We start from the raw sequence: 53,924 nt of genomic DNA, 5'->3' as shown, positions 1-53,924 counted from the left end.
TGACGGTGAAGCCTTCGGCGGTCTTCTCGCAGCGCACCACGGCCCCGCAGTAGCCGGTCGCCGCCTCCTCGACCACCAGGTCCCGCTCGGCGGGCACCTCCGGGGCGGGCTGCTGCTTCTTCCACGGCGGGGTCAGGTCGGGTCCGTACTGGCGGCTGCGCATACGGGTGATCATAGGGAGGGCGGACGGCGCGTCAGAGGCCCGGCGCGCCCCAGACCGGGAACCAGCGGCTCAGGTCCTTCTCCAGCCGCAGGTCGTTCCCCAGCATCGCGTTGACCTGCAGTTCCAGCGGGCTGTCGCGCCGCTCCCCGCCGCCGGGCATCGGGGCGAAGGGGTAGAACGTCCCCCGCTTGTAGAGGTAGACGAGGGCCAGCGACCGCCCCTGCGGATCGCGGAAGCCGACGAGCGAGCAGAGCAGCTGCGGCCCGAAGCCGTTCGCCTCCAGTTCGCTGTTGACCGCGTGCAGGTCGTTGACCAGTTCGGGCAGTTCCTCGGGGCGGTGCCGGGCGAGCAGCCAGGAGTAGCCGTAGCCGTCCTTGGAGGCCTCCACGGGGACGCCGCCGCGCTCGGTGTCGGCGTCCAGCAGCGCCCGGACCTGCTGCTGGACCTGGACGAAGGCCGCGCCCTCGACGGCCGCGAAGCAGACCGAGCCGAGCCCGGTGGGGGTGAACCCGGCCCCGGCCTCCAGGGTGAGCGCGGCGGACGGCACGCCGAACAGCTGGTCGAGGTCGGGCTTGACGGGCTTGGTGCGGCCGAACAGGGCGTCCAGGATTCCCACGGCGGTCCTCTCGGGTCGAAAACTGAGGCTCAGCGGCCGAGCTGCTCGGAGATCTTCGCCAGCTGCTCCAGCCGCTTCTCCAGGCTCGGGTGGGTGGAGAACAGCTGCGAGGCGGCCTCCCGGGCGCTCAGCGCGGGGGCGAAGTAGAAGGCGTTGTACGGCTGGGCCTGGCGCAGGTCCTTGCTGGGGATGGCCGCGATCTGCCCGGTCACCTTGGTGAGCGCCGAGGCGAGGGCGCTGGGGTGTCCGGTGAGCTGGGCGGCGGCCCGGTCGGCGGCGAGTTCGCGGTAGCGGGACAGCAGCCGGGTGAGCAGGAAGCTGATCGCGTAGACGACGACCGACACCAGCGGGATGATCAGCGCCAGGACGGCCGCGTTCTGGTCGTTGTTGTTGCGCCCGCCGCCCATGAACCCGCCGTACATCGCGATCCGGGTCATCGCCCCGGCGAGGACGCCGAGGAAGCCGGCGATCGTCATCACCGCGACGTCCCGGTGGGCGACGTGCGACAGCTCGTGGGCGAGGACGCCCTCCAGTTCCTCGGGCTCCAGTCGGCGCAGCAGCCCGGTGGTCACGCAGACCACCGCGTTCTGCGGGTTGCGGCCGGTGGCGAAGGCGTTCGGCATGTCGTTGTCGGCGACCGCCACGCGGGGTTTGGGCATGTCGGCCAGGGCGCAGAGCCGGTCGATGGTGCCGTGCAGCTGGGGGAACTGCTCCGGGGACACCTGGCGGGCGCCCATCGCCCGTTCGGTGATCTTGTCGCTGAACCAGAACTGGGCCACGAACAGCCCGCCGGAGATCAGGACGATCAGTGGCCAGGCGCCGCGCAGCAGCGCGATCAGCAGGCCGGTGAAACCGACGTACAGCAGCCCGATCACGAACATCGTCGCGACCATGCGGCCGGTCAGGCCGCGGTCCGGCGCGAAACGGGTGTGCTGGCCCGAGCTCGACATCGCTTGCTCCTCCATTCGCCGTCGCTTTCGATGCTGCCACCCGGACGGCCTCCCGGCACCACCCCGGCGCCGGGAGGATCGAACCGCCGGGGCCCCGCGGGCCGTGAGCGGAACTGCGGGGAGGATCACCCCGGTCCGGCCGTTCCTGCCGTAGGACCCGGGCCTTACACTGGCAGGTACGGTTTTGGCACTCGCGTGTTCAGAGTGCCAGGGCAAGGGTCTTCGGAGCGGCCCGCAGCAGCAAGGGACACAGTCGGACAACGTGCGAAGACGGAGGTGCGTGCCCCATGGCCGGTGAGGTCCGCCAGCTCGACGAACGCAAGCTCGCCGTGCTCCGCGCGATCGTGCAGGACTACGTGGGCACCGAGGAGCCGGTCGGCTCCAAGGCCCTGGTGGAACGGCACAACCTCGGGGTCTCGCCGGCGACCGTCCGCAACGACATGGCGGCGCTGGAGGAGGAGGGCTACATCCACCAGCCGCACACCAGCGCCGGCCGCATCCCGACCGACAAGGGGTACCGCCTCTTCGTCGACAAGCTCGCCGAGATCAAGCCGATGAGCGCCCCCGAGCGCCGGGCCATCCGGCACTTCCTGGACGGCGCGGTCGACCTGGACGACGTGGTCGCGCGCACCGTGCGGCTGCTCGCCCAGCTGACCCGGCAGGTCGCGGTGGTGCAGTACCCCTCGCTGACGCGCTCCACCGTCCGGCACATCGAGCTGGTGGCGCTGGCCCCGGCCAAGGTGATGCTGGTGCTGATCACCAACACCGGCCGGGTCGAGCAGCGGATGGTCGACTGCCCGGGCCCGGTCGGCGAGACGGTGCTGGCGGACCTGCGGGCCCGGATCAACGCGAGGGCCGCCGGTCGGCGCCTCCCGGAGGTCCCGGGGCTGCTGGAGGAGCTGCCGGCGCAGTTCGAACCGGCCGAGCGGCCGACCGTCAGCACGGTCCTGGCGACCCTGTTCGAGACGCTCGCCGAGCAGAACGAGGAGCGGATCATGCTGGCCGGCACGGCCAACCTGACCCGCTTCGGGCACGACTTCCCGCTCAGCATCCAGCCGGTGCTGGAGGCCCTGGAGGAGCAGGTCGTCCTGCTCCGCCTCCTGGGTGAGACCGCGGACGCCGCGATGACGGTCCGGATCGGGCGGGAGAACACCTACGAGGGGCTGACTTCCACGTCCATCGTCTCGGTCGGCTACGGTTCGGGCGACGAGAGCGTGGCGAAACTGGGTGTGATCGGTCCGACCCGGATGGACTACCCGGGCACAATGGGGGCGGTGCGAGCGGTGGCGCGGTACGTGGGCCAGATCCTGGCCGAGTCCTAGCAAAGGCCGCCGTCGGAAATCCGACGGCGGTGACCAGTCGCAGCACTACTACAGGCGGAACAAGCGGAGCATTTGGTGGCCACGGACTACTACGCGGTACTCGGCGTCCGACGGGATGCGGGGCAGGACGAGATCAAGAAGGCGTTCCGGCGCCTGGCGCGCGAACTGCACCCGGACGTCAACCCGGACCCGAAGACGCAGGAGCGGTTCAAGGAGATCAACGCCGCTTACGAGGTGCTCTCCGATCCGCAGAAGCGCCAGGTCTACGACCTCGGCGGGGACCCGCTGTCCCCGGGCGGCGGCGCGGGCGGCTTCGGCGCCGGCGCGGCGGGCTTCGGCTTCTCCGACATCATGGACGCCTTCTTCGGCGCCGCGGCCGGCCAGCGCGGCCCGCGCTCGCGCACCCGCCGGGGCCAGGACGCCATGATCCGGCTGGAGATCACCCTGGAGGAGGCCGCTTTCGGCACCACCAAGGAGCTCCAGGTCGACACCGCCGTCACCTGCACCACGTGCAGCGGCGAGGGCGCGGCCCCCGGCACCTCGGCGCAGACCTGTGACATGTGCCGCGGCAAGGGCGAGGTCTCCCAGGTCACCCGGTCCTTCCTGGGCCAGGTCATGACCTCCCGCCCCTGCCCGCAGTGCCAGGGCTTCGGCACCGTCGTGCCGACCCCGTGCCCGGAGTGCGCCGGCGACGGCCGGGTGCGCGCCCGCCGCACGCTGACCGTCAAGATCCCGGCCGGTGTCGACAACGGCACCCGGATCCAGCTGGCCGGCGAGGGCGAGGTCGGCCCCGGCGGCGGCCCGGCCGGCGACCTGTACGTCGAGATCGCCGAGACCACCCACACGATCTTCCAGCGGCGCGGGGACGACCTGCACTGCACCGTCACCATCCCGATGACGGCGGCCGCGCTCGGCACCCAGGTGCCGCTGCAGACCCTGGACGGCCTGGAGGAGGTCGACATCCGGCCCGGCACCCAGTCCGGCCAGTCGATCCCGCTGCACGGCCGGGGCATCACCCACCTGCGCGGCGGCGGCCGGGGCGACCTGATAGTGCACGTCGAGGTGAAGACGCCCAGCAAGCTCGACCCCGAGCAGGAGGAGCTGCTGCGCCGCCTCGCGGTGCTGCGCGGCGAGGAGCGGCCGTCCGGCCAGTTCGCGCCGGGCCAGCAGGGCCTCTTCTCCCGGCTGAAGGACGCCTTCAACGGCCGGTAGCCGTCCGCGGAGGGGTGCCGGGGGCCAACGACCCCGGCACCCCTTTCGCGTGTCCGTCCCACTTCCGCACGAAAGAGGTTCCCCGTCATGACCGCGCCCGTCTTCGTCGTCGAGACCGAGCGGATCGCCGCCGCCGCGCCCGGGGCCGTGGTGCGTCTGGACGGCCCGGAGGGGCGGCACGCGGCCGCGGTGAAGCGGCTGGAGCCGGGCGAGGCGGTGACCCTGGCCGACGGGCTGGGGCTCGGCGTGGACGGCACGGTCGCCGAGGTGCTCGGCAAGGACGCGATCGACGTGCGGGTCGCCGCCGTGCGCCGCGAGCCGGAGCCCGCGCCGCGGATCGTCGTCGTCCAGGCGCTGCCCAAGGGCGACCGCGGCGAGCTGGCCGTGGAGACCATGACCGAGGTCGGCGTGGACGTGGTGATCCCGTGGGCCGCCTCGCGCTGCATCACCCAGTGGAAGGGCGAGCGCGGCGCCAAGGCGCTCGCCAAGTGGCGGGCCACCGCCCGGGAGGCGGGCAAGCAGTCTCGCCGGCTGCGCTTCCCCGAGGTCCGCGAGCCGATGACCACCAGGCAGCTGGCGCCCGTCCTGGCGGGGGCCGCGTTCGCCGCCGTGCTGCACGAGGAGGGCGCCGAACCGCTGGCGCACGCCGTGCTGCCGGAGGGCGGGGACATCGTCCTGGTGGTCGGCCCGGAGGGCGGGGTCTCCCCGGAGGAGCTGGCGGCCTTCGCCGGGGCGGGCGCCGGGCCGTACCGGCTGGGCCCCTCGGTGCTGCGCACCTCCACCGCCGGGGTGGCCGCCGGCGCGCTGTTGCTCGGGCGCACCGGCCGCTGGTCGTAGCACCCCGGGCGCACCCCCGGCAGGCCGTCGGCGCGCCCCTCGGCGCGCCCCCGTACACCCCGGCGGCGACCGCGGCACGGCCGCCCGCGGACGGTGCCGGGAGTCTGGGAAAAACGGCGCGGACGGTCCGTGTACCTGCCTAGGCTGGCCGGGTGACGGACTCCCAGAGCACCTCCCCGAACTCCTCGGCGGGCGCCTACCTTCGCCATCCCCACCTGCACGGCGACCTGCTCGCCTTCGTCGCCGAGGACGACCTCTGGCTCGCCCCGCTGGACGGCGGCCGGGCCTGGCGGCTGACGGCGGACCACCTGCCGGTCCACCACCCGAGGTTCTCCCCGGACGGGCGGCACCTCGCCTTCACCTCCACCCGGGACGGCGCCCCCGAGGTGCACGTGGTGCCGGTGGACGGCGGCCCCTCGCGCCGGCTCACCCACTGGGGCAGCCACCAGACCCGGGTGCTGGGCTGGACCGCCGACGGCCGTCCGATCGCCGCCACCGGGGCCGGCGAGGCCAGCTTGCGCCGCACCTGGGCGCACGCCGTGCCGCTGGACGGCGGCGAGCCGCAGCGGCTGCCGTACGGGCCGGTCGGCGGGCTCGCCTTCGAGCCGGGCGGCGACCGGGTGCTGCTGAGCAGCGTCAACGGCCGCGATCCGGCCTGGTGGAAGCGGTACCGGGGCGGGCGGGCCGGAAAGCTGTGGCTCGGCCGGGAGGAGTTCGCCCGGGTCCACGCGGAGCTGGACGGGCAGCTGGACTCCCCGCTGTGGGTCGGGGACCGGATCGCCTTCCTGTCCGACCACGAGGGCGTCGGCGAGCTGTGGTCCAGCCGCCCGGACGGCACCGACCTGCGCCGCCACACCGCCGACCCGGACGGCTTCTACGCCCGGGGCGCCGGCACCGACGGCACCCGGGTGGTCTTCCACCGGGCCGGGGACCTCTGGCTGCTGGACGACCTGGCGGGTGCCGAGCCGCGCCGGCTGGACGTCCGGCTGGCCGGCCCGCGGGCCGGGCGCCGCCCCCGCCCGGTGCCCGCCGCGCACTGGCTGGACTCCGTCGCCCCCGACCGCACCGGCCGGGGCAGCGCCGTGGTGGTGCGCGGCGGTGTGCACTGGCTGACCCACCGCGAGGGCCCGGCCCGGGTGCTGGACGAGACCCCGGGCGTGCGCGGGCGGCTGGCCCGGGTGGTGCCCGGCGAGGACGGCGCCCAGGGGGTGCTCTGGGTGTCCGACGCCGAGGGCGGGGACGCCCTGGAGTTCGCCCCCGACCTGCACGGCGCCGAGCGCCGCCGGCTGGCCGCGGGGCGGCTCGGCCGGGTCAACGCGCTGACGGTCTCCCCGGACGGCAAGCAGGCCGCGCTCGGCGCGCACGACGGCCGGGTGCTGCTGGTGACGCTCGCCGACGGCGCCGTGCACGAGCTGGACCGCAGCGCCGACGGCGAGCCCGGCACCCCGGCCTTCAGCCCGGACTCGGCCTGGCTGGCCTGGTCGCGCCCGGTGCGCGGGATGGGCCCGCACTCGCTGCGCCAGATCGTGCTGGCCGACCTGGCGACCCGGACGGTCGGCGAGGTCACCCAGCCGCGTTTCGTGGACACCTCGCCCTCCTTCACCGCGGACGGCCGCTACCTGGCCTTCCTGTCGGTGCGCAACTTCGACCCGGTCTACGACGCGCACGTCTTCGACCTGTCCTTCCCGAACGGCTGCCGCCCCCACCTGGTCACGCTGGCCGCCGACACGCCCTCCCCGTTCGGGCCGCAGCGGGCCGGGCGCCCGCTCGGCGGGGAGGAGGACGAGCCGAAGGCCCGGAAGGCGGACGGCGAGGCGGCCGCCGACGCCGCGCCGGTGACCAGGGTGGACCTGGACGGCATCGCCGACCGGATCATCCCCTTCCCGGTCGAGGGCGGCCGCTTCGAGGAGCTGGCCGCCGCGAAGGACGGCGTGCTCTGGACCAGGGCCCCGCTGACGGGCGAACTCGGCGACGAGGCCGCCTCGTTGGACGACGACCGGCCCCGTCCGGTGCTGGAGCGCTTCGACCTGCGCAAGCGCCGGGTCGAGCAGCTGGTGCACGGCGTGGACGACTTCTCGGTCAGCGCGGACGGCACCCGGGTCGCCGTGCTGGACCAGGGCGAGCTGAGGGTCGTCCCGGCGGACCACAAGGGCGGCGACGACGAGGAGGCCGCCGTCGACCTCGCCCGGCTGCGGATCACCGTCGACCCGGCCGCCGAGTGGCGGCAGATGTACGCCGAGAACGGCCGGCTGATGCGGGACAACTTCTGGCGCCCCGACCTCTCCGGCGTCGACTGGGACGGGGTGCTGGAGCGCTACCGGCCGCTGGTCGAGCGGGTCGGCTCGCACGACGAACTGGTCGACCTGCTCTGGGAGGTGCACGGCGAACTCGGCACCTCGCACGCCTACGTGATGCCGTACGGCCGGTACACCGAGCCCGCCCGGCGCCAGGGCCTGCTCGGCGCCGACCTCGTCCGGGACGGCGGGCACTGGCGGATCGGCCGGATCCTGCCCGGGGAGTCCTCCGACCCCAGGGCCCGCTCGCCGCTGGCCGCGCCCGGCGCGGCGATCCGCCCGGGCGACGCGGTGCTCGCCGTCAACGGCCGCCCGGTGGACCCGGTGACCGGCCCGGCCCCGCTGCTGGCCGGCACCGCCGGGCAGCCGGTCGAGCTGACGGTGGCCGGGAAGGACGGCACCGACCGGCGCCACCCGGTGGTCGTCCCGCTCGCCGACGAGGAGGCGCTGCGCTACCACGACTGGGTGGCCGGGCGGCGGGCCGCGGTGCGCGAGCTGTCCGGCGGGCGGCTGGGCTACCTGCACATCCCCGACATGCAGACGGCCGGCTGGGCCCAGCTGCACCGCGACCTGAGCACCGAGATGGCCCGGGAGGGCCTGGTCGTCGACGTCCGGGGGAACCGGGGCGGCCACACCTCGCAGCTGGTGATCGAGAAGCTGGCCCGCCGGATCATCGGCTGGGACGTCATCCGGGACACCGACCACCCGGTGCCCTACCCGGCGGACGCCCCGCGCGGCCCGGTGGTCGCGCTCGCCGACGAGTTCACCGGCTCGGACGGCGACGTGGTCAGCGCCGCCATCCAGGTGCTCGGCATCGGCCCGGTGGTCGGCACCCGCACCTGGGGCGGGGTGATCGGCATCGACAGCCGCTACCGGCTGGTCGACGGCACCCTCGTCACCCAGCCCAAGTACGCGCTGTGGCTGGAGAAGTACGGCTGGGGCCTGGAGAACCACGGCGTCGACCCGGACGTCGCGGTGCCGTTCGCCCCGCACCACTGGGCGGCCGGCGAGGACCCGCAGCTGTCCGAGGGGGTCCGGCTCGCCCTGGCGAAGCTCGCCGGGGCCCCGGCCCGTACCGCGCCGCCGCTGCCCTGGGCGTAGCGGCTCCGGGGCGGGACGCCGGCCGGTCCGGCGTCCCGCCCCGCGGGTGCGGCCCCGGGGCGCCGGAAGCGCCAGCAGGCCGTCGCCCGGCTCGGCTAGGCTGCGCCCGTACGGCCCCACCACCCGACACACCGATCCCGAGGAGAGAGCCATGGCCGGCGAGCCGCAGCCCGACTGCCTGTTCTGCAAGATCGTGGCGGGCGAGATCCCGGCGACCGTGGTGCGCAAGACCGAGCGCACCCTCGCCTTCCGCGACATCGCCCCCAAGGCTCCCGTGCACGTGCTGGTGATCCCGCACGCGCACTACCCGAACGCGGCCGCGCTGGCCGCCGCCGAGCCGGAGACCGCCGGCGAACTGCTCGCCGAGGCGGGCGCGGTGGCCGCGGACGAGGGCATCGAGGACTACCGGCTGATCTTCAACACCGGTGCCGGCGCGGGGCAGACCGTCTTCCACGCGCACGTCCACGTGCTCGGCGGCATGTCGATGACCGAGCGCATGGTCTGACCGCAGGTGTCCCAGCGCGAACTCGTCGTCCTCGGCACCGCCAGCCAGGTGCCCACCCGGCACCGCAACCACAACGGCTACCTGCTGCGCTGGGACGGCGAGGGCCTGCTGTTCGACCCTGGTGAGGGCACCCAGCGCCAGATGCTGCACGCCGGGGTGACGGCCACCCAGATCACCAGGATCGCGGTCACCCACTTCCACGGGGACCACTGCCTGGGCCTCGCCGGGGTGATCCAGCGGATCAACCTCGACCGGGTCCCGCACCCGGTCGACGTCTACTTCCCGGCCTCCGGCGAGGTCTACTTCGAGCGGCTGCGGCACTCCACCGCCTACCACGAGACGGCCGTGCTGCGGCCCCGGCCGATCGACGAACCCGGGCCGCTGCCCGCGCCCGGCGCCCGCTTCGCGCTGGACGCCGTCCGGCTGGACCACCCGGTGGAGTCCTTCGGCTACCGGCTGTCCGAGCCGGACGGCCGGCGGCTGGTGCCGGAGCGGCTGGCCGCCCTCGGCGTGCGCGGCCCGGCGGTGGGTCGGCTCCAGCACGAGGGCGCGATCGAGGCGGACGGCCGTACCGTCACCCTGGCCGAGGTCAGCGAGCCGCGGCCGGGCCAGAAGTTCGCCTTCGTGATGGACACCCGGCTGTGCGACGGCGTGTACGCGCTGGCTGAGGGCGCCGACCTGCTGGTCGTCGAGGCGACCTTCACCGACGCCGACGCCGGGCTCGCCGAGGAGCACGGCCACCTCACCGCCGGGCAGGCCGCCAAGGCCGCCGCCGAGGCCGGGGTGCGCACCCTGGTGCTGACCCACTTCTCGCAGCGCTACCCGGACCTCGGCCAGCACCTGGCCGACGCCCGCAAGCACTTCGACGGGGAGCTGGTGCTGGCCGCCGACCTCGACCGGGTGCCGGTGCCGGCCCGCCGCCCGTCGTGACCGGCCCGGGGAACCGGAGCGGCACGGGAGAGTCCCGGCAGTGTCCCCGGTGAAAAAAATGGGCTCGCGCCGGCCTGCGATCTGCCGGAGCATCGTCGGGTGCGGCCCCGCCGCCCGCCACGGCGATCACGCTCGCGGCGTACCCTGGTGCCCCGGAGACACCCAGCGGCACCCGAGACCACGGATGGGATGAGGCAGGCCCCAGCGCCGACCTATGAGTGACACATCGCAGACCCGTACCAACGGACAGTCGCGCCCCGAAACGACCGACGACGGCCGTGTGAGCGCCCGGATCGTGATCCCCGAGAAGCACCCGATGGTCACCCTGCTCGGCACCGCGGACTCGCTGCTGCGCGTGATCGAGCAGGGCTTCCCCGCCGCGGACATCCACGTCCGCGGCAACGAGGTGACCGCCACCGGGGACCGGGCCGAGGTCGCCCTCGTGCAGCGGCTCTTCACCGAGATGATGCTGGTGCTGCGCACCGGCCAGCCGCTGACGGAGGACTCCGTGGAGCGCTCCATCGCCATGATCCGCAGCCAGGACCCGGACAGCCCGGCGCCGTCGCAGGTGTTCACCGCGAACATCCTGTCCAACCGGGGCCGGACGATCCGCCCGAAGACCCTCAACCAGCAGCGCTACGTCGACGCGATCGACAAGCACACGATCGTCTTCGGCCTCGGCCCGGCGGGCACCGGCAAGACCTACCTGGCGATGGCCAAGGCCGTCCAGGCCCTCCAGGCCAAGGAGGTCAACCGGATCATCCTGACCCGCCCGGCGGTCGAGGCGGGGGAGCGGCTGGGCTTCCTGCCCGGCACCCTCTACGAGAAGATCGACCCGTACCTGCGCCCGCTGTACGACGCGCTGCACGACATGATGGACCCGGACTCCATCCCGCGCCTGATGGCGGCCGGCACCATCGAGGTCGCCCCGCTCGCGTACATGCGCGGCCGCACCCTCAACGACGCCTTCATCATCCTCGACGAGGCCCAGAACACCTCGCCCGAGCAGATGAAGATGTTCCTCACCCGCCTCGGGTTCAACTCCCGGGTGGTGGTCACCGGCGACACCAGCCAGATCGACCTCCCGGGCGGCACCCGCAGCGGTCTCAAGGTCGTCCAGGACATCCTGGCCGACGTGCCCGACATCCACTTCTCCGTCCTCACCAGCACCGACGTGGTCCGCCACAAGCTGGTCGGCCGGATCGTGGACGCCTACGAGCGCTGGGACGCCCGCCAGGAGGCGGAGGAGGCCGCCCCGGCGGCCCGCAAGCCCGCCCAGCGGCGCCCCGGCAAGGCCACGGCGCCCCGCGCACCCCGCGCACCCCGCCAGTCCCATCGCACCGAAAGCTGAGCACACAGCCCGTCATGTCGATCGACATCGCCAACGAGTCCGGTTGGGAGGCCGACGAGGAAGCCATCCTCGACGTCGCCCGCTTCGCACTGGACAAGATGCGGATCCACCCGCAGTCCGAACTGTCCGTGATCCTGGTGGACAGTGCGGCGATGGAGGAGCTGCACATCCAGTGGATGGACCTGCCCGGCCCGACCGACGTGATGTCGTTCCCGATGGACGAGCTGCGTCCCGGCAAGGAGGGCGACGAGCTGCCGCAGGGCCTGCTCGGCGACATCGTGCTCTGCCCCGAGGTCGCCGAGCAGCAGGGCCTGGCGGCCCCCTCCAAGCACTCGATGGACGAGGAGCTGCAACTGCTCACCGTGCACGGCGTGCTGCACGTCCTCGGCTACGACCACGAGGAGCCGGAGGAAGAGGAGGAGATGTTCGCCCTCCAGAAGCGCATCCTGGACGACTGGCGGACGGGCCGGGGCCTCGGCGGCATCTCCCCGGCCCCCACCACCCACTGAGCGCGGAGCCCGAACCCCTGTGAGTGGTGAGAGTACGAGCTTCATCCTCGGTGCCGTGCTGCTGGTCGTGCTCGGCTGGCTGGCCGCGTGCGCCGAGGCGGGCATCTCCCGGGTCTCCCGGTTCCGGGCGGAGGAGGCGGTGCGCAGCGGTCGGCGCGGCTCCGCGCGGCTGCTGACCGTCGCCTCCGACCCGATCCGCTACCTCAACCTGGCCACCCTGATCCGGGTGGCCAGCGAGATGGCGGCGGCCGTCCTGGTCACCGTGGTGTGCGTGCGCAACGTGACGCCCACCTGGCAGGCCGTCCTGCTGGCGTTCGGCGTGATGGTGCTGGTGTCCTTCGTCGCGGTGGGGGTCTCGCCGCGCACGATCGGGCGCCAGCACCCGCTCACCACCGCGACGGCGGCCTCCTTCGTGCTGCTGCCGCTGGCCGCGGTGCTGGGTCCGATCCCGCGGCTGCTGATCCTGCTCGGCAACGCGCTGACCCCGGGCAAGGGCTACCGGGAGGGTCCGTTCGCCTCGGAGGCGGAGCTGCGGGCCCTGGTGGACCTCGCCGAGAAGGACGACCTGATCGAGGACGAGGAGCGCCGGATGGTGCACTCGGTCTTCGAGCTGGGCGACACCATCGTGCGCGAGGTGATGGTGCCGCGCACCGACCTGGTGATGATCGAGCGGCACAAGACCGTCCGGCAGGCGCTGACCCTGGCGCTGCGCTCGGGCTTCTCGCGGATCCCGGTGGTCGGCGACAACGAGGACGACGTGGTCGGCATCGTCTACCTCAAGGACCTGGTGCGGCGCACCCACATCAACCGGGAGGCGGAGTCCGAGGAGGTCGGCGCGGTGATACGGCCGGCCGTCTTCGTCCCGGACTCCAAGCCGGCCGGCGACCTGCTGCGCGAGATGCAGCAGCGCCGTTCGCACGTGGCGATCGTGATCGACGAGTACGGCGGCACGGCCGGCCTGGTCACCATCGAGGACGTCCTGGAGGAGATCGTCGGCGAGATCACCGACGAGTACGACCGGGAGATCGCCCCGGTGGAGGACCTCGGGGACGGCTCGTACCGGATCACCGCCCGGCTGCTGGTGGAGGACCTGGGCGAGCTGTTCGGCATCGAGCTGGAGGACGAGGACGTCGAGACCGTCGGCGGCCTGCTGGCCAAGCACCTGGGCCGGGTGCCGATCCCCGGCTCCTCCTGCGAGATCCCGCTGCCCGACCCGGTGGAGGGCGGCCTGTCCGGCATCCTGCTGACCGCCGAGTCCTCGGCGGGCCGCCGCAACCGGATCGGCTCGATGGTCGCCGCCCCCGTCCGCCGCACCGAGGACGCCGAGGAGCCGGCGGGCGAGTAGCGGGTGGGCGGTCGCCGAGCGACCATGGAGGGCATGACGCACAAACTTCGCGCGGAGTACGGCCCGCAGGGGGCGGCCGGCGGAGTCAAGTCCTGGCACGTGGTGCGGGACGAGGACCTGTCGGTGGCGCTCTGCGGCCGGACCATGTCCGACGACGCCGAGACGCGGCCCGAGGAGGAGTGGGGCACCGGGTTGCGCTGCTGCCAGCAGTGCGGCTCGCTCTACATGCACGAGGTGCCGCACATGCAGGGGAGCCATCCCTACAGCTAGGCACCCGGCTGGACCATGGCCGAGCTCTGGAGGTCGCCATGAAGCTGCAAGACGAACTGCCCACCGTCGACCGTCGGCTCGCCATGGTGTGGCGGGTCGGGGCGGGGCTCGGGGGGGTCTTCCTGATCGTGTTCGGGTGTCTGGGGCTGGCCGGCGAGCCCGGCTTCCTGGCCACCCACGGCGACCGGATCGCCGGGCTGTCGACCAACGGGGCGCTGAGCATCCTGTCCATCGTGGCGGGCGCGGTCCTGGTGCTGGGGGCGGTGGTCGGCGGGAACTTCGCGTCCAACCTCAACATGGCGGTGGGCGTGCTGTTCGTCCTGTCGGGCTTCTACGGCCTGACGGTGCTCGGGCGGCCGGACGCCAACATCCTCAACTTCCGGATGTCGAACGTGCTGTTCGCGTTCATCTTCGGCATCGTCCTGACGACCTTCGGCATGTACGGCCGGGTGAGCGGCCACCTGCCGCACGACAACCCGTACTGGCGGCAGCGGATCGAGCGCGAGGAGGCTCGGCCGAGCGGCGCCGCGAAGACCTTCGTCAAGGTCCTCAAGCCGAACCCGGGGCCCACCCACCCGGTCGGCCACTGAACGGCGCCGGGTGCCTATGCTCGGCGGCATGAGTGACATCGTCGAGCTCGACCCCGAAGACAAGAAGATCATCACCCTGGCCCGCTCGGTCCGCGCCCGCAACGGCGTGGCCGAGGGGGCCGCGGTGCGTGACGAGACCGGGCGCACCTACGTGGCCGGGACGGTCGCGCTGGAGTCGCTGCGGCTGAGCGCCCTGCAGACGGCGGTGGCGATGGCGGTGGCCAGCGGCGCCCGGTCGCTGGAGGCGGCGGCCGTGGTGAGCGAGGCGGAGCAGCCGGCCGAGACGGACCTGGCGGCCGTACGGGACCTGGGCGGGGCCGGGACGCCCGTGCTGCTGGCCGGGCCGGACGGGACGCTGCGGGTGTCCGCCGAGGCGCGCTGAGGCCCGTCGAGGGGCCCGTACGGGGCCGCCGGGGGCCGTTGGCGGGCCTTCGGCGGCCCCGCCGCGTGCCCCGTCCGGCGCTGTCGGACGGCATGGCCCTGGAGCCCAGGCCTTGCAGATAATCTCACCGGGGGAGTGGACTCGGTGAGGGGACTGGGGCATGGGGGCGGTGGCGTTCTTCGCCGGGCTGGTGCTGTTCGTGATGGGGCTGGGCAAGTGGCAGGAGACCGGGTCCGAGCTCTGGCTGTACGGCTCGCTGGGCTTCCTGCTGGTGCTGGTGGTGGTCTCGCTGATCCCCACCTCCGGCAAGGGCGGGAAGGCCGGGAAGAAGGGCTGAGCGCGCCCCGGACACCCCCGCGGGGTGGGCCCGGACGGCGGGGCTCCGGTGATCAGGGAGAATGGAGCCCATGAATGCCCCTTCCTCCTCGTACCGCTCCGGGTTCGCGTGCTTCGTCGGCCGGCCCAACGCGGGCAAGTCGACCCTGACCAACGCCCTGGTGGGGACGAAGGTCGCGATCACCTCCGATCGCCCGCAGACCACCCGGCACACCGTGCGCGGCATCGTGCACCGCCCGGACGCCCAGCTCGTGCTGGTCGACACCCCCGGTCTGCACAAGCCGCGCACCCTGCTCGGCGAGCGCCTCAACGACCTGGTCCGCACCACCTGGGCCGAGGTCGACGTGATCGGCTTCTGCCTGCCCGCCGACCAGAAGATCGGCCCCGGCGACAAGTTCATCGCCAAGGAGATCGCCGGGATCAAGAAGACCCCGAAGGTCGCCATCGTCACCAAGACCGACCTGGTCGACTCCAAGCGCCTGGCCGAGCAGCTCATCGCCATCCACCAGCTCGGCATCGAGCTGGGCTTCGAGTGGGCCGAGATCATCCCGGTCTCCGCCGTCGGCGACAAGCAGGTCGAGCTGGTCGCCGACCTGCTCACCAAGCTGCTGCCGGAGGGCGACCAGCTCTACCCGGCGGGCGACCTCACCGACGAGCCCGAGCAGATCATGGTCGCCGAGCTGATCCGCGAGGCCGCGCTGGAGGGCGTGCGCGACGAACTGCCGCACTCGCTGGCCGTGGTGGTCGAGGAGATGCTCCCGCGCGAGGGCCGCCCGGCGGACCGCCCGCTGCTGGACATCCACGCCAACGTCTACATCGAGCGGCAGAGCCAGAAGGCGATCGTGATCGGCGCCAAGGGCGCGCGGCTCAAGCACGTCGGCACCACCGCCCGCAAGCACATCGAGGCGCTGCTCGGCACGCCGGTCTACCTGGACCTGCACGTCAAGGTCGCCAAGGACTGGCAGCGCGACCCCAAGCAGCTGCGCAAGCTCGGCTTCTGAACCCGGGCTCCCGACGAGGGAGTTCGGGCCGCCGGGAGGCCTGGGGCCCGTTCGGACGTTGTGCGTCCGGGCGGGCCTTCGCCGTGGTCCGGCCGTACGCGACGTCAGAAGGGTTACACCGCGATGGAGTTGCACACCCGGGAGTGGGGCAGCGGGGACCGGCTGGCCGTGCTGGTGCACGGCATCATGTCCGACCACCGCACCTGGCGGCTGGTCGGCCCGGCCCTGGCGGGGAGGGGCTACCGGGTGCTCGCCGTGGACCTGCGCGGGCACGGCGCCAGCCCGCGCGGCACCGGCGCCACCGCGCTGGAGCGCTACCCCCTGGCGGCGTACGCCGAGGACCTGCTGGAGAGCCTGCCGGCCGGCGTCGAGCTCGCGATCGGCCACTCGCTGGGCGGGATCGTCCTGGCGGACGCGGTCGAGCGGCTGAAGCCGGCCCGCGCGGTGTACGTCGACCCGGCCTGGCGGTTCGTCCAGACCGGGATGGACCCGCGGGTGATGGCGCAGCTGCGGCACCTCACCCGGGAGCAGGTCGTGGCGCTCAGCCCGACCTGGGAACCGGCCGACGTGGACGACGAGATCGCCGCCGCGGCCGCCTGGGACGAGGACTCGGCGCTGGCCCTGGCCGACCAGCGCTCGGACCTGCCGGCCGGGCCGGCGGTGCCCTCGCTGGTGGTCCTGGCCGACGGCAGCATGCTGGTGGACGCGGCGAGCGCCGAGGAGCTCACTGCCCGCGGCTTCGAGGTGCGCACCGTCCCCGGCACGGGCCACACCGTCCACCGGGACGACCCGGCGGGCTTCCTGGCGGCGCTCGACGGCTGGCTCTGACCGTGGGCTCCCTGGTGCTACGCGCCCTCGCGCAGCACCAGGGAGACCAGCTCGCGCTGCGAGTCGGTGAGCTTCGGGTCGGCGCAGTACACCGACCGGCCGTCGACGGTGATCTCGTAGTGGAAGCCGTCCGGCACCCCGTACGAGGGCGCGCGCAGCCCGCCCGCGACGGCCTCGCGGGCGAGTGCGTGCACGTGCGGGGCGTCCGTGCGGTCGGCGGTGTCGATCTCCGCCTGGCGGACGATCCCCGCGAAGCCGCCGGTCCGGGTCACCTGGATACGCATGGTGTCCATGGTGCTACCCGGGGAGGGGGTTTGCCGGGCTTTTCCCGGACCGTGACCTTAAGCCCGCCTCAACCCGGTCTCAACCACCCTTCAGGCGTACTCCCGGGGCCCGTCCGCGGCCCCGCTCACCCCGGGCTGACCCCGACCTGCGCCCAGGAGGCCGTGACGGTGTCCACGACCGACCGGTCGTCGGGGTAGCGGGCCCTGGCGGCGGCCACGGTGGCCCGGGCGAAGGCGGTGAAGTCGGCGTCGGCGGGCAGCGTGCGCCCGGTCAGCGCGTCGTACCAGATCCGCCCCGCGCGCTCCCAGGCCGAGCCGCCGAGCGCGGTGGCCAGCAGGTAGAACGCGTGGTTGGGGATGCCGGAGTTGATGTGCACCCCGCCGTTGTCCTGGGAGGTGTCCACGTAGTCCCGCATGTGCGCGGGCTGCGGGTCCTTGCCGAGCCGCGGGTCGTCGTAGGCGGTGCCGGGCGCCTTCATCGAGCGCAGCGCCACGCCCTGGACGCCCGGGGCGAGCAGCCCGGCGCCGATCAGCCAGTCGGCGTCGGCGGCGGCCTGGCGCAGCGCGTACTGCTTGACCAGCGAGCCGAAGACGTCGGAGACCGACTCGTTGAGCGCGCCGGGCTGGTCCTGGTAGTCCAGTCCGGCGGTGAACTGGGTGACGCCGTGGGTGAGTTCGTGGCCGATGACGTCGACGCAGGCGGTGAAGTCGCCGAACACCACGTTGTCGCCGTCGCCGAACACCATCTGGTGGCCGTTCCAGAAGGCGTTGTCGTAGTCGCGGCCGTAGTGGACGCTGGCGTCCAGCCGCAGGTCGCGGTCGTCGATCGAGTGCCGGCCGAAGACGTCGGCGTAGAGCGCGAAGGTGGCGCCGAGGCCGTCGTAGGCGTGGTTGACGGAGCTGTCGGAGGAGGCCGCGCGGCCCTCGGTGCGCACGGAGCGGCCGGGCAGCCGCTGGCCGTGGCCGGCGTCGTAGACGACCCGGTTGAGACCGGGGGCGGCGACGGGCGGGGCCGGGGAGAGGCGGGCCGCGCGGTGCGCCGCGTCGAGGGCCAGGGAGTGGACGGCGGGTTCGTGGCCGGCCTCGGCGAGGCGGTCCAGGACGAACGGCGGGACGATCGTGCAGAACGGTGCTGCTGCGGTCATGTTGCCCAGGGTGAGGCCTCGATGACCGGTTGTCACCACCCCCGGCACGACCGGTCGGCGTCTCAAGGAGTGGAACGGTGGCCCGGATCACTTCGGGGGCGCGCGGTGCTGGGTTACGCTGGGCCCATCATGCGCAACGGGCTGCTTCTTCTTAGCTGCCGCGTCGAGGGCCTGTAGTCCACTGGGGCCGGCACCCTCGCCGCGGGGAACGTGCTGTGCGCGCAATCGGCGATCCAAGGGTGTATCGCGAGCGGCAGCAGAGGCCGGCCAGTCGGTGTTGACCAGGTGTTGACCACCCCCGACCCGCCCGCACCACGCATCACAGGAAGCCGAGTCACCTCCATGACCGAGCAGAACTCCGCCGCGTCCGTCCCCGCCGGCCGCCCCTTCGTCGACCGCCCCACCCCGATCACCGCCGCCTCGGTGCGCCAGCAGCCCTCGGGCATGCGGCACGGGCGCTACCTGCCGTTCGGCACCGTCGACCTGCCGGACCGCACCTGGCCGGAGAAGGTGATCACCAAGGCGCCGCGCTGGCTGTCCACCGACCTGCGGGACGGCAACCAGGCGCTGATCGACCCGATGTCGCCGGCCCGCAAGCGCAAGATGTTCGACCTGCTGGTGGCCATGGGCTACAAGGAGATCGAGGTCGGCTTCCCCGCCTCCGGGGCCACCGACCACGCCTTCGTACGGTCGCTGATCGAGGAGGGGGCGATCCCCGAGGACGTCACCGTCTCGGTGCTGACCCAGGCCCGCGAGGACCTGATCGAGAAGACGGTGGAGGCGCTGGTCGGCGCCCCGCGGGCGACCGTCCACCTGTACGCCGCGACCGCGCCGCTGTTCCGCCGGGTGGTGTTCCGCAACGACCGGGCGGCCACCAAGGCGATCGCCACCGAGGGCACCCGGCTGGTGATGGAGTACGCGGAGAAGCTGCTGGGCGACGACACCGTCTTCGGCTACCAGTACTCGCCGGAGATCTTCGTCGACACCGAGCTGGACTTCGCGCTGGAGGTCTGCGAGGGCGTCATGGACGTCTGGCAGCCGGGCGAGGGCCGCGAGATCATCCTGAACCTGCCCGCCACCGTCGAGCGGGCCACCCCGAACGTCCAGGCCGACCAGTTCGAGTGGATGTCGCGCCACCTGTCCCGCCGCGAGTTCGTCTGCCTGTCGGTGCACCCGCACAACGACCGCGGCACCGCCGTCGCCTCCGCCGAGCTGGCCTACATGGCGGGCGCGGACCGGATCGAGGGCTGCCTGTTCGGGCAGGGCGAGCGGACCGGCAACGTCGACCTGGTGACGCTGGGGATGAACCTGTTCTCGCAGGGCATCGACCCGCAGATCGACTTCTCCGACATCGACGAGGTGCGCCGCACCGCCGAGTACTGCAACCAGATGGAGGTGCACCCGCGCCACCCGTACGCCGGCGACCTGGTGTACACCTCCTTCTCGGGCTCGCACCAGGACGCCATCAAGAAGGGCTTCGACGCCCTGGAGGCGGACGCGAAGGCGGCCGGGGTGCCGCTGGAGGAGCACACCTGGGGCGTGCCGTACCTGCCGATCGACCCGAAGGACGTCGGCCGCACCTACGAGGCGGTCATCCGGGTCAACAGCCAGTCCGGCAAGGGCGGCGTGGCGTACGTGCTGAAGAACGACCACAAGCTGGACCTGCCGCGCCGGATGCAGATCGAGTTCTCCCGGATCATCCAGGCCAAGACCGACGCCGAGGGCGGCGAGGTCAGCCCGGCCGAGATCTGGCGGGTCTTCGAGGACGAGTACCTGCCGACCACCGGCAACCCGTGGGGCCGGATCTCGCTGAGCGGTTCGCGCACCCTGACCACCGAGGACGGCCGGGACGCGCTGACCGCCGAGGCCCGGGTGGACGGCGTCCCGGTGACCCTGACCGGTACCGGCAACGGCCCGGTCTCGGCCTTCGCCGACGCGCTGGCCCGGATCGGCGTGGACGTGCGCGTCCTGGACTACGCCGAGCACGCGCTGAGCGAGGGCGGCGACGCCCAGGCCGCCGCGTACGTGGAGTGCGCGGTGGACGGCAAGGTGCTGTGGGGCGTGGGCATCGACGGCAACACCGTGCTGGCCTCGCTGAAGGCCATGATCAGCGCCGTCAACCGCTCCCAGCGCGGCTAATTCGAACGGGTGGTATGCGAAGGGCCGTCCCATGGGGCGGCCCTTCGTCGTCCCCGCCCCGGATTGTGGCCTGCGCCACATTTTTTCGAATCGGAAGCCGTTCGAGGTACTGACACGTGCCGGTAACCGTGGCAACATCGATCCACCGGAAAGCCGGGTCGGTGGGACGGCCTCGGTGTCCGGTCGCGTGACCTGCCCATAGTCGAGCAGGCCGCCTGCCATGTCTGGGGAGTGGCGCCGTGACCAGGTTGTGGGGTGTTCGCCCGCGGTGGCGGACTGACGTTCTCGGTGACTTCTTCTGCCCGGGCTGCGGCGGGGACCGCAACTACCGCCGGCAGCACGGCCGGCGGTGGCTGCGGTTGCTGGGGACCCCGGTGGTCCCGCTCGGGCCGGTGCTCGGCAGCGTGCAGTGCACCAGCTGCCACGGCCGGTACGGCGTCGAGAGCCTGGAGCAGCCCACCTGCGTGCGCCTCGGCGCGATGCTGCGGGACGCCCAGTACACCATCGCGCTGGCCATGCTCGCGGCCGGCGGCACCGCCCACCGGGCGGCCCGCGAGGCGGCCTGCGCGGCGGTCCGCGAGGCCGGGTTCGAGGACTGCGGCGAGGCCCAGGTGCTGGCCGCGCTCGCCGCGCTCTCCGGGCTCGGCGGCGAGCTCTGCCACGCCCACGACCTGGAGGCGCCCCCCGGCCGGGGGCTGGCGGAGGCCGGCGGCCTGGCCGTCGAACTGCACGCCGTGGTCGAACCGCTCACCCCGCACCTGGCCCACTCCGGCCGCGAGCGGCTGCTGCTGCAGGGCGCGGCGATCGCGCTGGCGGACGGCCGCTACCTGCCGCAGGAGCGCGAGGCGCTGGCCGCGGTCGGGCGCTGCCTGGACCTGCCGCGGTCCCGGGTCGGGGCGCTGCTGGAGGCGGCGACCCGGACGCCGTACCAGTAGCGACCGCCCTTCCGTACCGTCCACCTCCGAAGATCCGCGGACCACCTCAGACCACCTCGGAATCCCCCACAACGGGCCTGGCCTCCCCACCCCGGGCCCGCCGTGACCCGCACCGCCGTGGTCTCCCCCACGACCGCCGGTGCGGGCAACACGGCTGTCCGGAGCCCGGTGCGGGCGGGCGGGGCCGTCCGGAGCCGGGGGCGGGTGGGGGAGAATGGTCCCCATGAGTCTTTTCCGGGACGACGGCGTCGTGCTGCGGGCGCAGAAGCTCGGCGAGGCCGATCGGATCATCACCCTGCTGACCCGCCAGCACGGCAAGGTGCGGGCGGTCGCGCGCGGGGTGCGGAAGACCAAGTCCAAGTTCGGCGCCCGGCTGGAGCCGTTCTCGCACGTGGACGTGCAGTTCTTCAGCCGGGGGAGTGAGCTGTTCGGCCGCGGATTGCCGCTCTGCACCCAGGTGGAGACGATCGCCCCGTACGGCGGCTCGATCGTCACCGACTACGGCCGCTACACGGCCGGCACCGCGATGCTGGAGACGGCCGAGCGGTTCGCCGAGAACGAGGGCGAACCGGCCGTCCAGCAGTACCTGTTGCTGGTCGGCGGGCTGCGCACGCTGGCGGCCGGGGTGCACGAGTCGCACCTGGTGCTGGACGCCTTCCTGCTGCGCTCGCTCGCGGTGAACGGGTACGGCGCGAGCTTCACCGACTGCGCCAAATGCGGCCTGGAGGGGCCGAACCGTTTCTTCTCCCTCCCCGCGGGCGGGGTGCTCTGCGGCGACTGCCGAGTGCCCGGATGTGCCGTACCCTCCCCTGAGACACTGGTACTGCTCGGGGCGCTGCTGTCAGGGGACTGGCAGACGGCCGACGCCTGCGAGCCGCGGTACTGGCGGGAGGGCAGCGGCCTGGTCGCGGCCTATCTGCAGTGGCACCTGGAGCGGGGCATCCGCTCGATGAGATACGTGGAGAAGTGAGCACATGGCAGCGCGACGGCTCTTCGGCGGCGGCAAGCAGAGGACGTACGTCCCCCCGACCCCCCACCCCAGCGGCGCACAGCCCCCGAAGATCCCCGGCGAGCTGGTCCCCGACCACGTCGCCATCGTGATGGACGGCAACGGCCGTTGGGCCAAGGAGCGCGGACTGCCCCGCACCGAGGGCCACAAGGTCGGCGAGTCCGTGGTGCTGGACGTCCTCAAGGGCGCGATCGAGCTCGGGGTCAGGAACATCTCGCTGTACGCGTTCTCCACCGAGAACTGGAAGCGCTCGCCCGACGAGGTGAAGTTCCTGATGAACTTCAACCGGGACGTCATCCGCCGCCGCCGCGACGAGATGGACGCGATGGGCGTGCGGATCCGCTGGGCCGGCCGGATGCCCAAGCTGTGGAAGAGCGTCGTCCAGGAGCTCCAGGTCGCCGAGGAGCAGACCAAGGACAACGACGCCGTCACGCTCTACATGTGCGTCAACTACGGCGGCCGGGCCGAACTCGCCGACGCGGCGCAGGCGCTCGCCCTGGACGTCGCGGCCGGGAAGCTCGACCCGAAGAAGGTCAGCGAGAAGACCCTCGCCAAGTACATGTACCACCCGGACATGCCGGACGTGGACCTGTTCCTGCGCCCCAGCGGGGAGCAGCGCACCTCCAACTTCCTGCTCTGGCAGTCGGCTTACGCCGAGTTCGTGTTCCAGGACGTGCTCTGGCCGGACTTCGACCGCCGCGACCTGTGGCGCGCCTGCGAGCAGTACGCGATGCGCGACCGGCGCTTCGGCGGGGCGATCCCGAACGAGGTCGGCGCGCCGGTGCCGTCCCCGCGCTGACGGGCTCATACGACGGAGGGGACCTACCGGGATCTGCCCGGTGGGTCCCCTCCGCCGTACGCGCGCGCGGACGAGCCTCAGACCTTCTTGGCGCACTCCGCGCAGGTCCCGAAGATCTCCAGGGTGTGCGCGATGTCGCTGAAGCCGTGCTCGGCGGCGACCGAGTTGGCCCAGCGCTCCACCGCGGGACCCTCCACCTCGACGGTCGCGCCGCAGTGCCGGCAGACCAGGTGGTGGTGGTGCCCGCTGCTGCAGCGGCGGTAGACCGCCTCGCCGTCGGCGGTGCGCAGCACGTCCACCTCGCCGGCGTCCGCGAGCGACTGGAGCGTGCGGTAGACCGTGGTCAGACCGACGGAGTCCCCGCGGTGCTTGAGCAGGTCGTGGAGCTCCTGCGCGCTGCGGAAGTCCGCGATCTCGTCCAGGGCCGCCGAGACGGCGGCTCGCTGCCGGGTCGAGCGGGCGCGCGGCGACGGGCCTGCGGTGGTCACCGTGGGTCCTCCTGGGGTCGTGGGCGTCTCGCACATCATTGTGCCAGCCCCGCCCGCCCCTCAGGTGTGGTCGTGCCGGACGGTTCGCCGGAGGCCTGTTCCGGCAGTTCGACGTCGCACACCTTCGGCCCGTGTTCGCCGGTGCCGCGGTGGCGCCGCCGGGCGAGCGGCGCGGCGAGCAGGCTGAACACCGCGAAGACCGCGATGGCGAGCAGCACGATGGCCGGGCCGGAGGGCACGTCCAGGTGGTAGGAGCCGGTGACGCCGGCCAGCGAGACGACCACGCCGAGCGCGATCGAGGCGGCCTGGGTGGCGGCGAAGGACCGGGTGAGCTGCTGGGCGGCGACCACCGGGACCACCATCAGCGCGCTGACCAGCAGCAGCCCGACGACGCGCATGGCGACCGTGACGGTGACCGCGGCCATCACCGCGAGCAGCAGGTTGAGGGTGCGCACCGGCACACCGGTGACCCGGGCGAAGTCCTCGTCCTGGCAGATCGCGAAGAGCTGGCGGCGCAGGCCCACGGTGACCGCGACGACCACCGCGCCGAGCACCGCGATGGTGGCCAGGTCGGCGGGGGCGACGGTGAGGATCGAGCCCCACAGGTAGCTCTCCAGCGAGCCGGCCCCGGCCTGGGCGGACATCGAGACCAGCAGCTTGCCGCAGGCCATGCCGCCGTAGAAGAGCATCGCGAGGGCGATGTCGCCGCGCTGGTTGCCGCGTGAGCGGACCAGCTCCATGGTGACGGCGCCGAGCACGCAGACCAGCACGGCCATCCAGACCGGGCTGGTCTGGAAGATGAAGCCGAGGCCGACGCCGGTCATCGCGACGTGGCCCATGCCGTCGCCCATCAGCGCCTGGCGGCGCTGCACCAGGTAGATGCCGACGGCCGGGGCGGTGATCCCGACCAGGACGGCGGCGAGCAGGGCCCGCTGCATGAAGTCGTAGGAGAGCATCTCGGTCATGCCAGCAGCCTCGGCGGGGTCAGGTCGGCGTGCGGGTGGACGTGGTCGTGGCCGGGCAGCGCGTGCAGCCCGGTGTTGGGCACGGGCGGGCCGTCGTGGGCGACGCAGCCGTCCCGCAGCACCACGGCGCGGTCGATCAGCGGCTCCAGCGGCCCGAGTTCGTGCAGCACGAGGAGGACGGAGGCGCCGCGGCCGACCTCGGCGCGCAGGGTGTCCGCGAGCACCTGCTGGCTGGCGGCGTCCACGCCGGCCATCGGCTCGTCCATGATCAGCAGGTCGGGGGTGCCGACCAGGGCGCGGGCGATCAGCACCCGCTGCTGCTGGCCGCCGGACAGGTCGGCCACGCCGTCCCCGGCGCGCTCCAGCATGCCGACGGCGGCCAGCGCGCGGTCCACCGCCTCGCGGTCCCGGCGGCGGAAGGGCAGCAGCCGGTGCTGCGGCAGCCGTCCGGTGGAGACCACCTCGCGGACGGTGGCGGGGACGCCGGAGGCGGCGGTGGTGCGCTGCGGGACGTACCCGATCCGGTGCCAGGCGCGGAAGGAGCCGTACGGGGTGCCGAACAGCTCCAGGGTGCCCCGCTCCAGCGGGACGGAGCCGATCACGGCCTTGACGGTGGTCGACTTGCCGGAGCCGTTGGCGCCCAGCAGGGCGACGACCTCGCCGGGGCGGACGGTGAGGTCGACGCCGCGCAGCACCGGCCGGCCGCCGCGCGAGGCGACGGCGTCACGGAGGCGGACGGCCGGGGGTATCGGGTCGGTCATGGTGCTCGTCCCGTCAGTTCGCGGGGGCGGGGGTGGTGGCGTCGGCCGTGGCGGGCGCGGTCGGGGCGGTGCCGGTGGTGCCGGCGGTGCCGGCAGCTCCGGCGGTTCCGGCCGGGGCGCCGAGGGCGGCCTGGAGGTTGGCCAGGTTCTGCTTCATGACGGTCAGGTAGTCGTCCTTGGCGGGGTCCTTGACGCCCTCCAGCGGGTCCAGGACGGCGGTCTTGAGGCCGAGGTCCTTGGCGACGGTGTCGGCGAGCTTGGGGCTGACCAGGGTCTCGAAGAAGACGGTGGTGACGCCGTTGTCCTTGGCGGCCTTCTGCACCGCGGCGAGGCGGGCCGGGGTGGGCTCGGACTCCGGGTCGACGCCGTTGATGGCGACCTGGGTGAGGCCGTAGTGCTCGGCGAGGTAGCCGAAGGCGGCGTGGCTGGTGACGAAGGTCCGGGTCCCGGCGTCCTTCAGCCCGTCCCGGAACTCCTGGTCGAGCGCGGTGAGCTTGCCGACCAGTTCGTCGGTGTTCTTCCGGTAGTCCTCGGCGTGCGCCGGGTCGGCCTTGGCGAACTCGTCGCCGACGCTCTTGGCGATCGCCGCGTAGCGGGTCGGGTCGAGCCAGATGTGCGGGTCGCCGGCCGCGTCCTCGTGCTTGTGGCCGTCGGCCCCGTGGGCCCCGTCGGCCGCGCCCCCGGCCTCGGTGCCCTCGTCGAGGTGGTGGTCGACCAGCGGGCTGGCGGCGGTGGCGTCGATCTTGTGCTTGCTGGACGACTGCGCGACGGCCTGGTCGACGGTGGGCTGGAGGCCCTTGAGGTAGATGATCGCGTCGGCCTTCTGGACCGTGCCGACCTGCTTGGCGGTGAGCTCCAGGTCGTGCGGCTCGACGCCGGCGGCGGTCAGGTCGGTGACCGCGACGTGCTCCTTGCCGATCTGCTGGGCCAGGAACTCCATCGGGTAGAAGGACGCGACGACCTTCAGCCGGCCGCCGCCGCTGTCGGCGCTGCTGCTGCCTCCGCAGGCGGTGAGGGCGAGGGAGGCGGCGAGCGCGGTGGTGCCGAGGGCTATGGAGCGGCGGGTGCGGCGGGAGAGTCCGAGTCGAGGCAGTCCGATCATCATGACAATCATTCTCATCTCACATGGAAATGATTGTCAAATCACTCGGACGGGTGAACGAGAGGTGACGGAGGGTGGGAGCGGCCGGACGATACCGATTTGAATCACGTACCCGTATGGCCGGTAACCTGAGGTATTCGGGTACGCGCAACCAGCCGTGCCCTGACCGTGCCGTACGTACTGAAGAGAGCACTGTGGCCGCCGACAAGATCGACACGATCGTCAGCCTGAGCAAGCGCCGTGGCTTCGTCTACCCCTGCAGCGAGATCTACGGCGGCACGCGTGCCGCCTGGGACTACGGGCCGCTGGGCGTCGAGCTCAAGGAGAACATCAAGCGCCAGTGGTGGCGCGCGATGGTGCAGGCCCGCGAGGACGTCGTCGGACTCGACTCGTCGGTGATCCTCGCCCGCGAGGTCTGGGAGGCCTCCGGCCACGTCGCCACCTTCAACGACCCGCTGACCGAGTGCCTCTCCTGCCACAAGCGCCACCGGGCCGACCACCTGGAGGAGAAGTACGAGGCCAAGCACGGCTTCCCGCCGCCGAACGGCCTCAAGGACGTCAACTGCCCCGACTGCGGCACCAAGGGCCAGTTCACCGAGCCCAAGGACTTCTCGGGCATGCTGAAGACCCACCTCGGCGTCACCGAGGAGGCGAGCGGCCTGGCGTTCCTGCGCCCCGAGACCGCCCAGGGCATCTTCACCAACTTCAAGGCCGTCCAGACCACTTCGCGCAAGAAGCCGCCGTTCGGCATCGCCCAGACCGGCAAGAGCTTCCGCAACGAGATCACCCCCGGCAACTTCATCTTCCGGACCCGCGAGTTCGAGCAGATGGAGATGGAGTTCTTCGTCAAGCCGGGCGAGGACGAGCAGTGGCACGAGTACTGGCTCCAGCAGCGCTGGGACTGGTACGTCGGCCTCGGCCTGCGCACCGAGAACATGCGCTTCTTCGAGCACCCGAAGGAGAAGCTCTCCCACTACGCCAAGCGCACGGTGGACATCGAGTACCGCTTCAACTTCGGCGGTAGCGAGTTCTCCGAGCTGGAGGGCGTCGCCAACCGCACCGACTACGACCTCCGGGTGCACAGCGAGGCCTCCGGCCAGGACCTGAAGTACTTCGACCAGGAGTCCGGCGAGCGGTACTTCCCGTACGTCATCGAGCCGGCGGCGGGCCTCAACCGCGCCATGCTGGCCTTCCTGATCGACGCCTACTTCGAGGACGAGGCGCCGAACGCCAAGGGCGTCATGGAGAAGCGCGTCGGCATGCGGCTCGACCCGCGCCTGGCCCCGGTCAAGGTCGCCGTCCTGCCGCTGTCGCGCAACGCCGACCTGTCCCCGAAGGCCCGCGGCCTCGCCGCCGACCTGCGCACCGCGTGGAACGTCGAGTTCGACGACGCCGGCGCCATCGGCAAGCGCTACCGCCGCCAGGACGAGATCGGCACGCCGTTCTGCGTCACGGTCGACTTCGACACTCTCGAGGACAACGCGGTGACCGTCCGCGACCGCGACACCATGTCGCAGGAGCGCGTGTCGCTGGACCAGGTCAAGGCGTACCTGGGCGCGCGGCTGATCGGCTGCTAGCAGCGGGTGGCCGAGCTTTTGCTCGGGGAGCCCTCGTCCGCCCTGGTGGGGCGGGCGGGGGCTCCTTGCTGTTCGGGGGGCTTCGGGACCCTTGGTGTGCCTCCTGTGCTTGCCCTCGGCCCTGTCCTCGGTCCTGCCCGCGGCCCTGCCCTCGGGCCGCCTGCCGGTGCTGCCGCTACCGGCGTCCCCAGCGGGAGCGTGGGGCCGCGGGCGGGCGGGTCGGCAGGCCGGCGGTGCGCAGGGCGGCGAGGGTGGTGCGGTGGCGGGCCTCGTCGGCGAGCAGCGCGGCCAGCAGCTGCGCGTACAGCTCGGAGTTGCCCGCGCCGTCCAGGGCGGTGGCCAGCCCGACCACCTCGGCGGGCGGGCGCAGGACGGCCAGTTCGCCCAGCAGGAGGGTGGCGAGTGCGGGCGGCAGTCCGGTCGCGAGGGCGGCGAGGTCGGCGGTGGAGCGGCCGGCGGCCTGGCGCAGCAGCGTCCGGACGTCGTCGGCGCGGCCGTGCTGCTGGAGGCAGGCGGCCAGGGAGGTCAGCTCGGGCATCGGCGCCGACCCCCACTCCCAGAGCAGGGTCGCGCTGTCGGCGGCCAGTCCGGCCTGGTCCAGCGCGGAGAGCAGGCCGGGCACGGAGGCGGCCGGGTAGCCCCAGAAGGCGTGGAACACCTCGGCCGCCTCCTCGGCCAGGCCCAGTTCGCGCAGCTCGGCGAGCACGGCGACGGAGTGGTCGGGCGCGGTCCGGGCGATGCTGCGGGCGAGGTGGAGCGAGCCGCCGGTCGGGCCGTACCGGGCCAGCATGCCGACCAGCAGCGCGGCGTCGGCGGAGGTGAGGCGGGCGGCGGCCGTGTCGATCACCTCGGTGGCCTCGGCGAGGGAGCCGGCCCGGTGGAGGGCGGTGATCCGCTCGGTGAGGGCGCCGAGGTCGGGGCGGACGGGCGGTGGCGGGGCCTGGTGCCGGGGTGGCTGGTGGTGCTGTCGCGGCGGTTGCGGGGCCTGCGGGGCCGGCTGTTGTTGCTGTTGCTGCTGGGGGTGCTGGTGGTGCTGCTGTGGCGGTGGCGGCTGGTGCTGGTGGCGGATCCGGCTCTCCAACGCCTCCAGCTGGTCGCTGAGTTGGAGGCAGCGGGCGCCCAGGCCCTCGCGCAGGGTCCGGGCCTGGGCGAGCTGGCGCAGCAGCTCCCCGTCCGGCCGCTGGCGGCCCGGGGTGGCCCGGATCGCCTCGTTCAGGCGCCGTTCGCGTTGGCTCGCGTAGCGGCTCGCGCGGAGTAATTCGTCCAGCTCCGCGCGGAGTTCGGCGGCCTGCAGCTCGCCCTCCGGCTGCCCGCCCGCGGGTTGTTCCGTCGGCCGCATGCGCATGATCGCCCCAACCTGTCCATCCGGACCCTGACTGCGTGACATCTTGGCGACAGTATGTGGCTGGGGAGTTACGAGCGCACGACCAGTCGTGCCCGAGTGGTGTCAAGGAGCGCGCAGAGGGCGGTCGTTGCGAGAAGTGCGCCGGTCGCGCTCCGCAGGAGGGTCGCCTCGTAGTACGGGCCGGGCGCGAGGGCCGCGACGGCGTATCCGACCACCGCGCCCGCCAGGGCGGGCAGCAGGAGCCGCGGCGCGTCCCGGCGGGCCGCCGCGCCGATCACCAGGAGCCCTGCCAGGGCGGCGAGTTCGGGAGTGCCGAAGGACTCCGCGTAGCGGATCGACAGGGCGGGGACGAGGAACAGCGCGAGCGCCCGACCGATCGTCCCCGCGAGGGTGGCGGTGTACGGGCCGGGTTGCGGGCGCGGGTGCGGGCCTCGGGGCGGGACGGTGCGGGTGGCGACGAGCACCGCCAACGCGGCCGCGGCGGAGGGGAGATGGTCGCCGAGCCGGGCGAGGTTGTAGAGCAGCGCGGTGTCGTACAGCACCAGCATCAGCTGGCCGTACGCCCACAGGTCGAGGGCGAAGCGGAACAGGCCGCGGGCGGGTTCGGGTTCGGGTACGGGCTTGGCCTCGGCGCCGGGCTCGGCTCCGGCTCCGGGTTCGGCTCCGGCTTCGCGTCGGGCCAGCCAGGCGATCAGGGGAGGGGTGAGGCAGGCCGCGAGCGTACGCAGGACGAGGTCGTCCACGGTGTACGGGTTCCGCAGGTCCCACTCCACCGCGCAGAACGCCACCGTGTACGAGGCGGCGGCCAGTGGGACCAGCGGCGAGCGGGCCAGCCGGACGTACAGCGCGCGGTCCAGCCGGCGGACGACGGCGACGAACGCCAGCAGTACCAGCGGCAGTTCGAGGAACGCCTGGACCCGCAGGACGGACGGGGCGAGGAGTTCCGGGGCGGGGAAGCGGGCGGCGAGGGCGTCGAGGCGGGGCACGTCGAACCAGCCGGGCTGGAGGTAGCGGGTGATGAAGGAGACGTCGCCGTGGTGGACGCGGTTCACGTAGACCGCGACGAGCACCTGGTTGAGGTAGATCAGCGCGACGACGGCCGCCAGTACCGGCTCCGGCCCGTACGAGCGCCCGCGCCGCGCGGGCCCGGCCTCCCGCCGCAGCACCCGCGGCGCCAGGAACAGGGCGGCGGCGGCCGAGGCCACGACCGTCCCGTCCAGCAGCGGAGCGATCCCGCTCATGCGGCCAGTCGTGCCCGCGCCTCCATCAGGGCGAAGCCGAGCAGGTTCAACCCGCGCCACTCGGCGGGCTGTTGGGCCCGGATGTCGTCGGCGGCGAGCCCGATGCCCCAGATCCGGTCCACCGGGCTGGCCTCGACCAGCACCCGGTCACCCGTGCCCAGCAGGTAGCTGCGCAGCGCCTCGTCCTGCCCGAACTTTGCGACGTTGCCCGCCACCACCAGCTCGAACCGGCCGTCCACCCAGGCCTTCTCGTCGAAGTCCTTGACCAGCCGCCCCAGCTTCTTCGCCTCGGCGGGCGTGCGGGCCGCCAGCACCTGCCGCACGATCTCCTCGTCACCGAACATCCGGGCCTTGCCGGCCATCATCCAGTGCTCGGCGGAGGCGTACGCGACCCCGTCGACGGTGAACTCGCCGGGCCACCACTGGCTCAGGCACTCCTGCCGGGTCCCGCCGCCCTTGCGCTCGGTGTGCCCCCAGAACATCACCCACTTCGGCCGCACCCCGTCGGCCATCGCCACGGCCAACTCCTCGCGGCTGCGGACGGTGGACAGGTCCCCCACGTGCATCTCGCTCATATCGTCAGTCTGACATGAAGGGGTGGGTGCCGCGAACCGTTTCGCGGTGAATCACCCTCGGGGTGGTGACCCGGCGAGTCTTCCCCGGTCAGGCCTTGGCGGCCATGTCCAGGAAGCGCAGGCCGACCTCCGTCACCTCGTCCGCCGTCCATCCCAGGGCCGGTTCGCCGAGGCTGACTTCGGCCACGGCGAGGCCGGGGGCGGCGTCCTCCCAGTGGGAGACGAACCAGATGCCCTCCTCCTCGGCCAGTGCCAGGTGGGCGGCGTTGAGGGCCTCGGCCGGGTGGGGGAGCCAGAGTTGGTACTCGTGGGTGGGCGGCACCTCGGGGTACAGGCGGGCGCCGGGGAGGGCGGCCAGGGCCGGGGTGAGGGCGGTGGCGGCGTGGTGGATGTGGGCGGGGATGCGGGGGAGGGCGGTGTCCAGGCCGTGGAGGGCGGCGAGGGCGGCCGGCCACTGCTGGGAGAGCTGGCCGCCGTAGCGGTGGCGCCAGGTGCGGGCGTAGGCGGTGAGGGCCTTGTCGCCGGCGAGGGCGGCGCCGCTGATGCCGCCGAGGTCCTTGTAGTAGGACACGTAGACGCTGTCGGCGAGGGCGGCGATCTCGTCGAGCCCCTTGTCGAAGTGGACCGTGGTGTTCCAGAGCCGGGCGCCGTCGAAGTGCACCCGGGCGCCGGTCTCGCGGGCCGCGGCGACGAGGGCGGTCAGCTCGTCCCAGGTGGGGAGGAGGTAGCCGGGGTCGCGCAGCGGGAGTTCGACGACCAGGGTGCCGAAGGGCTCGCCGACCGCGTGGAGCTCCCCGGGGGTCGGCTGGCGCTGTTCGGTGGTGGGCCAGAGGCCGCGCAGGCCGGTGAGCTGGGTGTAGGCGTGCCGCTCGTGCCGCTCGATGTGGCTGAGCGGGTGCAGCGCCACGGCCGGGTAGCCGGTGCGTTCGGCGTGGTGGCGGAGGGCGACCTGCTGGGCCATCGTCCCGGTGGGGAAGAAGACCGCGTCCTCTTTTCCGAGCAGTGCGGCGGTCCGTTCCTCCAGCTGCCGCACGGGCCCGTCGCTGCCGTAGAAGTCGGGCAGGACGTCCAGACCGTCCAGGGCGGAGAGTTGGGCGAGGCGTTCGCGGATGCTGAGGACGCGGTCGGTGGAGAGGAAGCGCTCGCAGGTCATGCGGGCCGCGCGGCGCCGGCGGAACTCACTCTGGTCGTCGGTCATCCGGCGATTGTCAGCCCGGTGGCGCGGTCAGACCAACCGCTTTTCCCACCGCAGGGCGGGGTGTCCGGGTACCCACGCCGTCTGGGTGTCCGCCGTGACCCGGAGCCGGACGGCGGTGAGGTCGGGGCGCCCGGCCTCCTGCCAGGCGGCGAGGAGCCGCTCGATCTCGTCCCAGAGGGCGGGCCGGCCGCCCTGGTGGACCGTCCAGCCGTAGGTGTCGTCCTGGACCTGGGCGGAGGCGCCGGGGACGGAGAGGCAGTAGACCGACTCCAGGTCCTCGCCCGTCGTGACCCAGAACCACGCCTCGGGGAAGGCGAGTTGGACCAGGAAGGCGGGCGTCGGGTCGTTGAGGAGGGTGGGGGAGGTGTCGGTCGGACGCCCGGTGTCGTCGGCGCCGGACCAGCCGGGCAGGAACGGCGGGCGGGACGGGCGCGGGACGGCGGCCCGGCCGGTGACCCGGCCCTCGGCGGTGCCGTCGGGGAGCACGGTGAGCTCGACCCGGCCGGCGCCCTCCTGCCAGGTGCCGAGGACGGCCGAGACGGTGCCGCCGGGCCTGGTCTGCCGTACCCAGCCGTAGGGGATCAGGCGGACCGGGTCGGTGGCGCGGACCCCGTCGTGCGGCGGGTGGGCGGCGACGGTGGGGGAGCCGACCTCCAGGATGTTCCGCGGGCCGTCGGGGTTCATCGTCCTCCTCGGGGTGGGGCCGGAGCGGGTCGGGGCCGCGAGGCCGTCCGCCCACGCCGGGATCGACGCGGCGGACGGCCTCCGGCTCCGGTCAGGACGCGGCGGGCAGCAGTGCGGCGATGTCCTCCAGGAGCCGGGCCGCCGGCGCCGGGTCGACCAGCCACTTCAGGTGGCTGCCGGGGAGCGTGTGGACGTCGAAGGGGTTCTCCGGGGTCAGCGCGTCGCCCTCGCGGATCATGCGGTCCTGCATGGCGAGCGGGATGCCGGCGTCCTCGGCCAGCCGGACGTACGACCTGGGGATCCGTCCCCAGGTGTCGGGCCGGGCCCGGTCGTCGGGGGCGCCGGTGTCGAGGTTCTCGTCGGGCTGGAAGGTGTTGAGGAAGAGCATGAACTCGTCGTCCGTGCCGTCGGCGAGGAAGGACGCCTTGAAGGAGGCGAGGACGCCGGGGTCGGCGGTGCGGAAGTTGATGCGCAGCAGACCGAGTTCGGCCGGGTTCCCGACCAGCGCCGCCATCAGCCCCGCGGCGTCGGCCGTGGCCATCTCGGGCTCGGCGTAGTAGGCGTTGATGTCGAGGTCGACGGGGCACCAGGCGGAGACGTAGACGATGCGGTCGACCAGGTCGGGCCGCTGGTTGGCCGCGGCGGTGGCCGTCAGGCCGCCGCGGCTGTGGGAGACGAGGACGACGGGCCCGTTCCGCTTGGCCCGCTCCAGTATCCCGATGAGGTGCGCGACGTTGTCGGCGAGTGTGACGCCCTTGATGGCCCCGGGGGCGATGGCGAGCCCTTCGAGGTCCTGCGGCGCCTGGTAGGACCGGGGGTACGTCGCGGCGAAGCCGTGGCCGGGGAGGTCGACGGCGACGGAACGGTGTCCGAGGAGGCCGAGTTCGGCCTGGAGCGGCGCGAAGGAGAAGGAGTTCGCGAAAGCCCCGTGGACCAGGACGAAGGTGGGTTGCATCTGTCTACTGCTCACTTTCCGTTCCCCTGCGGCGCACTGGCCGGCCGCGGGGACTGCTTCGTGCGTGGCAGGCGCCGGCGGTCACCTGCGGACGCGCGAGGGCGGCGTGCGAACGGCTGCCCACGGTCCGGTGATTCACCCTACTCAGTGAATGATCATCAGCCCACCCTTCGGCGGCACGGCTTCGGTGCCCCACCGCCCACCCCGGGGTTGCTCGGGGTGCGGGTCCGTGCCGTCCTCGGCGGGCCAGCGACCCTCCGCGTACAGCCGGACGAGCGCGGCGTGGGAGAGCGGGCTGCTGGGGTCGGCGACGTCGCCGTTGGTGGTGTAGTCCAAGAGCACGACCTCGTCCTTTTCCCGGAGCCGCTCGACCAGGTCGGCGGCGCGGTGTTCGAGGACCCATCGGTAGGCCGGCAGGTAGATCCGGCGGCGGGCCGTCTCGTAGGACAGGAGCCGGTCGCCGTGCAGGCCGGTCCGGTGGCCCTGGACGGGGCCGAAGCGGCGCACCGTCCGCTTGAGGCCCTTCATCGAGGTGACGTGCAGCTTGGCGGGGTCGACATCGGCGTCCCGGAAGACCTTGAGGGCCTGCCAGATCCCCTCCACGGACTGGCTGGTCGCGCCGTCGCCGTAGGGGACCGGGATGCCGCCGTGCGGGTAGAGCGGGCTCAGCCGCACCCACGGGTCCGGCGCCCTGGAGGTGACGTCGACGATCTCCGCGCCGGGGAACGCGGCGGTCAGTGCGGCCGCCGTACGGCGACGGCCGGCGATGTGGATCGGCATGTGCGGGCTCTCCTGCTCGACGGCGCGGGCCACCGAGTGTCCCCGGTGCCACTGACATTCCTCGCCGGAGTGCGGGCGGACGGGAGTGGATTCGGCGCGGGGGCCGATGGTCAGGTGCGCCGGTAGTAGGCCGCCACCGGGGCCCGGGCCTCCTCGGGCAGGGCGGGGCCGTCCGTCGGCACCGCCGGCCAGGCGCCCGAGTCGGGGTTGAGCTCGACGAGTTGCTCGGTGGCGAGCGCGTACACGACCCGGCCGATGCCGGAGCGGAGGATGCCCCCTTCGCACATGCCGCAGGGCTGGCAGCTGGTGTACATCGTGGTGCGCGCGGCGGTGTCCGGGGTGAGTTCGCGGGCGGCCCAGCGGGCGAGCTTCAGTTCGGGGTGGGCCGTGATGTCGTCGTCGCGCCGGACGGTGTTGTGGGCCTCGGCGAGGACCTCGCCGTCCGGGCCGGCCAGCAGCGAGCCGTACGGGGCGTCGCCGAGGGCGACCGCGTGGGCGGCGAGGGCGATGGCGCGGCGCAGCAGGGCCTCGTCGGCTTCGGTGATCACGCGGTCCTCCAGTGGGTGGCGACGGTGGTGAGGGTCCGCCAGGCCTGCTGCGGACGACGGGTGTCCTCCGGATCGCCGTGGTAGGGGTCGAACACGACGGTCTCGGCCCCGAGGTCGCGCAACTGGCGCAGGTCGTCGAGGACCTGGTCGAGGGTGCCGACGCCGGCGGGCCGTTCGGGGTCGTCGACCGGTGCGGTGGTCAGCCGCAGGGCGATGCGGGGGGCGAACCCCGGCAGCGGGTGCTCGGCCAGGAGCGACCGCATCCGGGCGACGGGGAGCCGCAGCGGGTGCCAGGCGTCGCCGAACCGGACTGCCCGGCGCAGCGCCGCCTCGCTGTGGCCGCCGACCCACACCGGTACCGGCCGGTGGCCCGAATCGCTCGCCCAGGTGTCGCGCAGCGTGGCCAGGCACTCGTCGGTCAGTCTGCCGCGGGCGCCGAACGGCACGCCGAGGGCCTCGAACTCCCGGCGCGCCCAGCCGATCCCCACGCCCAGGACGAACCGGCCGCCGCTGAGCCGGTCGAGGGTGCTCGCCGTCCGCGCCACCAGCAGCGGGTGCCGGTAGGGCAGGACGAGGACGGTCGTGCCCAGCCGCAGGCCGGGGGCGGTCCCGGCGAGCCAGGACAGCGTGGTGAACGGCTCGTAGAACGGCTCCGGGTACCGCTCGGCCACGTCCGGGGTCACCGCGACGTGGTCCGACACCATGAGGAGGTCGAAGCCGAGGCCCTCTGCGGTCCGGGCCCACTCGCGCAGCACGCCGGGGTCGGTCCCGGGGCCGAAGTTCGGTACGTTGACGCCAAGTTGCATGGATCGAGGCTATCCCCGTGATCATGGCGGACGGAACGGAATCCTCCCTCTGTGCCCGGCGGATCGCCGGGGATTTCCCGGTAGATTCGCGCCATGGCCGTGAATCTTGACGACACCGACTGGGCGATCATCGAGCAGCTGCAACAGGAGGCCCGCATCTCGCTCAGCGAGCTGGGGCGGCGGGTGTCCCTCAGCCCGTCGGCGACCACGGAACGGGTGCGGAACCTGGAGTCGCTGGGCGTCATCACCGGCTACCACGCGACGGTGGACCTGGCGAAGGTCGGCTACCCGGTGCTCGCCGTCGTCCGGCTGAAGTACCCGGGCAACCGGCACGAGCCGCTGCGGCGACTGCTCGCCGAGCGGCGGGAGGTCCTGGAGTGCCTGCGGACCACCGGCGACGACTGCTACACCCTCAAAGTGGCGGCGACCTCCATGGAGCACCTGGAGACCCTGGTGGACGAGCTGGCCGGCTTCGGCAGCACCACGACGAGCGTCGTCTACAGCCGGACGCTGCCGCTGCGCGGGCCCGCTCGGCCCTGATGCCGGAGGGGCGTCGGAGGGGAGTCGTCGGAGGGGAGTCGGGAGGGAAAGGTGCTCCCTCGATCGGGGGAGGTCGGCCGGCCGTCGCGCGGACAGACTGGCGATCGTGACCGGGGGTTTCCTACCCCCCACGATTCCACAGGAGTTGACCCGTGCGTCGTTCGCGCATCCGCCACATGGCACTCGCCCTCACGCTCTCGACCGCTGGGGCCGTCGCGGCCGTCGGGGCGGCGGCACCGTCCGCCATGGCGGCCACGTCGGCCGCGGCCTCCTCGGACGCCGTGCAGCAGGGACTGAACGCGCTGGTGCGGACGGACGGGATACCCGCCGCGCTCGCGACCGTCCGGGACGGGCGCGGCCGGACCCGCGACTACACCGCGGGGGTGGGGGACCTGGCCACCGGCGCCAAGGTCCCCGTCGACGGGCAGGTGCGGATCGGCAGCAACACCAAGACCTTCACCGCCGTCGTCGTGCTCCAGCTGGTCGGGGAGGGGAAGGTCGACCTCGACGCCTCCGTCGACACCTACCTCCCCGGCCTGGTCCGCGGCGAGGGCATCGACGGGCACGGCATCACCGTCCGGCAGCTGCTCCAGCACACCAGCGGACTGCCCGACTACGAGGGGCTGCTGGAGGAAACCGCCCTGCGGACCCGGTACTTCGAGCCCCGGGAGCTGCTGGACATGGCCCTCGGGCAGAAGCCCGCCTTCGCGCCCGGGGAGAAGTTCGGCTACAGCAGCACCAACTACGTGCTGGCCGGCCTGATCGTCCAGCGGGTGACCGGCCGGCCGATCGCCGAGGAGATCGACCGGCGGATCATCCGGCGCATCGGGCTGCGGCACACCTACTTCCCGGCCGTGGGCGACCGGACGATCCGGGAGGCCCACCCCAAGGGCTACCGCAGGGATTCCGCCGACGCGCCGCTGGCCGACTTCACGGAGCTGGACCCGTCGGCGGCCTGGGCGGCCGGGCAGATGATCTCCACCAACTCGGACCTCAACCGCTTCTTCACCGAACTGCTGGTCCCGGACCGCCTGCTGCCCGCGGCCCAACTCGCCCAGATGCGCACCACCGTCCCGGTCGGCGACGGCATGGCCGCCGGACTGGGCATCTTCAGCCGGACGCTCACCTGCGGCGGGGTCTACTGGGGGCACGGCGGCGACATCCCGGGCTACGAGACCCGGGGCGGCGCCACCGACGACGGCCGTGCCGTGAACATCGCGATGACCACCATCCCGGCCGACTACGCCGTCACCCGGCACCTCGAAGGCGTCGTCGACGCCGCCCTGTGCCGCTGAGGTGATAGCCGGGCCGTGAGCGGTCAGGAGCGGTGGTGGTTCCCCTCGTCGCCGATCACACCGTTCCCGTGGTGGACGGACACGCTGGAGTACGTCGCCCGCATGCGCGTGGCGTGAGCCGTCCGGTGCTGTTCGATCAGCATTCCCTCGGCGTTGTCGGACTGGTGCCGCCGCGCGCGTTCCCGGAGTACCAGGAAGGCCGTGGCACCGACGATGGCGCCGACGAGCGCGACCAGGAACACCGTGACGAAGACCATGCCGTCACCTTCCCCCCGTTCGAATGCGTCCAACCTTTATCTCACGGGCGTAGGGCGGTCGCACCCGAGTCGTCGGAACAGCCGGAACAGCCGGAACAGTCGGGCGGTCGGGACGGCAGACCGTCGCGACGGCCGACTGTTCCGGCGACCGTACGGGGCGTCAGGGGAGGGCCTGTTCGGCGTTCGCGCGCTCCGTGACCAGCGCCAGGACGCGGCCCGCGACGGCGAGGTCCTCGGCCGGGATGCCGGCGTACAAGCGGGCGGTGATCCCGGCGGCCTCGGTGGTGGTGCGCTCGTACAGTTCGCGGCCGGCCGCCGTGAGGTGCAGCCGGGACGCCTCCGCCGGGTCCTGCGAGAGCAGCCCGGCGGAGGTCAGTTCCCCGATCACGCCGTGGACGACCGACTCCTCGGCCTTCAGCGACCCGGTGACGTCGCGGACGAGCGCGTCCCGGGCGATGGAGCCGCCCGCGACCGTGACGACCCGGAGCGTCACGCTCTGGTGGAAGGTCGCTCCGTGGCGGTCCAGCACGCCCTCCAGGAGGGCGCGCGCCGCGTAGTGGGCCAGAGCGATGACCCGGCCGTTGACGGCGGTGGGGGCCGTGGGGGCCGTGGGGGCGGCGGGGGCCGTCGCCGGTGCGGCGTTGGCCGTGGCGGCGGTGTTGGTGGCGGTGTCGGGCGCGGCGGCGGTGGTCATGACGGCTCCTCGGCGTTCTCGACGGTCTCGGCGTGCGGCGGATCCAGAGGTGCGTCGAGCAGGGCGGCCAGTTCGCGGGTGAACTCCCGGGCGCGGGGGCTGTCCTGGCCGCCGAGTGGCGCCAGCAGCTGGTCCAGGAGGCCCTGGACCACCGTGATCGCGCGGCGGGTGACGTCGCCGCCCTGCTCGGTGAGCGACAGCTGCATGGCGCGCGGGTCGTCCGGGTCCCGGGTGCGGGCCACCAGCCCGGCGGCCTCCAGGGCGCGGGCGAGCTTGGAGACGTAGAGCGCTTCGAGGCCCGTGTGGTCGGCGAGGCGGCGCTGGCTGGGGCGCAGCCCGGAGCGCGACATGCCGTACAGGGAGGCCAGCACCGCGTACTGGGCGTGCGTCAGACCCAGTGGTGCGACCGCCCGGTCGACCGCCACCCGCCACTTCATCGACAGGCGCCAGACCAGGAATCCTGCGGTGGCGCCCTCAGCTGTTGAACTCATGGCGGATACAGTACATAGCTACTATGTCCATGGCTACTATTTTTCGGGGCCGGGGCCGGGGCCGGGGCCGGGGAATGGGGCTCGGGGTGCCGGGCGGAGCGCCTCGGGCATGACTTTCGACAGATCCGGTGCGGCGGCGGCCCTCGTAGGGTCGTGGGCATGCGGATGAGTGGGGCGGCGCTGCCCGTGGTGGCGTCGGTGTGTATCGGGCTCGGTGTCACGAGCCTCTGGTGGGCGCTGCCGGCGATCGGGTTCTCCTTCCTGGCCGGGCTACGGATGGAACGAGTTCGGCCGGCGGCGGTGGTGTTCGCCGTGCTGGTCGCGGCTGGGGTGCTGGTGGTCGGTTCGGTGCCCTCCTGGATCGTCCTGGGGCTGCGGTTCGTCGCGCTCGCCGTGAGCACCGGGATGGGCCCCTGGCTGCTGGGCCGGTTCTGGCGGCAGTCGCAGGAACTCGTGCGCGCCGGGTGGGAGCGGGCCGAGCGGCTGGAGCGCGAGCAGCAACTCGTCGCCGAGCAGGCCCGACTGCGCGAACGGGCCCGGATCGCCCAGGACATGCACGACGCCCTCGGCCACGACCTCAGCCTGATCGCCCTGCGCGCCGGGGCCCTCAAGCTCGCCCCCGACCTGGCCCCGCCCCACCGGGAGGCCGTCCAGGAGATCCGGGCGGGCGCGGCCGCCGCCGTCGACCGGCTCGGCGAGGTGATCGGCATCCTGCGCGACGGGGACGAGAGCGGTGGCGCCGCCCGCACGGCCCACGGACCGGCCGACTCGGACATCCCGCACCTGGTCGCCGAGGCGGCCGCCGCCGGCCTGGACGTCCGCTCGGAGGTCACCGGTGAGCCGGACGGACTCCCGCGCGCCACCGAGCACGCCGCGTACCGGGTGGTGCAGGAGGCGCTGACCAACGCCGCCAAGCACGCACCGCGAGCGGCCGTCACCGTGGAGGTGGCGTACTCGGCCGACGGCGCCTGCCTCCGGGTGGCCAACGGCCCCGGGCCTGTGCCCGCGCCCATGCCTGCATCTGCGCCCGCGCTCACCGTCGCCCGGGCGACGGGCTCGGCACCTGCGTCAACCCCGCGCGGCGCAACGCCCACCGGAACGTTCACCGGCGCGTTCGTCGGCACGTCCGCCGCACCCGCCGGAAGGTCCGCGTCGACGCCTGCCGTGCCGCCCACCGGTGGCCGCGGCCTGGTCGGGCTGGCCGAGCGGGTCCGGCTCGCGGGCGGCACCTTCGCCCACGGGGCCCGCCCGGACGGCGGGTTCGAGGTCGCGGCCACTCTGCCGCGCCGCGCCGCCGGGCCCGTCCCGCTGCCGCCCGCCGCCCCGTCGTCGCCGGTGCGCGAGCTGCGACGGGCGCGGCGCAGGGTGGGCCGTACGCTGGCCGCCGTGGTGCTCGTCCCGCTGGGGACGGCCGTACTGCTGACCGTGGCGCTGCGAGTATGGACGCTCTACGTGGTCAGCCTGTCGGTGCTGGACCCGGAGGTCTACGCCGCCCTCCAGATGGGGCAGGACCAGGCCTCCGTCGAGCGTCTGCTGCCGGGCCACCGGCTGCCGTACCGCCCGCCGAGCGGGCCGGCGACGCCCGCGCCGCCGCCGGGGGAAGGGGTCTCGTGCGTGTACTACGCCATCACCGCCCAGCTGTTCGTGGACCGGGCCGGCGATGCCTACCGGCTCTGCTTCCAGGACTCCCGGCTGGTCTCGCGGGACGTGCTCGTCTCCTGAAGCCCTGGCTTCCGGCCTTCCACGTCCCGCGCTCCCGCCGCAACTCCCTTTCCCCACCACCTCCGTACCGGGCGACCGACAGGAGCCACCGATGACCACCGCACCGATCCGGGTGCTGCTCGCCGACGACGAGCCCATGATCCGCGCGGGACTGCGCGCGGTGCTCGCCACCGACCCGGGCATCGAGGTCGTCGCCGAGACCGGGGACGGCCGGGAGGCCGTCGAACTGGTCCGGCGCCACCGGCCGGACGTCGCCGTACTGGACATCCGGATGCCCGGGACGGACGGCATCACGGCCGCCGCCGAGATCCGCCGGAACGGCCTGGCCACCGGAGTACTCATGCTGACCACCTTCGGTGAGGACGACTACATCCTGCGCGCGCTCAGCGGCGGCGCGAACGGCTTCCTGATCAAGTCCGGCGAGCCCGAGGAACTGCTCGCCGGGGTGCACGCGGTGGCCGGAGGGGCGGCCTATCTGTCACCCAAAGTGGCCGCCCGGGTGGTCGCCCACCTGGCCGCCACCGGGGCCGGCGGCCCCGCCGACCGGCGTGCCGGCGCCCGGGAGCAGGTGGCCGCCCTGACCGCCCGGGAACGGGATGTGCTGACGCTGATCGCCGCCGGGCTGTCCAACGGTCAGATCGCCCGTCGGCTGGGGGTGGTGGAAGGCACCGTGAAGGCCCATGTGAGCTCCATCCTGGCCCGGTTGGGCGTGGCCAACCGGGCGGCCGCCGCCGTCCTCGCGCACGAGGCCGGACTGACCCTCGGCGCGACCTGCGCGGGCGGTCCACGGGACTGAGGCCGCCGCGCCCGGGGCGGTGCCGGAGTCGGAGCCGGAGCCCGCGCCTGCGCCCGCGCCCGGGGCCGACGGTATCGGCGGTGCCGACAGCAGCCGCCCGAGGACCGGCACCCCGGCCAGGGCCGTCACGGCAGTGGTGGCCGCTGGCCGCAGGGCGAGGACCGCCGCCGCCGTGACCGTGCCGCCGAGCGCGGCACCGGCGATCACGTCGTGCGGGTAGTGCACCCCGGCCGCCACCCGCAGCGCTGCCGTGGCGCCGCCGACGGGTATGACCAGCACCGCCCAGTGCGGGCGCAGCAGCACCAGCCCCGTGGCCAGCGCGACCGCCAGGGTGGCGTGGTTGCTGGGGAAGGACCAGTCGCCCGGCGGCGGACACGCGGCGACCGCCGTGCCCGGCAGCCCGGTGAGCGCCCGGCAGGGCCGCTCCTCGTCGAGGACCACCTTCAGCACCTCGCTCGCCCCGTAGGCCAGCACCGTGCCCGGCCCGACCAGCGCCACCCCCGCGACCACCCCGGCGGCCCGCCGGGCCCGGGCCGTCCACCAGCAGAACGCCAGCAGGAGACCCAGCACCAGCAGCCCGACCTCGGTGGCCGGCTCCAGCAGCGAGGCCACCGCGTGCGGGGCCTCGCCGACGGCCTCCGCCACCCGCCGGTAGCCGCCGGCCGACCACCCGGCCGACACCCGCACCGGCCCCGCCCCGCCACCCCGCTCCGGCGCCAGCCACGCCACCACCCCGGCCCCCGCGCAGAGCAGGGCCACGGCGAGGACGGGCCTGGGCCTCACTCCGGGTTTGGCCCTGGGCCTGGCGGTGGCCCTGGTGGCGCCGGTCTGCCTCGAATCCCTGTCCGTATACGTCATGGTCCGGACGGTAGAGGCCGAGACCCCCTTGGCACCCGACCCGAAAGTCAAGCAATGCCCCTGACGATGGTCAGGGTTGACATCACGTCACAGCGACCGGCCACGTACCCTGCGCCCATGCCGGATCCCTCCCCGCTCGCCGTCCCCGCCCGCTTCGACGGAGCCCCCGACCGCGTCGCGCTCGTCGTCCCGGGCGTCGGGTACACGCCCGCCAGGCCCCTCCTCCACTTCGCCCGCTCGGTGCTCCTCCGGCACCGCTGGACGGTCCAGGAGCTGTGGTGGCAACTCCCGGACGATTTCCGGGCGTTCGAGCCGGAGGACCGGACCGCCTGGGTCGAGCGGCAGGTCGCCGAGGCCGTCGACGCCGAGCGCGGCGCCTGCCGCCTGCTCGTCGGCAAGTCCCTGGCCTCCTTCGCCTGCGGCGTCGCCGCCGACCGCGGCCTCGCCGCAGCCTGGCTGACCCCCGTCCTGACCTCCGAGCCGGTCGCCCGCGCCCTCGCCCGCGCCGAAGCCCCGACCCTCCTCGTCGGCGGCGGCGCCGACAAGCTGTGGGACCGCCGGATCGCCGAATCGACCGGACGCGAGGTCCTCGAAGTACCCGCCGCCGACCACGGTCTGGAGCTGCCGGACGACCCCCTGGGCTCGATCGACGTCCTGCGGCAGGTCACCTCCCGCCTGGACCGCTTCGTCGCCTCCCTGACGACGGGGGAGTAGGGAAGGAAGCCCTGCGGGGAAGAGACCTCCGAAGCCGGGCCGAGCCGCTGCTACCGGCGCGGCCGCAGCGGTTTCGCAAGCCCGGCCGTCGGCCGCCGGGCGACCGGGGCTGTCCGCAGGGGAGCCTGTTCGTGTCGCATACCGGGATCCAAGGGGATCGGCTGCCGCGGGAGCCCGGCTTCGGCTCGGGCATGACCTGCCGGCGCCGACCGCGGGGACCGGCACCAGGCCAGGGAGCGGCCGCGCCCGGCCGCTTGAGGCATCACGTGGTCACCGCCGGCCGGGGCACACCGCCGGCCACCGCCACGACGTCACCTGGCGGCTGCTGCCGCCGCTGCCGCACGCGATTCCGCGCATCCGCGGCGGTTGTTCCCCGACCGCGGCTACGACGTCGACAGGTATCACTGCCTGGTTTCGTGGAAGCGCGGCAGCGAGCCGGTCACCGCCCGCCGGTGCCACCGTCCGGCGCCGACGTGGCCAAGGGCGCCCGGATGCCCGCTTACCGGGAGTCGGTCGGCCGTCCGGGCGCGACCACTGGCAGGTCTCGCTCCTCGGCTGCGTCGGCCAGGCGCTTGTCGTAGGTGACGAAGGCGGTGAGCGCGTGCTCGAGGTGCTCGGCAGTGGCGAGGTGGATGGCGTCGAGGGTGCGGAGGTGTCGGGTGGGGAACTGGCAGGCGGCCCTGAGGACGGGATCGGAGAGCCGGACGCGGAGAAGCCGGTCGAACAGGTCCACCGACGCGTCCAGCAACTCCTTTGGTGCACCGACCCGGATCAGCGCGCGCGGCACCTCGACCTGGGCCAGCGCGCTGGTCGCGTGGCCCTCGGAGCCGTGCGAGGAGAGGAACGTGCGCAGCGCGCTGGATTCGTCCTCAAGTACCAGAAGTTTGAGGATCGCGCGTGAGTCGAGGTAGATCAATGGCCTTCCTCCTCCCGCATGGTGTGCAGGGCGTCGGCGGCCGACGCGAGCCCGGCGCCGGATTCGGGCAACGTCCAGTCGGCCAGGCCACGCGCGGTCGCGGCGTTCTCGGGGGCGATCGTGCCGTCTCGAACGAGGTCCTCCAGCACCCGCTGTTCCGGGTCGGGCGGCGCGAGGACGGCGATCAGCCGCCCGTTGCGGGTGATCTCCACGCGTTCGCCGGCCGCGACCCGGTCGATCAACTCGCTGGCGTGCTGCTGGAGCTGTCGGATGGGGACTCTGGCTGCCATACGACTCACGGTAGAGCCAAGCGTGCGGCGATCACGAGGAATGTGCGTCGATTTCACACGAACGAGTGCCGCCATGCCCCGGGAACCCGTGCCGGCGCCCGCCGATGGTGGTGGCGAGGGCGGCGGCCAGCAGGACGAGGGCGGACCAGGGCAGCGCGGCTGGCCCGGCGTGGTCGAGGAGGAGGCCGCCGGCCAGGCCGCCGATGGCGATGCCGAGGTTCCAGCAGGTGACGAGCAGCGACTGGGCGATGTCCCCGGCCGGGCCGGCCGCGTCGGCGACGGCGGTCTGGAGGAGGGTGGCGGCGCCGCCGAAGCCGAGGCCCCAGAGCGCGGCGGCGGCGTAGGCGGGCCGACCGGTCGAGCCGAGCAGGGCGGCGGCGAGGAGCAGGGCCGCGGCCGCGAGGAGGACGGAGGCGGCGATGGTCAGGGGGCGCAGGTACCGGTCGATGAGGGCGCCGGTGCCGAGGATGCTCACCAGCGAGGACAGTCCGATGACGAGCAGGACGGTGTCCGTCCGGCCGTCGAGCCCCAGCGGCGCGAGCAGGGCGGCGACGTACGTGTAGAGGACGTTGTGGGCGAGCACGAAGGTCGCGGTGACGGCCAGGACGGTGGCCACGCCCGGCGTCCGCAGCACCTGCCGGACGGGGACGCGGGCCTGGTCGGCGCGGCCGGGCAGTGGCGGGAGCGCGAGCAGCATCCAGCCGGTCAGTGCCACGGCGATCACGCTCATCAGCCCGAAGGTGACCCGCCAGCCCACCAGGCCGGCGAGCAGGGTGCCGGCGGGTACGCCCACCGACAGGGCGACCGTCGAGCCGGCCATGGCGACGGCCATCGCCCGTCCGCGCTGTTCCGGCGCGACGATGCCCCGGGCGTACCCGGCCAGTAGCGCCCAGAGCAGTCCCGCGACCAGGCCGGCCGCGAACCGGGCGGCCATGGTGAGCGGGTAGTCGGGTGAGACGGCGGTGACGGCGTTGGCCGCGGCGAAGCCGCCGACGGCGACCAGCAGCAGGCGCTTGCGCGGCAGGCGGCCGGTGACGGCGGTCAGCGGGATGGCGGCCGCGATGGAGCCGACGGCGTAGAGGGTGACGGACTGCCCGGCGGCGGACTGGCCGACGCCGAGGTCGGCGCTCATCGCGGGCAGTACTCCGGCGGGCAGGGCCTCGGTCATGATCGTGACGAATCCGGCGGTGCTCATGGCCAGCAGTGCGGGCCAGGGCAGCCTCGGTGCGGGGGTCACCGGCTGTGCGGGGGCGCGGAGTTCGGGAGTGGGCATGGGCCCGATCGTCTATCGTTGACATTCGTGTCAAGGTCCAGCCGGGATGGCGCCGGCCCGGGGTGAGGGTGGTCACACATGCGCATCGGCGAGCTCGCCCGGCGGGCGGAGACCACTCCGCGCCTGCTGCGCTACTACGAGCAGCAGGGGCTGATCACACCGCGCCGTGAGGCGAACGGCTACCGCGCGTACGACGAGTACCTCGTGGACCGGGTGCTGCAGATCCGCGGGCTGCTGGACGCGGGGCTGCCGACCCGGATCATCAAGCAGATCCTGCCCTGCCTGGACACCCTGGACGCCCCGCGGACGATCCACTTCGCCGACGCCACACCGGAGATGCTCGCCACCCTGGAGTCCGAGACGGACCGGATGACCCGCCGGATCCTGTGCCTGACGCGCAACCGGGACGCCATCCGGGAGTACCTGGACGTGGTCAAGGGCCTCTCCTGATCCACCACCCGAACTCGACGGCTTGACCTTGCCACGGGTGTCAGGGTTGGACGCTGCCGTCATGACCGACACGACCGACCTGAACCACGCCGCCGCGACCGACACGACCGCCGCGACCGCCCCCGCGATCCACCACACCGCCTTCGGCGACGGCACCCCGATCGTCCTGATCCACGGCTACACCGTCGACCACCGCGTCCTGCTCCCGCTCGAACCCGCCTTCGCCGACCGCCCCGGCTGGCGGCGCCTCTACCTCGACCTCCCCGGCCACGGCGCCAGCCCCCGGCTGCCGGGCCCGACCTCGGCGGCCGCCCTGGCCGAGGCGCTCTCCGAGTGGATCGAGGCCCAGGTCGGCGGGCGGCCCTTCGCCGTGGTCGGGCAGTCCTTCGGCGGCCAGCTGGCCCGGGCGGTGACCGCGCGCTTCGGCGAGCAGGTGCTGGGCTCGGCGCTGCTGGTGCCGGTGGTGCGCTGGGGTGCCGACCGCGACCTGCCGGAGGAGTCCGTGGTCGAACGCGACGAGGACCTCCTCGCCCGGCTCCCGGCGGCCGACCGCGACCTGTTCCGGTACGTCATGGCCCGCCACACCGGCCCGAGTTGGGAGCTGTTCCAGCAGTACGTCCGGCCCGGCTGGGAGGCGCACGACCGGGCGGCCGCCGCCGAGCTCGAAGCCGACTTCCTGCTGCCGCACTGGCCCGAGCACCGGGCCGCGCGGCACCGCGGCCGCCACCTGCTGGTCACCACCCGGCAGGACGCCCTGGTCGGCTGGCGTGACCAGCTCGCCCTGCTCGACCACTACCCCCGGATGGCCGCCGCCGTCCTCGACGGGGTCGGCCACAACCCCCAGGTCGAGGCCGCCGACACCGTTCGCACCCTGGTCGGCCGCTGGCTCGACGCGCTCCCGCGCTGAGGACGGGCTCCGGGAACGCCGACGGCCCCGCGACCGGTCGTACCGGCCGCGAGGCCGTCCACCGCCGCAGGAGTCCGGAGCTCGGAACCCGTGAACCGGCCCCCGGAGCCACGGCTCAGCCGATGGAGCGGGGCAGGCGGGTGGTCAGGTACAGGATGGTGAAGGACCCGAGGAGCTGGATGCCCAGGCAGAGGGCGAGCGCGCGGTCCATGCCGAGGACGGGGGAGAGGGAGAGGTAGAGGGTGCCGAGGGTGGCGACGCCGAGCGCGAGGCTGGACTGCTGGCCGGTGGCGAGGACGCCGCTGCCGACGCCGGCCCGGGCGGCGGGCACCTTGGCGAGGACGACCCGGAACAGCGGGGTGCCGATCAGGCCCTGCCCGATGCCGGCGAGGGCGACGCCCGGGGCCATCCGCAGCGGGGAGAAGTGCGACCAGTCGGCCAGGACGGTCAGGGCGAGGGTGGCGAGGCCGGTGGCCTGGACGACGGCGCCCGCGCTGAGCACCCGGCTGCCCCAGCGGCCGATCAGCCGCGGGCCGGCGAGCGAGGCGGAGAAGTAGCCGACGGCCATCGGGACGAGCGCCCAGCCGGCCGCGACCGGGCCGAGCCTGAGGCCCTGCTGGAGGGCGACCGCGATGACGAACATGAAGCCGCCGAAGCCCGCGAAGTAGGGGAGCGCGATGCCGAGGCCGCGCCGCATCTCCGGGATGCGCAGCAGGGACGGCGGCACCAGCGGGGTGTCCCCGCGCCGCTCGGCGCGCCGCTCGACGACACCGAAGGCGACGGCGAAGACGGGGAACAGCGCCAGCAGCACCCAGGACCAGAGCGGCCAGCCGGCGGCCCGGCCCTCCATCAGCGGGACGAGCAGGGAGAGCAGCGTGGCGGTGAGCAGGACGGTGCCGGGGACGTCGACCCGGGCGGCCGTGGTGGACCGGCTCTCCGGGACGTAGCGGACCGCGAGCACCACGGCGAGCAGCGCGAACGGCACGTTCAGCAGGAACACCGAGCGCCAGCCGGTGCCGAACAGGTCGGCGGCGACCAGCATCCCGCCGAGCACCTGCCCGATCACCACCGAGATCCCGCCGACGGCGCCGTAGACGCTGAGCGCGCGGCCGCGCCGGGCGCCCTCGGTGGCGGCGGTGATGGTGCCGAGCACCTGCGGGATCAGCAGTGCGGCCGAGGCGCCCTGGGCGGCCCGGGCGGCGACCAGGGACCACGCGCCGGGGGCGAGGCCGCAGGCCAGCGAGGTGAGGGCGAAGGCGACGGCGCCGATGACGAAGAGCCGGCGGCGGCCGTAGCTGTCGCCGAGGCGCCCGCCGAGGACGAGCAGGACGGCGAAGGCGATGCCGTAGCCGGCGGCGACCAGTTCCAGGACGGCGGGTCCGGCGGCCAGGTCGTGGTCGATGGTGGGCAGGGCGACGTTGACGATGAAGAAGTCGAGCATCGGCAGGAAGGCGCCGAGCAGGACGGTGACCAGTCCGGCGGTGCCGAGGGTGGCGGCGGGACCGGTGGAGCCGGTGGCGGGACCGGCAGGACCGGTGGAGCCGGCCGGCCCGGTGCCGGAGGTACGGGCGGCCGCGCTGCCCGGGGTGGTGGCGGCGCGGCTCGATGCGGGGGCGACGGTGAGTGGTTGGGTCACGGGTCCTACGATCCGCCGCGCCGTACCCTGGTACCAGAGTGTGGTTATCCAGGTATAAGAAGTACCTGGCAACAGGCTTACGGCTGGCGCATGCTGGGGAGCATGAGCCTGATGACCCCCGCCGCGCAAGACGCCGCGCACAGCGCCGTACAGCGCCGGAGCGCCCCCGGCGACGCCCGTCGGCACGAGCTGGCCGCGTTCCTGCGCAGCCGCCGCGAGCGCCTCGGGCCCGAGCAGGTGGGCCTGCCGATGACCGGCCGCCGCCGGACACCGGGGCTGCGCCGGGAGGAGGTCGCCCAGCTCGCCGCGGTCGGGGTGACCTGGTACACGTGGCTGGAGCAGGCGCGGGACATCCAGGTGTCGGCCCAGGTGCTGGACGCGGTGGCCCGGGCGCTGCTGCTGGACCCGAGCGAGCGCGCCCACCTGTTCACCCTGGCCGGCACGGACGACCCGGCGCCGGTGAAGGAGTGCCCCTCGGTGACCCCGAGCGTGCGGCTGCTGCTGGAGCGGCTGGCGCCGTACCCCGCCGTGGTGCTCAACTCCCGCTACCAGGTGCTGGCGTACAACGCCCAGTACACCGCGGTCGTCGGCGACCTCGACCGGATGGCTCCCGAGGACCGGAACCTGATGTGGATGGCGTTCACGCCCTCGCAGTTCCGCGAGGTGCTGATCGACTACCGCACCGAGCGCCTCGGCATGGTGGCCCGGTTCCGTTCGGCGATGGCCGACCACAGCTCGGAGCCGGCCTGGAAGGCGCTGCTGGCCCGGCTGCTCAAGGCCTCGCCGGACTTCGCGGAGGTCTGGCAGCGGCACGACGTGATGCGGCCGGGCAACGGGATCAAGCGCTTCCAGGTGCCGGACGTCGGGCTGCTGCGCTGCGAGTACACCAACTTCTGGCTCAGCCCGCAGCTGGGGACACGGATGATCACGTACACCCCGCTGGACGACGAGACCCGCGCGTTGATGGACCGCCTGCCCACCGGGGCCTAGGGAGTTCCTCGGGCTCGCGTCGGACGGGCGGCGTCGACGTGCCTCAGCCCCGCACCGCCGCGTCCCGCCCGAGCCGCAGGCACACCACGGCGAGCGGCAGTTCTATGCAGGAGGCCATGACCAGCGCGGCGAGCACCGCGTGGCCCGGCCCGGCGCAGGCGATGTCGGCCAGCGCGTCCCCGGTGAGCAGCAGGGCCACCGCGGCGCCCGCCCACAGCGCGGCGGGGCTGCGGCGGCGCAGCAGCGTGTCCAGCGAGAGCAGGGCGGCGAACTCGGTGAGGTCGAGCACGACCCACGGGGTCTCGTGGCAGACGGCGAGGACCGCCAGCCAGGGCAGCAGCGCGACCGCGGCCAGGACCGGGACCTGGGCGAAGCGCGCGGGCAGGACGGACGAACGGGCGGGGCCGAGGGCAAGGGCGAAGGTGCCGCTCACGCCGCACCCCGGCCGCGCTCCCGGACCCGCTCCAGCGGCAGCCGCTCGGCGGCCCCGCCCGCCATGTGCTCGACCCGCACCGCGTCGAACGGCCCCTCGGCCCAGGCGACCCAGAACCGGTCGGCCACCGTGACCGCCTCGGCCGTCGAGCACACCCGGCGGAACGGCCGCCGCCCGGTGAACACCACCGCGGGCGCCGTGCCGTCGGCCGCCAGCCGGCCCCAGGCCAGCACGTGCCGGCTCCGCCCGGCGGAGGGGCAGTGCCGGGCCCCGCGCAGCAGGTGCGGGGTGAGCCGGGCGGCGACCAGGACGTCGGCCAACTCCCCGTACTGGTACAGCTCCAGTGCGGCGCGGCCGCGGCCGGACGCGACGCAGCGGACCGACCAGGGGCCGGCCCCGGCGGGCAGCGCGCCCTCCGGCAGCTCCCCTTCCTGCAGCGTCTCCTCCGGCAGGGCTCCCGCCGGCAGCGCCCGCTCCGGCAGCGCCTCCTGGGCCGCCGCCGCTCCGGCGGCACTCCCGGGGCCGGGCCGCCCGTGCGGCGGAGTGGCGGAGTGCGATGCAGTGCTCGTCATGCCCTCAAGCCTTCCGCCCGGACCCCCCTCCTGTCGGTGGTGCTCCACACCGAATCGGGGGTGTAGCTAGCTACACCCCCATCGGGAACCCCCCTTCATGGCGGCTCGTGATCACCGGGCCCTACGCTGTCGGCCATGCCCTCCACCACGTTGCGCCGAGCGTTCGTCAGGAGCCTCCGGCGCCCCCCGTGGTCGCCCGAGGTCTGGCGGGACGTCCGCTTCACCGCCGCCGGGATACCCGTGGCGCTGCCGGTCTGGCTGGCCGTCACCGAGTCGAAGCTGCTCTTCCCGGTGCTCGCCGCCGTCCTGCTCTGCACCCACCCGCTGACCGCCGTCCAGCGCGGCCGGCTGCGCGCCCTGTACGGGGTGGAGGTGCCGCGGCTGCGCCCGCCGACGGGGCGCCGGGTCTGGCTGCTCGGGGTGACCTGGCGCCAGGTCCTCCACCACCTGGTGGCCGGTCCGCTGCTGGCGGCGGGCGCCCTGGTGGTGCTGTACGCCTGGGCGGCCGCCGTGGTGCTGGCCACCGTGTACGGCTGGATCTGGCTGCTGCCCGCCGGCACCGCGCTGCGCACCGGCCTGGCCGGGGAGGACGTCCTGCTCACCCTCGGCGGGGTGCTGCTGCTGGCGGTGCTCCCGCTGTCGGGCACCCAGCTGGCCCGGCTGGAGGTGTGGGTGGCCCGGCGGCTGCTCGGCCCGGACCGGGCGGAGGCGCTGGAGCGGCGGGTCGAGGAGATCGCCGAGAGCCGGGCCGGCCTGGTCGACGCGGTGGACGCCGAGCGCCGCCGGATCGAGCGCGACCTGCACGACGGCGCCCAGCAGCGGCTCACCTCCCTCGCGATGAACCTGGGCCTGGCCCGGCGCACCCTCAAGGACGTGCCGCCCGAGGTGATGCAGGTGATCATCGACGCGCACGAGGAGGCCCAGGCGGCCATCGACGAGCTGCGCGACCTGGTCCGCGGCCTGCACCCCGCCGTCCTGGAGGACCGCGGCCTGGACGCGGCGCTGTCCGGCATCGCCGCCCGCGCCCCGCTGCCGGTGCGCCTGGACGTCGACCTCTCCGAGCAGATCGCCCCGACCGTCGAGGCGGTCGCCTACTTCACCGTCTCCGAGGCGCTCACCAACGTGGCCAAGCACGCCAGGGCCCGCCGGGTCGACCTCTCGGTGCGGACGACCGGCGGCCGGCTGCGCCTGGTCATCAGCGACGACGGCGTGGGCGGCGCGGACGCCTCGCGCGGCACCGGGCTCACCGGTCTGCGCAAGCGCGCCGCCTCGGTCGACGGCACGATGTCCGTTCTCAGCCCCCTCGGGGGCCCCACCACCATCACCGTGGAGTTGCCGTGCGCGCTGTGATCGCCGAGGACTCGGTCCTGCTGAGGGTCGGCCTGGTCAAGGTCCTGGAGGCGGTGGGCTTCGAGGTCGTGGCCGCCGTCGGGGACGCCACCGAACTGCTGGCCGCCGTCGAGGAGCACCGCCCGAAGGTGGTGGTGGCCGACGTCCGGATGCCCCCGGGCTTCAGCGACGAGGGGGTGAAGGCGGCGATGGTGATCCGCCGGCAGTGGCCGGACACCGCCGTCCTGCTGCTCTCCCAGTACGTGGAGGAGCGCTACGCCGCGGACCTGCTGGCGACCAACACCAGCGGCGTCGGCTACCTGCTCAAGCAGCGGGTCGCCAACGTCGACGACTTCGTGGACGCGCTCCAGCGGGTCGCCGAGGGCGGCACCGCGCTGGACCCGGAGGTGGTCGCCCAGCTGCTGGTGCGCCGCCGGCACCGGGACCCGGTGGAGAAGCTGACCCCGCGCGAGCGCGACGTGCTCGCCCTGATGGCGGAGGGCCGCTCCAACGCGGCGATCGCCGGCTCGCTGGTGGTCAGCGACAGCGCGGTGGCCAAGCACATCAACTCGATCTTCACCAAGCTCGAACTGCCGCAGGCCGAGGACAGCCACCGCCGGGTGATGGCGGTGCTGCGCTTCCTGGAGGTCGGGTAGCGGTGAAGGGGGTGAAGGGCTGGCGGGCCACCGGGACGCTCGTGATCGTCCTGGTCATGATCGGTGCCGGACTGCAGACCTGGTCGATGGCGGTGCAGCAGCGCACCAGCAGCAGTCGGCCGTACGACGAGGAGATCCACCGGGTCCAGCTGGAGACCGGCCCCGCGTCGGTCCGGGTGCGGGCCGGACGGGAGGGCCACGTGGTGGTCCGGCAGAGCCTGGACTGGCTGGTGCGCAAGCCGGTGGTGTCCGCCGTCTTCGACAAGGGCGTGCTCACGGTCGGGATGCACTGCCGGCTGGTCCTGCCGTTCGTGGACCTCGGCTGCGGCGCCGAGATCGAGCTGGAGGTGCCGGCCGCGACCGAGGTGTCCGGCTCGGTGACCTCCGGCTCCGTCCAGGTGGAGGGCCTGAGCGGGGACGTGAAGCTGGACCTGACCTCCGGCCAGCTGCTGCTGTCCGACACCTCCGGGAACGTGACCGTGCACGCCACCTCCGGTCTGGTGCAGGGCACCAACCTGAGCGCCCCGCGGTTGACGGCGCAGCTCACCTCGGGCTCCGTGCAGCTGAGCTTCGCGAGGGCTCCGCGCGAGGTGGACGCCACGGCCACCTCCGGCTCGGTGGAGATGAGCCTGCCGAAGGACAGCCGGTACGCCGTCTCCAGCGAGGTCGGCAGCGGCAACGGCCGGATCGACCCGGGGCTGGCGGACTCGGCGAGCCCGAACCGGGTGCACGCCGCGGTCACCTCCGGGTCGATCTCCATCGCTCCGGCGCCGGCCTCGTCGGCGCCCACCGCCCCGGCGGCTCCGTCGGCCTCGTCGGCCCCGTAGCGGAGGCGGCCCGTTCCGGAGGCGTCCGGCCGAGGAGGTGGCCGGTGGCGGAGGCGGCCGGTAAGGGGAGGCGGGCGGTGGCCGAGGCGCCCCGTAGCGGGGGAGCCCCGGCGCGGGCGGAGGCCGCTCACCCGGGTGGGGGACAATGGAGAGTCCCGTCCCCACCACCCGAGGTCAGCCGCGCATGACAGTCACGCCCGCACCCACCGCGTCCGGCACCGAGTTCGCGCCGCTCGACATCGGCCCGATCCAGGTGTGGCCGCCCGTCGTGCTGGCGCCGATGGCCGGCATCACCAACGCGCCGTTCCGCACCCTGTGCCGCGAGCAGAGCGGCGGCAAGGGGCTGTACGTCTCGGAGATGATCACCACCCGGGCGCTGGTCGAGCGCAACGCCAAGACC

At 73.6% G+C, this 53,924-nt stretch carries 60 protein-coding genes and 1 pseudogene (2 of these 61 only partly in view); 33 read left to right on the top strand and 28 right to left on the bottom strand.

All coding sequences use genetic code 11. The annotated features are described in order from the left end of the window. The 3 genes in view from ACFVU7_RS03365 to htpX are tightly spaced (at most 31 nt apart) and all read right to left on the bottom strand, a layout consistent with a single transcriptional unit that may run on beyond the window. A protein-coding gene (locus ACFVU7_RS03365; protein ID WP_049651915.1) for a DUF3097 domain-containing protein crosses the window boundary here: on the bottom strand, window positions 1-163 show its 5' end (the start). 665 nt of this gene lie to the left of the window's left edge; the window shows 163 of its 828 coding nt (coding positions 1-163); the start codon lies at window positions 161-163; its stop codon lies off the left edge, out of view. A 31-nt stretch (window positions 164-194) separates the two neighbouring features. After that, complete coding sequence (locus ACFVU7_RS03360; RefSeq protein WP_388044043.1) at window positions 195-779, bottom strand: hypothetical protein; 585 nt, start codon at window positions 777-779, stop codon at window positions 195-197. Between the two features lie 29 nt (window positions 780-808). After that, window positions 809-1,729 (bottom strand): zinc metalloprotease HtpX, encoded by a 921-nt coding sequence (htpX, locus tag ACFVU7_RS03355; protein ID WP_049651913.1) that lies wholly within the window; start codon window positions 1,727-1,729, stop codon window positions 809-811. A 287-nt stretch (window positions 1,730-2,016) separates the two neighbouring features. Between htpX and hrcA the strand changes: the two genes are divergently transcribed. From hrcA to ACFVU7_RS03280, 15 genes are all read left to right on the top strand, one after another. Continuing rightward, the gene (gene hrcA / locus ACFVU7_RS03350; RefSeq protein WP_049651912.1) at window positions 2,017-3,051 is read left to right on the top strand and encodes a heat-inducible transcriptional repressor HrcA; all 1,035 of its coding nucleotides are present in this window, start codon (window positions 2,017-2,019) and stop codon (window positions 3,049-3,051) included. Window positions 3,052-3,126: 75 nt separating this feature from the next. Beyond that, window positions 3,127-4,263, top strand: coding sequence for a molecular chaperone DnaJ (gene dnaJ, locus ACFVU7_RS03345; protein WP_049651911.1), 1,137 nt, complete (start codon window positions 3,127-3,129; stop codon window positions 4,261-4,263). A gap of 87 nt (window positions 4,264-4,350) precedes the next feature. Beyond that, the gene (locus ACFVU7_RS03340; RefSeq protein WP_375876393.1) at window positions 4,351-5,100 is read left to right on the top strand and encodes a 16S rRNA (uracil(1498)-N(3))-methyltransferase; all 750 of its coding nucleotides are present in this window, start codon (window positions 4,351-4,353) and stop codon (window positions 5,098-5,100) included. 152 nt (window positions 5,101-5,252) lie between these two features. Next, window positions 5,253-8,495: a PDZ domain-containing protein gene (locus ACFVU7_RS03335; RefSeq protein WP_388044041.1), complete on the top strand. Its 3,243-nt coding sequence runs from the start codon at window positions 5,253-5,255 to the stop codon at window positions 8,493-8,495. A 151-nt stretch (window positions 8,496-8,646) separates the two neighbouring features. Beyond that, window positions 8,647-9,000, top strand: coding sequence for a histidine triad nucleotide-binding protein (locus tag ACFVU7_RS03330; protein ID WP_049651083.1), 354 nt, complete (start codon window positions 8,647-8,649; stop codon window positions 8,998-9,000). Between the two features lie 6 nt (window positions 9,001-9,006). Continuing rightward, the gene (locus ACFVU7_RS03325; RefSeq protein WP_388044040.1) at window positions 9,007-9,930 is read left to right on the top strand and encodes a ribonuclease Z; all 924 of its coding nucleotides are present in this window, start codon (window positions 9,007-9,009) and stop codon (window positions 9,928-9,930) included. A gap of 316 nt (window positions 9,931-10,246) precedes the next feature. Further along, on the top strand, window positions 10,247-11,281 hold the full coding sequence (locus ACFVU7_RS03320) for a PhoH family protein (RefSeq protein WP_079271808.1): 1,035 nt from the start codon (window positions 10,247-10,249) through the stop codon (window positions 11,279-11,281). A gap of 14 nt (window positions 11,282-11,295) precedes the next feature. Then, on the top strand, window positions 11,296-11,790 hold the full coding sequence (ybeY, locus tag ACFVU7_RS03315) for an rRNA maturation RNase YbeY (protein WP_049651086.1): 495 nt from the start codon (window positions 11,296-11,298) through the stop codon (window positions 11,788-11,790). A gap of 19 nt (window positions 11,791-11,809) precedes the next feature. Further along, on the top strand, window positions 11,810-13,135 hold the full coding sequence (locus ACFVU7_RS03310) for a hemolysin family protein (protein ID WP_049651087.1): 1,326 nt from the start codon (window positions 11,810-11,812) through the stop codon (window positions 13,133-13,135). Between the two features lie 33 nt (window positions 13,136-13,168). Then, window positions 13,169-13,405 carry a hypothetical protein gene (locus ACFVU7_RS03305; protein ID WP_063780135.1) on the top strand — a complete coding sequence of 79 codons (237 nt, stop codon included), beginning with the start codon at window positions 13,169-13,171 and terminating at the stop codon, window positions 13,403-13,405. 38 nt (window positions 13,406-13,443) lie between these two features. Beyond that, window positions 13,444-13,995 (top strand): DUF4383 domain-containing protein, encoded by a 552-nt coding sequence (locus ACFVU7_RS03300; RefSeq protein ID WP_049651089.1) that lies wholly within the window; start codon window positions 13,444-13,446, stop codon window positions 13,993-13,995. Window positions 13,996-14,023: 28 nt separating this feature from the next. Next, window positions 14,024-14,377: a cytidine deaminase gene (locus tag ACFVU7_RS03295; RefSeq protein WP_049651100.1), complete on the top strand. Its 354-nt coding sequence runs from the start codon at window positions 14,024-14,026 to the stop codon at window positions 14,375-14,377. 160 nt (window positions 14,378-14,537) lie between these two features. Then, on the top strand, window positions 14,538-14,714 hold the full coding sequence (locus tag ACFVU7_RS03290; protein ID WP_158077653.1) for a hypothetical protein: 177 nt from the start codon (window positions 14,538-14,540) through the stop codon (window positions 14,712-14,714). A gap of 70 nt (window positions 14,715-14,784) precedes the next feature. Then, entirely contained in the window at window positions 14,785-15,714 is a 930-nt protein-coding gene (gene era, locus ACFVU7_RS03285) for a GTPase Era (protein ID WP_049651090.1), read from the top strand. Between the two features lie 123 nt (window positions 15,715-15,837). After that, window positions 15,838-16,542: an alpha/beta fold hydrolase gene (locus tag ACFVU7_RS03280; protein ID WP_074000727.1), complete on the top strand. Its 705-nt coding sequence runs from the start codon at window positions 15,838-15,840 to the stop codon at window positions 16,540-16,542. A gap of 17 nt (window positions 16,543-16,559) precedes the next feature. On the opposite strand, the gene ACFVU7_RS03275 is transcribed toward ACFVU7_RS03280, so the two are convergent. Both ACFVU7_RS03275 and ACFVU7_RS03270 read right to left on the bottom strand, forming a co-directional pair. Beyond that, the gene (locus ACFVU7_RS03275; RefSeq protein ID WP_049651101.1) at window positions 16,560-16,826 is read right to left on the bottom strand and encodes a protealysin inhibitor emfourin; all 267 of its coding nucleotides are present in this window, start codon (window positions 16,824-16,826) and stop codon (window positions 16,560-16,562) included. 125 nt (window positions 16,827-16,951) lie between these two features. Beyond that, entirely contained in the window at window positions 16,952-17,971 is a 1,020-nt protein-coding gene (locus tag ACFVU7_RS03270) for a M4 family metallopeptidase (RefSeq protein WP_049651092.1), read from the bottom strand. 342 nt (window positions 17,972-18,313) lie between these two features. Between ACFVU7_RS03270 and leuA the strand changes: the two genes are divergently transcribed. The 4 genes from leuA (at window position 18,314) to ACFVU7_RS03250 (ending at window position 22,853) form a co-directional block, all read left to right on the top strand. Continuing rightward, on the top strand, window positions 18,314-20,110 hold the full coding sequence (leuA, locus tag ACFVU7_RS03265; RefSeq protein WP_375876395.1) for a 2-isopropylmalate synthase: 1,797 nt from the start codon (window positions 18,314-18,316) through the stop codon (window positions 20,108-20,110). A 239-nt stretch (window positions 20,111-20,349) separates the two neighbouring features. Then, on the top strand, window positions 20,350-21,045 hold the full coding sequence (locus ACFVU7_RS03260) for a TerB family tellurite resistance protein (protein ID WP_388044038.1): 696 nt from the start codon (window positions 20,350-20,352) through the stop codon (window positions 21,043-21,045). 223 nt (window positions 21,046-21,268) lie between these two features. Next, on the top strand, window positions 21,269-22,015 hold the full coding sequence (recO, locus tag ACFVU7_RS03255; RefSeq protein ID WP_049651095.1) for a DNA repair protein RecO: 747 nt from the start codon (window positions 21,269-21,271) through the stop codon (window positions 22,013-22,015). 4 nt (window positions 22,016-22,019) lie between these two features. Further along, entirely contained in the window at window positions 22,020-22,853 is an 834-nt protein-coding gene (locus ACFVU7_RS03250) for an isoprenyl transferase (RefSeq protein WP_049651096.1), read from the top strand. 77 nt (window positions 22,854-22,930) lie between these two features. On the opposite strand, the gene ACFVU7_RS03245 is transcribed toward ACFVU7_RS03250, so the two are convergent. The 4 genes from ACFVU7_RS03245 to ACFVU7_RS03230 are packed head-to-tail and all read right to left on the bottom strand — an operon-like array spanning window position 22,931 to window position 26,172. Then, window positions 22,931-23,341 (bottom strand): Fur family transcriptional regulator, encoded by a 411-nt coding sequence (locus ACFVU7_RS03245; protein WP_049651097.1) that lies wholly within the window; start codon window positions 23,339-23,341, stop codon window positions 22,931-22,933. A 35-nt stretch (window positions 23,342-23,376) separates the two neighbouring features. Further along, window positions 23,377-24,306 carry a metal ABC transporter permease gene (locus ACFVU7_RS03240; RefSeq protein WP_049651098.1) on the bottom strand — a complete coding sequence of 310 codons (930 nt, stop codon included), beginning with the start codon at window positions 24,304-24,306 and terminating at the stop codon, window positions 23,377-23,379. Beyond that, window positions 24,303-25,067, bottom strand: a complete 765-nt coding sequence (locus tag ACFVU7_RS03235) for a metal ABC transporter ATP-binding protein (RefSeq protein WP_049651099.1) — start codon at window positions 25,065-25,067, stop codon at window positions 24,303-24,305. The genes ACFVU7_RS03240 and ACFVU7_RS03235 overlap by 4 nt, the downstream gene beginning before the upstream one ends. 13 nt (window positions 25,068-25,080) lie before the next feature. Continuing rightward, on the bottom strand, window positions 25,081-26,172 hold the full coding sequence (locus ACFVU7_RS03230) for a metal ABC transporter substrate-binding protein (RefSeq protein WP_388044036.1): 1,092 nt from the start codon (window positions 26,170-26,172) through the stop codon (window positions 25,081-25,083). A gap of 191 nt (window positions 26,173-26,363) precedes the next feature. On the opposite strand from ACFVU7_RS03230, the gene ACFVU7_RS03225 reads away from it, so the two are divergent. Further along, window positions 26,364-27,746, top strand: coding sequence for a glycine--tRNA ligase (locus ACFVU7_RS03225; protein WP_030233601.1), 1,383 nt, complete (start codon window positions 26,364-26,366; stop codon window positions 27,744-27,746). A gap of 175 nt (window positions 27,747-27,921) precedes the next feature. Here ACFVU7_RS03225 and ACFVU7_RS03220 read toward each other — a convergent pair whose 3' ends face one another. From ACFVU7_RS03220 to ACFVU7_RS03180, 9 genes are all read right to left on the bottom strand, one after another. Next, window positions 27,922-29,091 carry a hypothetical protein gene (locus tag ACFVU7_RS03220; protein WP_388044035.1) on the bottom strand — a complete coding sequence of 390 codons (1,170 nt, stop codon included), beginning with the start codon at window positions 29,089-29,091 and terminating at the stop codon, window positions 27,922-27,924. A gap of 68 nt (window positions 29,092-29,159) precedes the next feature. Beyond that, window positions 29,160-30,332 carry a hypothetical protein gene (locus tag ACFVU7_RS03215; RefSeq protein ID WP_388044033.1) on the bottom strand — a complete coding sequence of 391 codons (1,173 nt, stop codon included), beginning with the start codon at window positions 30,330-30,332 and terminating at the stop codon, window positions 29,160-29,162. Continuing rightward, window positions 30,329-30,907: an NADAR family protein gene (locus ACFVU7_RS03210; protein WP_079271723.1), complete on the bottom strand. Its 579-nt coding sequence runs from the start codon at window positions 30,905-30,907 to the stop codon at window positions 30,329-30,331. The genes ACFVU7_RS03215 and ACFVU7_RS03210 overlap by 4 nt, the downstream gene beginning before the upstream one ends. A gap of 88 nt (window positions 30,908-30,995) precedes the next feature. After that, window positions 30,996-32,105, bottom strand: a complete 1,110-nt coding sequence (locus tag ACFVU7_RS03205; protein ID WP_388044032.1) for a threonine aldolase family protein — start codon at window positions 32,103-32,105, stop codon at window positions 30,996-30,998. Between the two features lie 27 nt (window positions 32,106-32,132). After that, window positions 32,133-32,789 carry a hypothetical protein gene (locus ACFVU7_RS03200; RefSeq protein WP_388044030.1) on the bottom strand — a complete coding sequence of 219 codons (657 nt, stop codon included), beginning with the start codon at window positions 32,787-32,789 and terminating at the stop codon, window positions 32,133-32,135. Window positions 32,790-32,880: 91 nt separating this feature from the next. Continuing rightward, window positions 32,881-33,744: an alpha/beta fold hydrolase gene (locus ACFVU7_RS03195; RefSeq protein ID WP_388044028.1), complete on the bottom strand. Its 864-nt coding sequence runs from the start codon at window positions 33,742-33,744 to the stop codon at window positions 32,881-32,883. 144 nt (window positions 33,745-33,888) lie between these two features. Further along, window positions 33,889-34,524, bottom strand: coding sequence for a DUF6939 family protein (locus ACFVU7_RS03190; RefSeq protein WP_388044026.1), 636 nt, complete (start codon window positions 34,522-34,524; stop codon window positions 33,889-33,891). A gap of 110 nt (window positions 34,525-34,634) precedes the next feature. Then, the gene (locus ACFVU7_RS03185; protein WP_388044025.1) at window positions 34,635-35,072 is read right to left on the bottom strand and encodes a nucleoside deaminase; all 438 of its coding nucleotides are present in this window, start codon (window positions 35,070-35,072) and stop codon (window positions 34,635-34,637) included. Further along, window positions 35,069-35,878: an LLM class flavin-dependent oxidoreductase gene (locus tag ACFVU7_RS03180; RefSeq protein ID WP_388044022.1), complete on the bottom strand. Its 810-nt coding sequence runs from the start codon at window positions 35,876-35,878 to the stop codon at window positions 35,069-35,071. The genes ACFVU7_RS03185 and ACFVU7_RS03180 overlap by 4 nt, the downstream gene beginning before the upstream one ends. A 93-nt stretch (window positions 35,879-35,971) precedes the next feature. On the opposite strand from ACFVU7_RS03180, the gene ACFVU7_RS03175 reads away from it, so the two are divergent. Further along, window positions 35,972-36,418 carry an Lrp/AsnC family transcriptional regulator gene (locus ACFVU7_RS03175; RefSeq protein ID WP_074000737.1) on the top strand — a complete coding sequence of 149 codons (447 nt, stop codon included), beginning with the start codon at window positions 35,972-35,974 and terminating at the stop codon, window positions 36,416-36,418. A gap of 176 nt (window positions 36,419-36,594) precedes the next feature. Continuing rightward, window positions 36,595-37,713 (top strand): serine hydrolase domain-containing protein, encoded by a 1,119-nt coding sequence (locus ACFVU7_RS03170; protein WP_388044181.1) that lies wholly within the window; start codon window positions 36,595-36,597, stop codon window positions 37,711-37,713. Between the two features lie 23 nt (window positions 37,714-37,736). Here ACFVU7_RS03170 and ACFVU7_RS03165 read toward each other — a convergent pair whose 3' ends face one another. From ACFVU7_RS03165 to ACFVU7_RS03155, 3 genes are all read right to left on the bottom strand, one after another. Beyond that, complete coding sequence (locus tag ACFVU7_RS03165; RefSeq protein ID WP_049656043.1) at window positions 37,737-37,970, bottom strand: hypothetical protein; 234 nt, start codon at window positions 37,968-37,970, stop codon at window positions 37,737-37,739. A gap of 160 nt (window positions 37,971-38,130) precedes the next feature. Next, a complete protein-coding gene (locus ACFVU7_RS03160; protein WP_388044020.1) occupies window positions 38,131-38,664 on the bottom strand; it encodes a MarR family transcriptional regulator in 534 nt (177 codons plus the stop codon). Continuing rightward, complete coding sequence (locus ACFVU7_RS03155) at window positions 38,661-39,155, bottom strand: MarR family winged helix-turn-helix transcriptional regulator (RefSeq protein ID WP_074000738.1); 495 nt, start codon at window positions 39,153-39,155, stop codon at window positions 38,661-38,663. The genes ACFVU7_RS03160 and ACFVU7_RS03155 overlap by 4 nt, the downstream gene beginning before the upstream one ends. 159 nt (window positions 39,156-39,314) lie before the next feature. On the opposite strand from ACFVU7_RS03155, the gene ACFVU7_RS03150 reads away from it, so the two are divergent. After that, window positions 39,315-40,877, top strand: a complete 1,563-nt coding sequence (locus tag ACFVU7_RS03150; RefSeq protein WP_388044018.1) for a sensor histidine kinase — start codon at window positions 39,315-39,317, stop codon at window positions 40,875-40,877. A gap of 91 nt (window positions 40,878-40,968) precedes the next feature. Beyond that, window positions 40,969-41,673, top strand: a complete 705-nt coding sequence (locus tag ACFVU7_RS03145) for a response regulator (RefSeq protein ID WP_388044016.1) — start codon at window positions 40,969-40,971, stop codon at window positions 41,671-41,673. Between the two features lie 216 nt (window positions 41,674-41,889). On the opposite strand, the pseudogene ACFVU7_RS03140 reads toward ACFVU7_RS03145, so the two are convergent. After that, window positions 41,890-42,114 (bottom strand): annotated as a pseudogene (locus ACFVU7_RS03140) (phosphatase PAP2 family protein); the annotation flags it as partial. A 34-nt stretch (window positions 42,115-42,148) separates the two neighbouring features. On the opposite strand from ACFVU7_RS03140, the gene ACFVU7_RS03135 reads away from it, so the two are divergent. Continuing rightward, a complete protein-coding gene (locus ACFVU7_RS03135; protein ID WP_388044187.1) occupies window positions 42,149-42,328 on the top strand; it encodes a hypothetical protein in 180 nt (59 codons plus the stop codon). Between the two features lie 320 nt (window positions 42,329-42,648). After that, the gene (locus ACFVU7_RS03130) at window positions 42,649-43,245 is read left to right on the top strand and encodes an alpha/beta hydrolase (protein WP_388044015.1); all 597 of its coding nucleotides are present in this window, start codon (window positions 42,649-42,651) and stop codon (window positions 43,243-43,245) included. Window positions 43,246-43,744: 499 nt separating this feature from the next. Here ACFVU7_RS03130 and ACFVU7_RS03125 read toward each other — a convergent pair whose 3' ends face one another. From ACFVU7_RS03125 to ACFVU7_RS03115, 3 genes are read right to left on the bottom strand one after another with little or no spacing between them, the layout of a single operon-like run. Beyond that, window positions 43,745-44,161 carry a type II toxin-antitoxin system VapC family toxin gene (locus tag ACFVU7_RS03125; RefSeq protein WP_388044013.1) on the bottom strand — a complete coding sequence of 139 codons (417 nt, stop codon included), beginning with the start codon at window positions 44,159-44,161 and terminating at the stop codon, window positions 43,745-43,747. After that, entirely contained in the window at window positions 44,158-44,451 is a 294-nt protein-coding gene (locus ACFVU7_RS03120; RefSeq protein ID WP_388044012.1) for a type II toxin-antitoxin system Phd/YefM family antitoxin, read from the bottom strand. The genes ACFVU7_RS03125 and ACFVU7_RS03120 overlap by 4 nt, the downstream gene beginning before the upstream one ends. Before the next feature lie 31 nt (window positions 44,452-44,482). After that, complete coding sequence (locus tag ACFVU7_RS03115; RefSeq protein WP_388044010.1) at window positions 44,483-45,724, bottom strand: MFS transporter; 1,242 nt, start codon at window positions 45,722-45,724, stop codon at window positions 44,483-44,485. A 78-nt stretch (window positions 45,725-45,802) separates the two neighbouring features. Between ACFVU7_RS03115 and ACFVU7_RS03110 the strand changes: the two genes are divergently transcribed. Next, window positions 45,803-46,174 (top strand): MerR family transcriptional regulator, encoded by a 372-nt coding sequence (locus tag ACFVU7_RS03110; RefSeq protein WP_117487704.1) that lies wholly within the window; start codon window positions 45,803-45,805, stop codon window positions 46,172-46,174. A gap of 61 nt (window positions 46,175-46,235) precedes the next feature. After that, window positions 46,236-47,081, top strand: coding sequence for an alpha/beta fold hydrolase (locus ACFVU7_RS03105; protein WP_388044008.1), 846 nt, complete (start codon window positions 46,236-46,238; stop codon window positions 47,079-47,081). A 115-nt stretch (window positions 47,082-47,196) separates the two neighbouring features. Here ACFVU7_RS03105 and ACFVU7_RS03100 read toward each other — a convergent pair whose 3' ends face one another. Then, window positions 47,197-48,717 (bottom strand): MFS transporter, encoded by a 1,521-nt coding sequence (locus tag ACFVU7_RS03100; RefSeq protein WP_388044006.1) that lies wholly within the window; start codon window positions 48,715-48,717, stop codon window positions 47,197-47,199. 111 nt (window positions 48,718-48,828) lie between these two features. On the opposite strand from ACFVU7_RS03100, the gene ACFVU7_RS03095 reads away from it, so the two are divergent. Beyond that, entirely contained in the window at window positions 48,829-49,707 is an 879-nt protein-coding gene (locus ACFVU7_RS03095; RefSeq protein ID WP_388044179.1) for a helix-turn-helix transcriptional regulator, read from the top strand. A gap of 43 nt (window positions 49,708-49,750) precedes the next feature. Here ACFVU7_RS03095 and ACFVU7_RS03090 read toward each other — a convergent pair whose 3' ends face one another. Further along, window positions 49,751-50,140, bottom strand: a complete 390-nt coding sequence (locus tag ACFVU7_RS03090; RefSeq protein WP_388044003.1) for a hypothetical protein — start codon at window positions 50,138-50,140, stop codon at window positions 49,751-49,753. Then, window positions 50,137-50,712, bottom strand: a complete 576-nt coding sequence (locus ACFVU7_RS03085) for a hypothetical protein (protein ID WP_388044002.1) — start codon at window positions 50,710-50,712, stop codon at window positions 50,137-50,139. The genes ACFVU7_RS03090 and ACFVU7_RS03085 overlap by 4 nt, the downstream gene beginning before the upstream one ends. 135 nt (window positions 50,713-50,847) lie before the next feature. On the opposite strand from ACFVU7_RS03085, the gene ACFVU7_RS03080 reads away from it, so the two are divergent. The 4 genes from ACFVU7_RS03080 to dusB all read left to right on the top strand — a co-directional run. Continuing rightward, complete coding sequence (locus ACFVU7_RS03080; RefSeq protein WP_074000748.1) at window positions 50,848-52,062, top strand: sensor histidine kinase; 1,215 nt, start codon at window positions 50,848-50,850, stop codon at window positions 52,060-52,062. Next, window positions 52,050-52,697: a response regulator transcription factor gene (locus tag ACFVU7_RS03075; RefSeq protein WP_074000749.1), complete on the top strand. Its 648-nt coding sequence runs from the start codon at window positions 52,050-52,052 to the stop codon at window positions 52,695-52,697. The genes ACFVU7_RS03080 and ACFVU7_RS03075 overlap by 13 nt, the downstream gene beginning before the upstream one ends. 2 nt (window positions 52,698-52,699) lie before the next feature. Further along, window positions 52,700-53,524, top strand: a complete 825-nt coding sequence (locus ACFVU7_RS03070) for a DUF4097 family beta strand repeat-containing protein (protein ID WP_388044000.1) — start codon at window positions 52,700-52,702, stop codon at window positions 53,522-53,524. A gap of 184 nt (window positions 53,525-53,708) precedes the next feature. After that, window positions 53,709-53,924, top strand: the start of a protein-coding gene (gene dusB, locus ACFVU7_RS03065; protein ID WP_388043998.1) for a tRNA dihydrouridine synthase DusB. 954 nt of this gene lie beyond the right edge of the window; only the first 216 of its 1,170 coding nucleotides appear in the window; its start codon is at window positions 53,709-53,711; its stop codon lies beyond the right edge, outside the window.

It is taken from the genome of Kitasatospora sp. NPDC058046, assembly GCF_042885595.1.
Taxonomy (GTDB): domain Bacteria; phylum Actinomycetota; class Actinomycetes; order Streptomycetales; family Streptomycetaceae; genus Kitasatospora.
Note: the sequence above shows the minus strand (reverse complement) of the source record. Positions and strands in the feature narration are given on the sequence as shown.

Coding starts and splice junctions, on each gene's coding strand:
- htpX (WP_049651913.1), bottom strand. CDS start 1,729: ATGTCGAGCTCGGGCCAGCACACCCGTTTCGCGCCGGACCGCGGCCTG.
- hrcA (WP_049651912.1), top strand. CDS start 2,017: ATGGCCGGTGAGGTCCGCCAGCTCGACGAACGCAAGCTCGCCGTGCTC.
- ACFVU7_RS03340 (WP_375876393.1), top strand. CDS start 4,351: ATGACCGCGCCCGTCTTCGTCGTCGAGACCGAGCGGATCGCCGCCGCC.
- ACFVU7_RS03330 (WP_049651083.1), top strand. CDS start 8,647: ATGGCCGGCGAGCCGCAGCCCGACTGCCTGTTCTGCAAGATCGTGGCG.
- ACFVU7_RS03320 (WP_079271808.1), top strand. CDS start 10,247: ATGGTCACCCTGCTCGGCACCGCGGACTCGCTGCTGCGCGTGATCGAG.
- ybeY (WP_049651086.1), top strand. CDS start 11,296: ATGTCGATCGACATCGCCAACGAGTCCGGTTGGGAGGCCGACGAGGAA.
- ACFVU7_RS03305 (WP_063780135.1), top strand. CDS start 13,169: ATGACGCACAAACTTCGCGCGGAGTACGGCCCGCAGGGGGCGGCCGGC.
- ACFVU7_RS03300 (WP_049651089.1), top strand. CDS start 13,444: ATGAAGCTGCAAGACGAACTGCCCACCGTCGACCGTCGGCTCGCCATG.
- ACFVU7_RS03295 (WP_049651100.1), top strand. CDS start 14,024: ATGAGTGACATCGTCGAGCTCGACCCCGAAGACAAGAAGATCATCACC.
- ACFVU7_RS03290 (WP_158077653.1), top strand. CDS start 14,538: ATGGGGGCGGTGGCGTTCTTCGCCGGGCTGGTGCTGTTCGTGATGGGG.
- era (WP_049651090.1), top strand. CDS start 14,785: ATGAATGCCCCTTCCTCCTCGTACCGCTCCGGGTTCGCGTGCTTCGTC.
- ACFVU7_RS03280 (WP_074000727.1), top strand. CDS start 15,838: ATGGAGTTGCACACCCGGGAGTGGGGCAGCGGGGACCGGCTGGCCGTG.
- ACFVU7_RS03275 (WP_049651101.1), bottom strand. CDS start 16,826: ATGCGTATCCAGGTGACCCGGACCGGCGGCTTCGCGGGGATCGTCCGC.
- ACFVU7_RS03270 (WP_049651092.1), bottom strand. CDS start 17,971: ATGACCGCAGCAGCACCGTTCTGCACGATCGTCCCGCCGTTCGTCCTG.
- leuA (WP_375876395.1), top strand. CDS start 18,314: ATGACCGAGCAGAACTCCGCCGCGTCCGTCCCCGCCGGCCGCCCCTTC.
- recO (WP_049651095.1), top strand. CDS start 21,269: ATGAGTCTTTTCCGGGACGACGGCGTCGTGCTGCGGGCGCAGAAGCTC.
- ACFVU7_RS03250 (WP_049651096.1), top strand. CDS start 22,020: ATGGCAGCGCGACGGCTCTTCGGCGGCGGCAAGCAGAGGACGTACGTC.
- ACFVU7_RS03240 (WP_049651098.1), bottom strand. CDS start 24,306: ATGACCGAGATGCTCTCCTACGACTTCATGCAGCGGGCCCTGCTCGCC.
- ACFVU7_RS03235 (WP_049651099.1), bottom strand. CDS start 25,067: ATGACCGACCCGATACCCCCGGCCGTCCGCCTCCGTGACGCCGTCGCC.
- ACFVU7_RS03230 (WP_388044036.1), bottom strand. CDS start 26,172: ATGATGATCGGACTGCCTCGACTCGGACTCTCCCGCCGCACCCGCCGC.
- ACFVU7_RS03220 (WP_388044035.1), bottom strand. CDS start 29,091: ATGCGCATGCGGCCGACGGAACAACCCGCGGGCGGGCAGCCGGAGGGC.
- ACFVU7_RS03215 (WP_388044033.1), bottom strand. CDS start 30,332: ATGAGCGGGATCGCTCCGCTGCTGGACGGGACGGTCGTGGCCTCGGCC.
- ACFVU7_RS03210 (WP_079271723.1), bottom strand. CDS start 30,907: ATGAGCGAGATGCACGTGGGGGACCTGTCCACCGTCCGCAGCCGCGAG.
- ACFVU7_RS03205 (WP_388044032.1), bottom strand. CDS start 32,105: ATGACCGACGACCAGAGTGAGTTCCGCCGGCGCCGCGCGGCCCGCATG.
- ACFVU7_RS03200 (WP_388044030.1), bottom strand. CDS start 32,789: ATGAACCCCGACGGCCCGCGGAACATCCTGGAGGTCGGCTCCCCCACC.
- ACFVU7_RS03195 (WP_388044028.1), bottom strand. CDS start 33,744: ATGCAACCCACCTTCGTCCTGGTCCACGGGGCTTTCGCGAACTCCTTC.
- ACFVU7_RS03190 (WP_388044026.1), bottom strand. CDS start 34,524: ATGCCGATCCACATCGCCGGCCGTCGCCGTACGGCGGCCGCACTGACC.
- ACFVU7_RS03180 (WP_388044022.1), bottom strand. CDS start 35,878: ATGCAACTTGGCGTCAACGTACCGAACTTCGGCCCCGGGACCGACCCC.
- ACFVU7_RS03175 (WP_074000737.1), top strand. CDS start 35,972: ATGGCCGTGAATCTTGACGACACCGACTGGGCGATCATCGAGCAGCTG.
- ACFVU7_RS03170 (WP_388044181.1), top strand. CDS start 36,595: ATGGCACTCGCCCTCACGCTCTCGACCGCTGGGGCCGTCGCGGCCGTC.
- ACFVU7_RS03165 (WP_049656043.1), bottom strand. CDS start 37,970: ATGGTCTTCGTCACGGTGTTCCTGGTCGCGCTCGTCGGCGCCATCGTC.
- ACFVU7_RS03160 (WP_388044020.1), bottom strand. CDS start 38,664: ATGACCACCGCCGCCGCGCCCGACACCGCCACCAACACCGCCGCCACG.
- ACFVU7_RS03155 (WP_074000738.1), bottom strand. CDS start 39,155: ATGAGTTCAACAGCTGAGGGCGCCACCGCAGGATTCCTGGTCTGGCGC.
- ACFVU7_RS03150 (WP_388044018.1), top strand. CDS start 39,315: ATGCGGATGAGTGGGGCGGCGCTGCCCGTGGTGGCGTCGGTGTGTATC.
- ACFVU7_RS03145 (WP_388044016.1), top strand. CDS start 40,969: ATGACCACCGCACCGATCCGGGTGCTGCTCGCCGACGACGAGCCCATG.
- ACFVU7_RS03130 (WP_388044015.1), top strand. CDS start 42,649: ATGCCGGATCCCTCCCCGCTCGCCGTCCCCGCCCGCTTCGACGGAGCC.
- ACFVU7_RS03120 (WP_388044012.1), bottom strand. CDS start 44,451: ATGGCAGCCAGAGTCCCCATCCGACAGCTCCAGCAGCACGCCAGCGAG.
- ACFVU7_RS03115 (WP_388044010.1), bottom strand. CDS start 45,724: ATGCCCACTCCCGAACTCCGCGCCCCCGCACAGCCGGTGACCCCCGCA.
- ACFVU7_RS03110 (WP_117487704.1), top strand. CDS start 45,803: ATGCGCATCGGCGAGCTCGCCCGGCGGGCGGAGACCACTCCGCGCCTG.
- ACFVU7_RS03105 (WP_388044008.1), top strand. CDS start 46,236: ATGACCGACACGACCGACCTGAACCACGCCGCCGCGACCGACACGACC.
- ACFVU7_RS03095 (WP_388044179.1), top strand. CDS start 48,829: ATGACCCCCGCCGCGCAAGACGCCGCGCACAGCGCCGTACAGCGCCGG.
- ACFVU7_RS03085 (WP_388044002.1), bottom strand. CDS start 50,712: ATGACGAGCACTGCATCGCACTCCGCCACTCCGCCGCACGGGCGGCCC.
- ACFVU7_RS03080 (WP_074000748.1), top strand. CDS start 50,848: ATGCCCTCCACCACGTTGCGCCGAGCGTTCGTCAGGAGCCTCCGGCGC.